Consider the following 48,004-nt stretch of genomic DNA (forward strand, 5'->3'; position numbering starts at 1 on the left):
GCTCAGGGCGAACGGCCTGCTGGGATAGCCTCTAAGAACCTAAAGAAGAGTTCACAGTGAAAAAAGTAGCGCTGATCACCGGGACGACGGGGCAGGACGGGGCCTATCTGGCGGAATTTCTGCTGGAGAAAGGCTACGAGGTGCACGGGCTCAAACGCCGGGCGTCCCTCTTCAACACCGACCGGGTCGATCATTTGTACCAGGACCCGCACGTCGAGGACCGCCGTTTCATCCTCCACTACGGCGATCTGACCGATGCGACCAATCTGATCCGCGTCGTGCAACAGGTCCAGCCCGACGAGATCTATAACCTCGGCGCGCAAAGCCATGTCCAGGTATCGTTCGAAACTCCGGCCTACACCGCCGACACCGACGCTCTCGGATCGCTGAGGCTATTGGAGGCGATTCGCATTCTGGGGCTGGAGAAGAAGACGAGGTTCTACCAGGCTTCAACGTCCGAACTCTACGGCAAGGTTCAAGAGATCCCCCAGACCGAAACCACACCGTTTTATCCTCGCTCGCCCTACGCCGTGGCCAAGCTCTACGCCTACTGGATCACGGTGAACTACCGCGAGGCGTATGGGCTTTACGCCTGCAACGGCATCCTCTTTAACCACGAGTCGCCGTTGCGGGGCGAAACCTTCGTCAGCCGCAAGATCACCCGTGGTCTGTGCCGGATCAAGCTGGGCCTCCAGGACTGCCTTTACCTCGGCAACCTGGATGCGAAGCGCGACTGGGGGCACGCCAGGGACTACGTCGAAATGCAATGGCTGATGCTGCAACAGGACGCGCCCGACGACTACGTCATCGCGACCGGCGTCCAGTACAGCGTGCGCGAGTTCGTGACCCTTGCCGCTGGGGAACTTGGGATCGAGCTCCACTGGGAAGGGACGGGCCTTGCCGAGCGGGGATACGATGCCGCTACCCGCCGATGCATCGTCGCGGTGGACCCCCGCTATTTCCGTCCGACCGAAGTCGACACCCTGCTGGGCGACCCTAGCAAGGCGCGGGCGAAGCTCGGCTGGGCCCCACGCATCAGTTTTCAGAGCCTGGTCAAGGAAATGGTCGAAGAGGATCTGAAAGCGGCGGAGCGCGACGCCCTGTGCCATCAAGCCGGCTACCGGGTGTTCGACTACCATGAATAAAGACGCCAAGATCTACGTCGCCGGCCATCGCGGTCTGGTCGGCTCGGCCCTGGTCCGTAGTCTCGAACGGCAGGGATATACCCATATCCTGACGCGGACCCGAGAAGCGCTCGATCTCACCGATCATGCGGAGGTGAAGCGCTTTTTCGAAACGGAGCGGCCCGAAATCGTCCTCGATGCGGCCGCCAAAGTCGGCGGCATCCGGGCCAACGACACCTACCCGGCGGACTTTATCCGCGACAACCTGTTGATCCAAACCCATTTGATCGACTGCGCCTATCGGAGCGGTGCGAAAAAGTTCGTCTTTCTCGGCTCCTCCTGCATTTACCCCAAACACGCGCCGCAGCCTTTGAAGGAAGACTATCTGCTGACGGGTCCCTTGGAGCCGACCAACGAATGGTACGCGGTGGCCAAGATCGCCGGCATCAAGCTGTGCCAGGCGTACCGGCGCCAATACGGCTTCGACGCCATTGCCCTGATGCCGACCAATCTCTACGGACCGGGCGACAATTTCAGCCTGGAAAACTCGCATGTGTTGCCGGCCCTCATCCGCAAGTTCCACGACGCCAAGGTGGCGTGGGCGAAATCGGTGACCGTCTGGGGCACGGGCACGCCGCGGCGGGAATTCCTGCACGTGGATGACCTGGCCGATGCCGCGGTGTTTCTGATGGAGACTTACTCGGACGAAGCCATCATCAATATCGGTGTGGGCGAAGACCTCAGCATTCGCGAGTTGGCCGAGATGATCCGGAAAGTCGTAGGTTTCGAGGGCGACTTGGTGTTCGATCCGCAAAAACCGGACGGCACGCCGCGAAAGTTGCTGGACGTGTCGAGGCTCCACGCCCTCGGGTGGCGGGCGCGGATCAACCTAGAGGAGGGGATCCGGGCGACACATGAATGGTATCAATCGAATTGTCATCGAGTGGCCAGATAAGTGAACTGCGAAGGAAGGGAGCGATATTCAACCTTGTCCATCGCGGAAGGTTCCCATGAACACAGGGGAGTCTTGGCGTCTCGGGTGAATCCACCGTCCAAGGCATACTGCTTCGTGGTATTTTTGACGTCATCGCTAATTTATGCCGCATGCCAATGGGGAGTATTGATCGTTCTTGCTCGAGCAGGTCACCCCGCGCAAGTTGGGACGTTCTCATATGCTCTCGCGTTTTCAGCGCCGGTCGTGATGTTTTCACGTCTGAATATGCGGACGGCGCTTGCAACAGATCGAAACGCGAGATTTACCTTCGAACAATATTTTTGGACGAGATTGACTTTGGTGTGCGCCTCTTTGCCGTTTCTACTTGCGCTGAGCGCAGCAAGAGGACACGACATCGAGCTATGGACCGCTATTGCGGGCGTCGCGCTTTTCAAGTCGATAGAGTCGATTTCCGACATACTGCAAGGGCGATTGCATCAGAAATCCCTGATTCGTCGTATCGGATTGGGAACGTCCCTGAGAGGGGTGACTTTGTTCGTCGTCATCTCTGTCGCAGCGATGATGAGCCCAACGATAATTCCTGGAGTCGCGGCAGTAAGTGTTGCTTGGCTATTGATACTCGTGCTGATCGAATGGCCGCGAACATTTCAAAAACGCCAACGCAATGTTGTTTCAGCGAGACCAAGCCTTGCGATGATAAAGATGATGCTGCCCAGCGGGTTCGTAATGCTTTTGGCGTCGTTGTCTATCAACGTTCCCACCTATGTCATCGAAAGTCGGCTCGGCATTTCCGCCGTCGGTTTCTACGGCGTGGTGGCGCAGTTCTTGGCGGCAGGTGGACTGATTATGACGGCGCTTGCGCAAGCAAGTACGACCGAAATAACCGCCGCGTATCACTCCGGGCGGAATGCATACCTAAACGCGATTGGTAGAAATGTCGCAATCTCGGCTGCGCTTGGCGTAACGGTCGTTCTGTTCGCCGACCTGTTTGGTGAGCCGCTACTTTGGATTCTTTATGGTCAGGAGTACGAACACTTATCCGAGTTGCTCGTGTTGATCGCGATTGCTATGGCTTTCGGATTCCTGGCCAGTACCTTTGGCCTATGTATTACCGTTGCCAGGCGCTTTTCACTGGAGATGCTTGCGCAAGGAGTTTCATGCGCTGCGGTTGCCACCGTTGCATATTTGTGGGTGCCTGTGCTCGGGGTAGATGGCGGCGGATGGGCACTGGTGGCTGGCGCAGTCGTCAGGGTCGTCTTGTTTATAGCGATTGTGATTTATGACATCAAGTGCGGAATGCGACTCGCAATCAATGTGCGGGATAAAGGATGAAGATTGTTCATGTCATTGGCGCTCTCGTTGCGGGCGGCGCCGAGAAGTTTGTCGGCAGCCTCGCTATCGAGATAGCACTAAAGGGAATCGATGTTGAGGTGTGGGTGCTTTCTGCTCGGACGGACCCTGCTGGAGAGAAATTGTATGAAATGCTTCGCGCGTCGGATGTAACGGTTAGGCATGGGCCGCTGAAAAGAGTGACTGCACGAACCGTATATTGGTTCGGTAGGCAGTTGTGGAAGTGCAGGCCGAACGTATTGCATCTCCACACACCGAACACCGAGCTGACATATGGTCTAGCAAGGTTGTTTGCGCCTAGTTGCCGGTACTTGTTTCGAACCATACACAACACGAATCCGGAAAGGAGACTGCTATACAGGTGGCCATACCTCTTCAATCGAGTCCACGCGTCGATTGCATGCGGAAACGCGGCAGCCGAAGCTCATAAGGCGCATATTTCCGGCGGGATGACTGTCATCGAGAACGGTGTGAAATTCACATGGGATAGCAAAACTAGCGAACGGACGCTGGCCGCTAAAGCGCGCTTGGGGTTAAGTAGAGACAAGGTCCAGTTCTTGTCTATCGGCCGGATGAATGCAGACAGACCGGAGCACTTGGAAAAGGGATTTGATTTGCTGCTTGAAGCATGGCGGACATCGTTTTTGCCAGCGAGCGGCGCGGTGCTCAATATTTGCGGCGATGGAAATCAGGTCGCGAAGCTGAAGCAAATGGCCGCATCGAGCAGTGGGGTCGCGTTCCACGGGATAGTCGACAATGTCCATGAGTGGCTGATGGCTTGCGATGTCTTCGTGATGCCAAGTCGACGGGAGGGACTTCCGATTGCGGGCATTGAGGCTGCCGGGACAGGCATTCGCTGTGTGTTCTCGGATATTGCTCCACTGAAGGAACTGAATGTCCCATGCGCCATTCTCGCTTCCGCGAATGACTCTGCCTCCCTTCGCCGTGCATTGGAACAGGCTTTTAGCGAAGCTCTAGAACTGGCTGTAATCCCCAGCGACGCTATACGAGAACGATACGGAATTGAGCGGGCGGCTACGGAATATATCAAGTGTTATACCGATGCGATTGACGCCGCCTACGAGTTCCGGACAAGCCGTCAATGAGATGTCTACGCTGTACGTATATCGATGATATGAGGCTTGAGTGAAAAGAGTATCACCTGGAGTTGTTCGGGCAGCACTCATTACGCTGTCTGGCTTTGTCCTGTTGTATTTGACGGCGCAGCTTGTTCTCTTTGATGCGCAATCGGATGCGTGGACCGTACAAGTCGCCGTTCTGTCTATGATTCTTATTATTGGACAATTCGGGTTACTGCGCCTTTATTTTGGAACGATATATCTGTTTTCAAACATATTTGTTATTTCCATCGCGGTTTTCCATCTGGGGTATGTCGTACTGGACGCAACGGGTTGGCAACCGATCGAAGCCTTTCACAAGGGAGATATGGCGATCTGGTATCAGAGCGCCGGATGGTACATTTGTCTGGCCATAGCATCGTTTCTACTCGGAGCAGCCATCGGACTTCGCAAGAGAGGTTTGTATCAGGATTCGCCTCTCCAGATAAAACACAATATGCAGAGGATGTTCGCTATGGGAAATGGTGTTCTTTTGGCCAGTCTGTTCGGCATCGTGTTGTTGATTAATACGGTTGGCAACATATTCCTTTATTCCCGACAGCAACTCTATGCCGGGATTGGTGATATGAGGGGGCTCGGTTTGGTATTGGCTATATTGCCGACTGGCTTGATTATGCTTGCGTGCTGCGCCACGACAAGAATGGAAAGAACTTGGGCTTATGCGTGCGCGTTTCTTGCCACCGTCTTGATATTATTCCTGGGGGAGCGATCGTATGTGATGTTTCCGCTTCTTACTGGTGCCGTAATTTGGCACAAGCTTGGCCGCAAAATTCCCAAGGTAGTCGCTGCCGTCGGTATTGCAGTAGCTGTTTTTGTTATTCCCGTTATCAGCATACTTAGATCCTTGGGGCCGTACGCGGAGCTTGAGAGCAGGCACCTGCGGGATGCGGTCGAACACGGAAACGTCAAGAGTGCGGTAATGGAGGTTGGCGGGGTTTTAACTCTTGTTGGTAACGTCATTCGTTGGGTACCTGAAGAAGAGCCATATAGAGTTGGCGAAACGTACGCGAAAGCCATGCTGGAAATCGTTCCAAACGTCGGCCTGTCCAACTCGCGGTCGACTCGGGCCGAGGCGAAAAAAATGCTCGGTGGTATGACGATTGACCCTCGCTCGTTGAGGCCAGCGGATTGGTATATTTTCAAGATAAATCGGTGGATGTTCGAGCATGGTGGTGGTTCCGGATTCAGTATTATTGCCGAGGCATATATGAATTTTGGCCTGGCAGGTGTGGTATTCGTATTCATTATGCTTGGTATTCTTTTAATGAAATTGGACCTAAAAGACCTCCGTTACGATTATATTGCGTTATTCTGCGCAATCGTGTTTATCTGGCCGCTTCTAAAGACCGTCCGAAATGATATTCTCAGTTTTGTGAAGCCGGTAAGTTTGTGCCTCTGGACAGTATTGATCTGGCAATTATTTTCATATTTTCTCCCGAGTACCAGAAGACATATGACAGTCGCGCGTCAGCCATGAGAATTCTTCACGTGGTGGGCTCATTGGAGCCACAACAAGGCGGGCCGTCGGTAAGTGTTCCGAGTCTTGCGGCAGCACAGGCCATGGAAGGTCACGACGTAACTCTGGCAACTCAAGAGATGTCAACTCTGGCGCGGAAAACGGTGTTGTCATCGATTGAGGGCGTCGAGGGAGTCACGCTGCTGTCGCTTAAGAAGAAGCCTGCTGTGTTCGATCTATTCATGCGTGGAGGCTGGTCGGATCCGCTGGTGTCGAACGTTCGAATGGCCGACTTCCTACATTTGCACGGCGTTTGGGATCCTTTGTTGTTACGGGCGGCGAGGGTTGCTAGAAAGTTCGGCGTGCCCTACGCCGTTGCGCCGCGCGGAATGTTGGATCCATGGAGTCTCCGGCAAAAGCGGATAAAGAAGTCGATTGCTTTAGAACTGCTGGTTCGGAAGATGTTAGACGGAGCGGCTTTCATTCACGCGTTGAACGACGACGAGAGAGCATTGATGGCGCCGATCGGATTAAAGACAAGAGTTGAAGTGTTACCGAATGGCGTATTCCCGAGTCGCATTCGGACCGACGCAGAGGCAAACGGCGGCCCCATATCCCTGATAGGAAAAAAGAAATATGTGCTCTTTCTTGGCAGACTGCATTACAAGAAAGGCGTGGACGTGTTGTTGGAGGCATTTGGCACGCTTAGGCATCGCAATGTGGAACTCGCATTGGTTTTGGCGGGGCCGAATCAGGGAGTCGACAGCCAGATTGACGAGATAGCGCGAAGATTTGGAATTTCCGAAAGAGTGTTTAGAGTCGGTCCGCTCTATGGACAGGCGAAGCTACAGTGGATGGCATCCGCCCTGTGTTTCTGTCTGCCAAGTAGGCAAGAGGGATTTAGTATGGCCGTACTTGAAGCGATGGCTGTTGGCGTGCCGGTCGTGATTACTCCGGAGTGTCACTTTAGCGAAGTGGAGGACGTCGGCGCTGGACGAGTTGTGCCACTTGATGCCAATCAGATAGCTGACGCTATTTTGGAATTTGCGGCAAATGCAGAACGACGCGCTCGGGCTGGGGCAGCGGCACGAACTCTTGCGAATACGAAATACCAATGGCCTACGATTGCCAGACATAGTCTCAGACTCTACACCAACCCGCTCGGGAACGGGGCATAGACATCAAGGTCGAGTATCTCCATACCGCAAGCGGACTTGGACAAGCGCTAAGAAATATTGACGTCCACGAGGACGTTTCTTTTAGGGAGGCATAAACAGTTGCGTCGATTACTGTGCTGCATGCTTATTTATTCGGCATTCTGGCAGGGATCCGAGGCCGGAGTTAAGTACGTGGCGCCAGGCGGAGACGCTGCGTGGCCAGACTGCACAGCGGCTGACAAGCCATGTTCTAAGACTACAGCAGCGAATCGAGCGGTAGCTGGAGATTTGGTTGTCTTTCTTCCGGGCAGATACCAAGGTGGACTTCGGATTAGGAACGGCGGCACTTGTCAATCCGCCAGCGACGATGACACGAGAAAAATCGTATTCCAAGCTGCGGATTCGGATGCGGTTGTTCTCGATGGCAGCCTTCCTGCTGATCGAAAGATAAACATCTTAATCGCTGGAAATTGCATCGCCATTCGAAATTTTGTAGTAAAGGTGCCGGATATTGCTGGGTCAACAGTTGCGATCCTAAACCTTGGGCGAGACAACGAAATCGCCTACAACCATATCGCTTATGACGGAAATCTGGTTCCCACATCAGGATTCGCGCACGCCGATGGAATTGTCTTGAGAAACAGAGCATGGGTACACGAAAACAGAATTCATAGCGTGACTGTCGGTGTATCGCTAGTTGGCCATGGAACGGGGGCCGGGCACCGATCTGTGGTCGAGGGAAACGTTGTGTTTGATGTGAATAAAGGCGATTTGGAGGATGCGGATTGCTTCAAGGCCGTCAAAAACACGACAAACGGGGATTTTTTCGGGGCCATTATCCGCGGCAATGAATGCTACGGATGGCATGACGATGGCTTCGATGGACTGGACACTAGAAATCTTGAAGTGTCAGACAATTTCTTCCACGACCCGGATCCTTTTGCAGATCACCCCACCTGTATCAAGCCTGGCTATTATTCGGTCAATCAAACCATAATCGGCAATAGATGCTTAGGACTCCCGCGAAAAGGCGGACAGCGATACTGTATCGACGCACAAGGAACCCAAAGCTCGATATTCGAAGGGAACTATTGCGACGGCGGAACCTACGGGATATATCTGCAGAGAGGGGCAGGACGTGGAAATAACAATAGATTTATCCGGAATACGATAATCAACGCATTCGAAGCCGCGTTTTTTCTCGCGCAAGGAGGTGTTAAGGGCACTATCCTCCGGGATAACACGTTTAGTGGCACGGTTCGGGACATGCTTATCACGTCGGGAGGCACGGTGACCGGAAGCGGCAATCGATTCCTTAATGATAAGAATAACAAGGGGTTTGGAAAATACCTAGGCGGTCAAAATGATAGCAAGGGGCCATTATAAGAATAAGCTTCGAGTATTCTGCGTTTAAGGTGGATTTTATTTCGGATCAGAGCCGGAGATCACGGCTCGCGAATTCTATATGAACGAGTGCAGTATCCGAAAAAAAAATGAAATAAGAATATTAGATTGCAAAAATATGCTATAGAGCGCAGTTCATAGCCACGCATGAACTTCGGTCAATCGTGGGCCAAAAAGGAGAGTGAGTTGTCGGTTATAGCCTTTTCGATAGGTTCCATAATCGCAGTTAATTTGAAGGGTATATCGGAATTAATGGCATTTAGAAGCTAATATATTCGTGGGAATTATCTTCGTCCGATACCGCAAAAGTATCCTTCACCAAAATTATTGTTCAGGCAGCTAACTCGGAATCATGTTTTGAATGGATTTCCAATTTTTTGCTGTGGATAAATTACTTGCACTGATCAATACTTCCTCAAAATCGCCCTTTAATTGCCGAAGCAATAATTTCGCCATATTCGTCAATGTCTAGTTCCGTTGACTTATCTGAATGTCCCAGCCCACATTCGCTTAAAAACCGCATGTTGCGAGTGCTTTGGGGATGGGTATGGTTGTTGTTATACCGGCCTAGCCCAAGGTTATGTCACGCTTGGCGGCGGATGTTGTTGAGACTTTTCGGGTCTCGCATCGGCAAAGGGGTTCACGTGTATCCCTCTTCAAGAGTTTGGGCGCCGTGGAATTTGGTTATGGAAGATCATAGTTGTTTGGCCGATAGCGTCGATTGTTATTGCGTGGCTCCAATCTGTATTGGCGCCCATTCCACAGTGAGCCAATACTGCTATCTCTGCAGCGCGAGCCACGATTACACGCGTGCCAATATGCCTCTGACTACCGCGCCCATATCGATCGGGACCGGGGTCTGGGTGGCGGCGGATGTGTTCGTTGGGCCGGGTGTGGCCATCGGAGATGGAGCGATTGTCGGAGTCCGGTCAACGGTGTTGAGGGACGTGGAGCCGTGGACGGTAGTGGCTGGGACTCCAGCCCGAAAAATTAAAGACAGAGTGCTACACCAATGATTGGCCCATTATGAGTGTTTCCATCTTAGTCCTAACGCTGAACGAAGAAGCGAATTTGCCGGGCTGCCTCGAATCTGTCGCCTGGGCGGACGACATTGTCGTACTCGACTCCTTCAGCACCGACCGCACGGTTGAACTGGCGGAGTCACTCGGCGCCACGGTCGTCCAGCGTCGATTCGACAATTGGGCATCCCATCAGAATTGGGCAATGGAAAATATCCAGTTCAAGCATCCTTGGGTTTTCTACATCGATGCGGATGAACGGATGACGCCGGAGCTTCGCAAGGAATTGGAGGAAATTTCGAGCGATCCGGATAGAAGAGAAGTGGCGTTTTATTGCGGGCGCAAAAACTTTTTCATGGGAAAGTGGATTAGGCATGCGATGCCGCCGGGTCTCATCATGCGCTTTTTCAGACCCGACAAAATCCGGTTTGAGCGTTTAGTCAATCCGACCCCGGTCGTCGATGGCGAGCATGGCTATTTGAAGAATTACTTCGAGCACTACAACTTCAGCAAGGGCATCACGGAGTGGATCGAGAAACATAATAAGTATTCGACGATGGAGGCCATGGAGGGGATCAAGCTCCTCAAAGGCGAGTTGGCGGATCAACCGTCCTTGTTTTCGAAGGACAAATCCTTGCGTCGAAAGGCGCTGAAAAATCTCTCTTTCAAGATGCCGTTCCGCCCAACGCTCAAGTTCGCTTATATGTATATCTTCGGTCGGGGTTTCTTGGACGGCGCGCCTGGGTTTGCCTACTGTCTGCTTCAGGCTTTCTACGAATATATGATCGTGTTGAAGATGCGCGAGATTCTTCGGCGCGAAAAGGGATTGCCAATCTGATGAAAATTATCTTCGTAAACCGCTATTTCTACCCCGATCACTCGGCAACCAGCCAAATGCTGAGCGATCTAGCGTTCGACCTGGCGTGCGAGGGTTATCCAGTGAACGTCGTCACCAGCCGCCAGCTTTACGACCGGCCTACTGCCGAACTGGCCAAGGCGGAGGATATACGCGGCGTTCGCATCTTTCGGATTTGGACCACGCGGTTCGGTCGGGCCGGATTGCTCGGCCGGGCTTTGGATTATGCGAGTTTTTATCTGTCCGCATTTTGGGTGTTGTTGCGGTTGACGGCCAAGGGCGATGTGATTGTCGCCAAGACCGATCCGCCGCTGATATCGGTGATCTGTGGGCTGGTCGCGGTCCTTCGGGGCGCTGCTTTGGTGAACTGGATTCAGGATCTGTTCCCCGAGGTGGCGACGGAACTCGATATGAAAGCGATCGGTCCGGCCATGCCTTTGGCCCGGAGCCTACGGAACTGGTCTTTGCGTAGAGCGGCCTGCAATGTGGTTCTGGGCGAGTTGATGGCGCAAAAGCTCTCGGAACAGAGGGTCGATGCGGAGAGTGTTCGGGTGATCCCGAATTGGGCGGACGGCGACCATATCAAGCCTTTGGCGCCGGAAGACAATGAATTGCGCCGGGAATGGGGTCTCGAAGATAAGTTCGTCGTGGGTTACTCCGGAAATTTCGGGCGGGCACACGAGTTTTTTACCATCCTTCGAGCGGCGGAGATCCTTCGGGACCGGGATGCGAGCGTGGTGTTCCTATTTATCGGCGGCGGCGCGCAGCGCGTTGCGCTGGAGCAATGGATCGAAGCGCACGACTTAACGAACGTGTTGTTTCGGCCGTACCAACCAAAAGAAAAACTCGGACTCAGCTTGAGCGTTCCCGACGCGCATCTCGTTTGTCTCAAACCCGGTCTCGAAGGTTTGATCGTCCCGAGCAAGTTCTACGGTATCGCGGCGGCCGGACGGCCGACGCTGTTCGTGGGCCACCCGGACGGCGAAATCCCGAGAGTCTTGAATGCGGTGAATTGCGGGTACGCCGTTTCCGCCGGAGATCCGGAGGGATTGATTCGGCATATAAAGGCCTTGAAGTCCGATCCGGATGCTTGCCGGCAAATGGGGCTGAGAGCACGGACCGAGTTCGAGCGGCGATTCAGTCGCCCGCGGGCCGTCGCGGCCTGGAAGGACCTGCTGGATTCCTTCGGGCCGGTAAAAGTGGCCGAGAGTTCGGATTCGAGCTATTCACGGACCTTTTGACTGTTTCGGGTAATGAATTTGAGGACGGTTCGGTGTTTTGAATCGGTGTCGGTTGCCGCTCGTGCATCAACATCGTTCGTTGCAAGGCATGTCGCCTGGTTCGCAGTGATGTCGGTGTTTGCCATTGCATTGCTGCTTGGCAGCCGTGCGGGCGATTTTTTGGCTAACGAGTCGAATAATCTTCGGCAGGCCGATTTGCTCGTGGTCCTGGGCGGCGGGTGGGAAGCCCGTACGACGATGGGCGGAGCGTTGATGCGCGACGGGTGGGCTCAGCGTGTTCTTCTCACCGGAATGCCGAAAGCGCACGATCGGAATGGGGAACCGTCGAACGATCCGAGATATAGCTATCTCCGGTCGTTGGGAGTGTCGAGTGAAACAATTCTGCTGGACAGTTCCGCCAAAAGCACATGGGAAGAAGCGCACGTTATAAGGGATTTGGTTAAGAAAAACGGCTGGAGCAGCGTCCTTATCGTTTCCGACCCGCCACATTTCCGGCGGCTCGGATGGGTTTGCGAGCGGGTATTGGGTGTCTCGAATATCGATTATCGTTTGATCGCGAGCCGGCCGCGTTGGTGGAATCCAAGTCTGTGGTGGGAAAACAAAATCTCGGCTTCCTTTGTACTTAAAGAATTCATAAAGCTTTTTTATTACCGCGTTAAGTATGTTTGAGTTTAGATATCTTGGGTAATAGGAGGCTATTCCAGTTGACCCTAGAAACCCTTCGACTTTGCTCAGGACAGGCCCTTCGACAAGCTCAGGGCGAACGGCCTATTGGACCAGTGCCGTTAAGGTAAGCTGCCATGCCACGTAGGGAAGGTCCCGCGACTAAAGCGATGTTTGCGCCTTGCGCTGGTTGTGCTGGTTCCCAAACTCCCGTTTGGGAACCCAGTTTGGGAAGCTCCCGCTTCTCGATTCGCGTGCGGTTTCTGGAAGCTAGAGCTTCTCGGGTAGGGCGCCCAAACGGGAGCTTGGGCGCCAGCGGAATGGGCTGTTTGCGATTGGAATGACGGGGTAGGACTTATTCCAAATTGCTTTCAGTCAGGAATTCATTTTGTAGGATGGGTTTCGCTTCGCTCTACCCATCCTACGATGAATGTTCGCTCGAATGCCGAATGGAGTTAAGCGGATGATATCGCCTTATTTGGGGCAGGCACTAAGAATAGAAATAGAGAAAGGCCGGACATAATGGTTGCAACAGATTCGAAAACTGAATTGTGGGACATCGGGCTTAAGTTTTGGGGATGGTCCGGCCTTTTGATTGGGATGTCAGTGTTTTTATTTTTCGACAGCCTCAGACTTCTAGTCGGAAACTGGATGACAAGCGAGGAATACAGCCACGGCCTTCTGATCCCATTCATCACCGGCTTCCTGATCTGGCAGAAAAAAAACGAACTGGCCCGGTTGCCGTTCGAAGGCTCCTGGGCCGGTGTAGGTGTCGTCGGCTTGGGGTTGGGACTTTATTTTCTGGGCGAATTGGCGACGCTCTACATCATCGTCCAGTATGCCTTCCTGGTCGTCTTGTTCGGCCTGGTTCTCGCGGTGACCGGGTTCAAGATATTCAAGCAGATTTGGATACCGCTGTTCTTTTTGTTCTTTTCGATTCCCTTGCCCAATTTTCTCTACCAGGGCCTGTCGAGCAAACTTCAGCTTCTTTCCTCGGCACTCGGCGTCTCTTTCATTCGGGCCTGCGATATCAGCGTTTATCTCGAAGGCAATGTCATCGACCTCGGCTCGTACAAGCTTCAGGTGGTGGAAGCCTGCAACGGGCTGCGTTATCTCTTTCCCCTGATGAGCCTCTCGTTCATGTGCGCCTATTTCTTTAAGGTGGCATTGTGGAAACGGGCCGTAATTTTTCTTTCCAGCATTCCGATCACGATTCTGATGAACAGCTTTCGCATCGGCATCATCGGGGTAATGGTCGAGTACTGGGGAAAATCGATGGCGGAAGGATTCCTGCACGATTTCGAGGGCTGGGCAATCTTCATGGCCTGCACCGGCCTACTGGTGGGGGAAATGTGGCTGCTGGCCAGGATCGGGCGGGAGCCGCGGCCGTTGCTGGAAGTGTTTGGTTTGGCGTTTCCGGAACCGTCGCCGAAGGATGCGTTGTTTCGGGAGCGCACCTTGCCGCGCCAATACTGGCCGGTGCTGGGGCTTTCGGTCGTGGCATTGGGGGGTGCTCAACTCCTGCAGCATCGGGAAGAATTCGTTCCTCCTCGTGCCGAGTTCGTCGATTTCCCCATGCAACTGGCCGATTGGACGGGGCGGCGCGAGACGATGGAGCAGCAATACATCGATGCGCTCAAATTCGATGACTACATTCTGGCTAACTATGTCCGCGACGGGGTCATGCCGGTCAATTTTTATTCCGCCTATTACGCCTCCCAGCGCAAGGGCGAGTCGATACATTCGCCCCGCTCCTGCATTCCGGGCGGCGGTTGGGAAATCAAATCGCTGGAAACCGTGAATGCCGATCTTCCCGGCGAGGAAGGCGATCCGCTTAGGATCAACCGCCTGGTCATTCAGAAAGGCGAGGATCGCCAGCTCGTTTACTACTGGTTTCAGCAGCGCGGGCACAATCTGACCAACGAATATGCCGTGAAGTGGTATCTGTTCTGGGATGCGCTGACGCTTAATCGTACCGACGGCGCCCTGGTGCGGCTCACGACCTATCTTCCCCGCGGAGAGGAGCTCGCGACGGGCGAGGCGCGGCTCAACGAGTTCCTGCGTGTCTTGAAGCCGCAATTGAATCGTTATATCGCGGATTAGACGCATGCGCTTAATTTTGCCGAAGTTGTACGCCAAAGCCGTTAAGTCAAGCTGTCATACCGGCAGGGAGTGCCGGTATCCAGAGCACGGGGATGTGATCCAGGCTGATGCTATCCCTGGCTTCTGGGTTCCGGCATTCCCTGCCGGAACGACGGTATGGAGCTTAATTTAGCGGTATTGGCAGGTACGGATAAGGATTTTCTATGCAGCTTTTTGTGCTGTTCTTGACCACCCTGTTTCTGGCCATGGTGCTGGTGGCCGCACTGATCCGATTTTCTGCGCCGCTCGGCCTGGTGGATGTTCCCGATGCGCGGAAGGTCCATGTTTCGGCGATTCCACGGGTGGGCGGGATCGGCATGGTCATTGCGACCATCGTGGCGCTGCTCCTGGAGTTCGATCTCGATTCCGGATTCCGGATCTGCCTGCTCGGCGTGGGCATTCTAAGCGTGTTCGGCTTACTGGACGATCGCTACGACCTGAACTACAAGATCAAGTTTTTCGGTCAGTTCGTGGCGGTGCTGGTGGTGGTCGTTTTCGGCGACATCGTGATCCGCCGCTTGTGTTTTTGGGACTGCGGACCGCTGCCCGATGCCGTCGCTTACCCGCTGACGGTATTCTTTTTGCTCGGCGTGACGAATGCGATGAATCTGGCCGACGGTTTGGACGGACTGGCGGCGGGACTCAGCATTCTGAGTCTGGCTTGCATTGCGTTTCTAGCCGATTTGGCCGACGGCTATCAAACAATAGCGACTGCTGTTGCCATCCTGGGCGCCATCTTGGGATTTCTGCGCTACAACACCCACCCGGCCATCGTGTTCATGGGCGATACAGGCAGCCAGTTTCTGGGCTTCTCGGCGGGCGTTCTTGCCGTGTTGCTTACGCAAAAGGTCAATACGGCGCTGAGCGGTTCTTTGCCGCTGCTGATCTTGGGATTGCCGATCATCGACACTTTGCTGGTCATGGGGCATCGGATACTTCGCGGCGTGTCGCCGTTCAAGCCGGACCGGAACCATTTTCACCATAAGCTCCTGTCTCTGGGTTTCGACCATTATGAGGCAGTGCTGACGACGTACGTGGTCCAGGCGTCCTGCATTCTTCTCGCGTATTTTCTCCGTTACGAGTCCGACCTATTGGTTCTGGCGATCTATCTGGCCCTGTTCGCCGTGGTCGGAGCATTCTTCCCGCTCGCACAGGCGTTCCGTTGGCGCCTACATGGAGTCGACCGTGGCCAGGCGTCGTTTCTCACCCGAAAATTGAATTTGATTCTGGAGAAAGCCTGGCTGGACAAAACGGCCTATCAGGCCGTCCGTCTCGCCGTGCCGTTGTTCCTGGTCGCAACCGCCGTCACAACGAAGGAGGAGGATCTGGACGAGATTGCGGTGTTTGCCGCGGGAATTCTGGTGACCTGGCTGGTTTGGGTAGGGGCTCGTCTTCCCGGTGCGGGCTTCATCGAGCGCGTGGCCGTTTACTCGAGCGTGATCCTGGTGGTTTATCTCGCCCAGACCGCCGGTTTCGAGTACTCGGAGGCGGAGCGCTGGTTCAATTACGCTATCGCCTTGCTGGCCGTCATCGTGGGCGTGGGCGTGCGGTTTTCGGGGCGCTACTTCACCCTGACGCCGTCGGACTTCCTGGTGATGTTCGTGCTGTTGGTCGCGGCGAACTTACCGGTTTTTAGTCAAGTCAACTACGCCAAGATCGCCGTCCAATCGGCGATCCTGCTGTACGGCGTCGAATACGTCCTGCGCCGCGGGAGCGGAACCGTCTGGGCGGTGCGGAGCGGTGGGATGCTGGCTCTGATCGCGCTGGCTCGCTGGATGGTTCTTTGAGCCGCGTTCTCCGTACATTCAAACGTAGATCCGGATAAGCATGCGGTTTTATGCAGCAGGCCGGCAATCCTTTGCCGATTCGCCGTGTCGGGAATGGATTCCCGACCTACGACCCGGCGGTTCGACGTAGGTCGGCAATCCGTTGCCGACGAATCACTTCAGCCCTGAATGCCTCCTTCCGTCAGCTTCGCGGGATCCAGAAGCTCGGACAATTCCTCGCGCGGAATCCCGGTCATTTCGGCGGCCACGTCGATGATCGGCCGTTGCTGCTTGTAGGCCGCTTTGGCGATTTCCGCCGCTTTGAGATAGCCGATGACGGGATTCAGCGCGGTAACCAGAATGGGATTGAGTGCCAACGCTTTCTTTAAATTGTCTTCACGAACGACGAAATCGGCGATGGCCTTATCCGCCAATTGACGCGAGACGTTCGCCAGCAGGTCGATGCTTTGCAGCAGATTGTATGCGACGACCGGCAGCATGACGTTGAGCTGGAACGATCCGGACTGGCCGGCGACAGTAATCGTGGCATCGTTGCCGATGACTTGTGCGGCGACCATGCAAACAGCCTCCGGAATCACCGGATTGACTTTGCCCGGCATGATGGAACTGCCGGGCTGTAGCGCCGGCAGTTCGATTTCACCTAGACCCGCCAGGGGGCCGGAATTCATCCAGCGGAGATCATTGGCGATTTTCATGAGGCTGACCGCCACGGTCTTCAGTTGGCCCGACAATTCCACGGCCGCGTCCTGGCAACTCAGGCTTTCGAAAAACGAGGCATTGGGCGCGAACGGCAGGCCCGTGGCGTCGGAAAGCGCCTCCGCCATTTTCGCCGCGAACTCCGGATGGGCGTTGATGCCCGTACCTACGGCCGTGCCGCCCTGGGCGAGTTTGTAGATACGCGGTAATGAGGCGCGCAGACGCTCAACGCCGTTTTGGATTTGCAACGCCCAGCCGGAGAGTTCCTGGCTCAGGGTGACGGGCATGGCGTCCATGAGATGGGTGCGTCCGGTCTTGACCACGTGCTCGATCGATTGCGCCTTGTAGACGATCGTGGTCTGCAAATGCTCCAGTGCGGGGATGAGCTGTGCGTTGACGGCGAGCGCGGCGCTGACGTGGATCGCCGTCGGAATGACGTCATTGCTGCTTTGCCCCATGTTGACGTGGTCGTTGGCGCTCACGCTTTGTCCGCAGGCACGGGAGGCAAGCGTGGCGATGACTTCGTTGACGTTCATGTTGGTGCTGGTGCCGGAACCGGTTTGGAATACGTCGACCGGAAACTGGTTGCCGTAACGTCCGTCGATTATGTCCTGCGTTGCCCGCTCGATGGCCTCGGCAAAGCCGCAGTCCAAAACGCCCAAGTCTCTATTTACGCGGGCGGCGCACTGCTTGATCAAGGCTACGGCCGCGATAAAGGCCGGCGGCATCCTGAGTCCGCTGATCGGGAAGTTTTCCACCGCGCGCTGAGTTTGGGCGGCATAAAGGGCATCGGCCGGCACCTGCAATTGGCCCATGCTGTCTTTTTCGATGCGGAAAGCGTTTTGGTTCATGACATTGAAAATCGGTTAAGTGTTAACGGATTAGTTAGGCCGCATGATGTTTGATAAGCCGGACTAGGACAGGCTATGGAGAAACTCGCCTAACCGTTCTTCGTCGAAGGGCCAGCCGAGTTCGGCACCCGATGCGGAATCGCGCACGACCGGAATCCGAACGCCATAGCGGTGTTCCAACTCGAGTTTCTCGGCGATATCTACTATCTCGACGGGAATCTCGGCGCCTTTCGCTTGAATCGCTTTAGACAGCAGAAATTCCGCGTCTTCGCACAAATGACAACCGTGTGTGCCGTAAAGTATTAGTCGAATCAATCTTGCTCGTCCTCGCTGGATACGGCCGGAAGTTTGCGCATCGTCGTCCGGTTCCGGAGCGCGGCAATCTGGCCTCGGTGATAGGGGCAGTGACGGATGTCACGGGGACATCGCTCGCGAGCGGCTAAGCTTATCAGATTAGAGGGGAAACATGCCGAACGAAGATTGTTCGACCGCTCCACAAGCGGGGGGCCTTACGGATAGAGGTACTCAAGCAGCGGCGATGTCGTTTTTCTGGCGAGGACAAAAGAGAAAACGCCCGTCTCATGTCGCATCGGATAATGTCGGGCGTGGTTTCATCACGACGTCCGAAGTGTGGGCGTTTATGGCAGGTATTCGTCGACAGCGCGCCTGTTCCATCGTTTCCAGCTTGGAAACGATGCGGGGTAATCGATCCCGGTCGCCAAACGGTCGCCGGAACCGCTATGCTTAGCCCTCCGTTTAGCGAGCAGCGGGCGCGTGCCGCGCGCGTCGTTCGCACGGAAAATCGCCAGACGGTCGGGCATTCTCCGCGTTCTGAATTACCGAAATGACCGCCGGCCGAATCTGTTGATTGTCAACGAGGTAATTTGTCACAGACGGCGAAATGAATTTACTTGCAGACTGGCAATTCGCCCGGTTTGCCTTATCGAGGAAGCGCTCTGCGCGGCAAGCTCCATCGAAATCCTGAAGGGCGAGACGCTACGATGATAACGTCTTTGATCCGCACCACCCGGCGTGCGAATTTGCTGAGGGTTGGATTTTGATTTGTAAAGGTTCGAAAGTCGTCAGAAAACGGTCAGTTTTTGGTCAAATATGGTTTGTTCCGCCAACTGCAATGCTAACCACGAATGCCGGAGCCTGTAGGTATGGAGATCGGTAAGAGTTTGCTATTCGGCCCTTTTCGGCTAGACGCCGGAAACGCCGTCTTGTGGCGCGGGTCGGAGGTGGTGAGCTTGCCGCCGAAAGCCTTTGCGCTTTTGCACTACTTGCTTATGAATCCCGGCCGGCTGTTAACCAAGGACGCTTTGCTCGATGCGGTCTGGCATCGCCGCTATGTCAGCGAGTCGGTTCTTAAAGGATGCGTCAACGAATTGCGCAAAGCTCTGGCGGATGATCCGAAGTCACCCACTTACATCGAAACGGTGGCGAAACACGGCTATCGCTTCATTGCCGAGGTAATGCAGGCAGACAGCCGGGAAGTTCGTGCGCCGGCACTGTCGCCAATAGCGGCCAATCGCGCCGCCCATGATGTGAATTCGATGTATTGGGTAGGGCGGCGGAGCGAGTTGGAATGGCTGGAAGCACGCTTCGAACGGGTAAGGCATGGTGAGCGTCAGATAGTCTTCTTCACCGGCGAGGCCGGGATAGGCAAGACCACCCTAATCGATATGTTTCTGGCTCGCGCCAACGGCACGAATCTGGGGCTGCTACGCGCCCGATGCGTCGAACAGTGCGGTGCGGGAGAGGCGTTTATGCCTTTGATCGAGGCTTTGGAGAACGAATGCCGCGGAGCTGGCGCGCAGCAATTGGTCGACCGGCTGCACCGACATGCACCGACCTGGCTGATGCAAATGAACTCGGTCTTGACGCCCGCGGATAAGGACAAGCTCAGCCAGCAGGTCCTGGGCGCAACGAATGCCCGAATGCTCAGAGAGGCGGCGGAGTTTTTCGAGAGCATCAGCTCCGAATTTCCCTTGGTCCTGGTGATCGACGATTTGCATTGGGGCGATTATGCGACGGTCGATCTTATCTCTCTATTAGGGCGTCGAAGTTCACCGGCTCAGTTATTCGTCATTGCGACATACCGACCGGTCGACGTAAGTTTGACGCAACACCCGATCAAGCGGATCAGGCACGAATTGCAGGCGCGCGGTTTATGCGCCGAGCTGGCCTTGTGCGGTCTGGGCGAGGACGAAATCAAGGAATATTTGGTATCGCGCTATCCCGAAGAGGCGGGACATGAGACTTTATCGTCGTCCATTTACCGATGGACCGAGGGCCATCCCTTTTTCATGGTAAATCTGGTCGAACATCTGGTCGATTTGGGGCGCCTCACATCGAGTTCCTACGATACCGGCTCGAAGCTGGCGATACCCGACAATCTCTTGGAAATGATAGACGCGCAAATCGATCGCCTGAGCGCTTCCGAGCGGCGCTTGCTCGAAATGGCGAGCGTATTCGGCGTCGAATGGTCTGCGGCACTGCTGGCAGCCGTATCCGGCGAAGATTTGGCGACGATCGAACTGTGTTGCGATGAACTCAGCCGGCGCGGCCAGATGTTGAAGTCATGCGGTGCCGACGAGTGGGCGGACGGGATAATGGCCGGACGCTATGGTTTTCGGCATTCCCTCTATCGCGAAATCCTTTATCGCCGCCTTGCGCCCGGGCGCCGGATGCAGTTGCACCGGTCCACCGGAGAATGCTTGGAAAATGGATACGGCGAGAAATCCAAAACGATCGCGGCGGAATTGGCCAATCATTTCGAGCAAGGCAAACAGCTGTCTAAGGCAATCATGTATCTGCGTCTGGCGTCGGAGAACGCCGTGAGCCGCTATGCCAACCGAGAAGCGATAGACTACATCAGCCACGCGCTACGCCTGTCCGAGTCGTTTCCGGAGGCGGAACGCGAGGCCTTAATCATGGAATTGCTGTTCAGACGCGGTGTCGTAAAGCGTTCTATGGACGACACCGATGGCGCCATGGAAGACTTTTCGGCTATTCGCAAGCTTGCGGTCAGCGCGGGTCTTCCGCTTTGGGAGCTCAAAGCCTTGATTGAACAAGGCAGGGTTTGTTATTGGATGGATCGGCCCCGCTGCCTCGCGTTAGTGACCGAGGCGGTAGAACGCGCTCTGGATTTAAAGGACGAGATGATCGAAATCCTGGTTCGAGGCTCCTGGGCTGGATGGCATAACACTTTGCAGGGATGGAGCGAGCACTACATCCGGGATTGTCGAAAGGCCATGGATATGGCCCGCGCAACGCGGAATCGCGAATTGCTTAACGCCAGCCTCACCTTGCATTCCAGTTTCGAATACGCCAGGGCCGACTATCGGTCGGCGATCGCTCTCGCACGCGAGGCAATGGAGATCGCTCAGAACCGGGGCGACGCATTGCAATACATGGTTTGCGAGGCCCTTTGCATAAGGTCGATGCTGCACATCGGAGAGTGGGGGGAAGCCCGGCGCCATATCGCCAAAGCGTTAGAGATGGCCGAAAGGAACGGCAATGTCTTTGCAATCATCCATTTCACTCTGCTCATGAGCTGGTTACACGAGCAGGCCTTGGATTACGAAGGTGCACGGAGTCTGTGCCAGGCCGCGATGGAAAAAATGCACGACCAGCGGGATTCCTCGAATGCCTTTTTCGGACTGATCCGGTCGGGCGCGGCCCATTTGGGTTTGAGGCAACACGCCGAAGCCTTCGAGAGTTTCGCCAAAGCCGATCAGCTGCTGGATGCCTGTCAGGGACTGATGGATTGGTACCTGCGGCCGCTCTTTCATTTGGGCCTGGGTGAATACTGGCTGACGCAAGGCCAGTGGGAAAAAGCCGAAGAGCAGGCGAACAAGGTTTGCGAGCTCTCGGCCTTGCCTCCCGATCCGGCTTATCTGGCGCTGGGACATCGGCTGTTGGCCGAAGTGGCCATGGGCCGAAAGGCATTGGATACGGCAGGCGCGGAAGTCGAACAGGCGTTGTCCCATCTCGGTACGATCGAGGCCGCACTCGCGGCATGGCGGGTGTACGCAACCGCTGCGGAGCTGGATAGCCGAAGGGGACGCCTCCCTGAAGCGGAAACCTACCGCCATCGCAGCGCAGCGATACTTCGAGGCTTGGCCGAATCCATGGACGAGGCGGATTGCCTGCGTCAGTCGCTGCTGCGACATCCGCTGTTAACCGGCATTTGCGAGTAATTCCAAATCAAAACTTCGCGTGAATTCCGCCGAATACCGTGGTTCCGGGAGTGTAGCGGGCGTAGATGCCGCCGGTTCGGTTGTTGGTAATATTGTCACCGCGCACATAAAGATCGAGTTGCGGCAACACGCGATAGGTGGCTATGAGATCGACACGGACGGTGTCGTCCGTGGCCAAAGTCGCCGCGCTATCGTTCCATTGCGAGCCTTGGTATGTTGCATTCGCGCGGAGGCTCAGCGGCAAGGCATCCAGGTTCCACTGCGTCCAGATGCGGCCGGATTTTTCCGGATGCACCGGCAAAGGCCGGTCGTTGTCCAGATTGCGGCTGTACTGATAAGTGAAGTCCAGACCGCTGCGGAGCTGTTCGGACCAGAGAACTTCCAACGAAGCCTCTGCTCCGGCGATGCGGGCCCGCGGCGTGTTGCCGAGGCGAACAAAGCGTCCCAAGCTGATTTCTGAAGTGATCAGGTCGTTATAGCGACCGTAGTAGCCGGTTACGGAGATGTATAGATTGCGGATCGGCACCCAATCGAATCCGGCATCTGCCGTCAAGCCTTTCTCCGGTTTGAGAATGGGACTGCCCAAGAGCGGCATATACAGTTCGCCGTAGCTGGGGGCGCGGAATGCGGTGCCCGCGTTGGCCCGGAGGCTCAAGGATGACGAAACGTCCCAGCGAGACCCGAAATGCAGTAGCGTGTGTTTGCCGTAGTCGTCGTGGCTTTCCACCCGGACGCCCGCTTCTTGGTACCATTTCCCCAAATCGGCCTGCAGCTCGGCAAATCCGATCACGGTCTTTCGCTCGTCGTGGAATTGCGACGATTGCAAGGGATGTTCACTTTCCCCATGCTCGTGACGCACCTGCCCACCCCACACCAGTCGCCAGGATCGCTGGCGCGTCTGATCGTTTAAAAGTGCGTGACTGTTGCGCCAATCGGCGAACATCAAATGGCTGCTGAAACTGAACGGTAGACGCCCGGCTCGAGCGGCGACGTCGTTCTCGGTGTAGGCCAGCTGCAACCGACTGGTCCAGTCATCGGTCAGATGCGCTGAGGCGGTATTTTGGGTCAGCCACAGTTTTTCGTGAAAATCCGTGGTCGCACTGTCGACGAAGGTGGGAAGACCGGCCGGAGTCACCCCCGGTAGATCGGCGTCCTGCCATGAGTCTTTGTAGAGGACGCTGCCGTCCACGGCCAAATCCGGCGTGAACCGCGCGCCGTATCGCGCTATCCCTAAGGTGCTGCCGAAGCGGTCCCGCTCCGGATTGCCCCGGTCGGGTATGGCGTCGTACGCACCGTCGAATTGGTTCACCCGACTTCCGGTGACGGAAATGTCGGCATGCTCGGCCAGCAAGCCGCCGCTCAGTGTCGTGCGGAAGGTTCCGAAGCTTCCCCCTTCCGCGTGAACCAAACCATAATCTTCCGTGGTCCGTTTGGAACTCAACTGAATGCTGCCGCCCAAAGCTTGGCTGGTGTAGTAGGCATGGTTGGAACCGAGAACCACGGTGGCTCCGCCCAAGGCTTCGGCGGGAATGGTATCGAGCCAGCTCAGTGCCGGCAGTGCCGTCAGTAACGGTACGCCATCGAATGTCACCATGCCTTGGGTGTAAGTCACGCCGCGTACCCTCAGTCCCACGGCGCGGCCCTCGCTGCCCCGGAGCACGAAAACGCCCGGCGTTCCGCGCAGGAAATCGTTGATATTGCTGTACTGCGAACTTTCGACGTCATTCCGTGACCGAAAAGTGGCATTGTTCGTAAGCGCTCGTGAGAGATTGTCGGCGGTTTGGGGCAGACCGTCCGTGGGAATCACGGTCACCGGAGGCAGTTCCGTCATATCCGCTCGCAATGAAGCCGGTGCACACTGCGCAATCAGTAAGACCGCGGCCGGACCGGCCAGACCCCGTTTGCCCACCTTGACCATGAATCGTGTTTAGCGATTATCGAAGGCTAATCCGGTTCGTAAGCCAGGATCGGCGCCAGCCACCGTTCGGCTTCCCTAAGCGTCACGCCTTTCCGTTTCGCGTAATCCTCGACCTGGTCGCGGCCGATCTTGCCGACGTTGAAATATTTCGCCGCCGGATGTGCCAGATACCATCCGCTGACGGAGGAAGCGGGGTACATCGCGAAAGACTCCGTCAAGCGGATGCCGCTGTTCTGTTCGGCTGCCAGCAGTTCGAACAGCGCGGCCTTTTCGGTGTGGTCCGGACAGGCGGGATAGCCGGGGGCAGGGCGGATGCCCCGATACGCCTCGGCGATCAGTTGCTGGTTGCTGAGCTGCTCGTCCGGCGCGTAGCCCCAGAACTCGCGGCGAACCCGCCGGTGCATCAGTTCGGCGAGGGCTTCCGCCAGACGATCGGCCAGGGCCTTGAGCATGATGCTGCTGTAGTCGTCGTGGTTGGCGGCGAAGCGGTCGAGATGTTTTTCGATGCCGTGGCCGGCGGTAACGGCGAAGCCCCCGATATAGTCGGGCACGCCGCTCTCTTTCGGCGCCACGAAATCGGACAGGCAGTAATTGGGCTGGCCGGGCGGTTTCACCGCCTGCTGGCGCAGATGGCGAAGGACGGTCAGCGTTTCCTTCCGGGTATCGTCGGCATACAGCAGGATATCGTCGGCAGATGCGTTAGCCGGGAAGAATCCGACCACCGCGCGGGCGGTCAGCCACTCTTCCGCGACCAAGGTTTCGAGCATGGCCTTAGCGTCCTTGAACAAGGTGCGCGCATGCTCTCCGACCACTTCGTCGTCGAGAATTTTCGGGTAGCTGCCCGCCAGCTCCCAGGTATGGAAAAAAGGCGACCAGTCGATGTAATCGACAATTTCCCGCAACGGGTAATGGTCGAATACCCGTAGACCCAAGAAAGTCGGATGCGGCGGCACGTAATGCTGCCAATCGCCATGGAAGGCGTTGGCGCGTGCCGCGGCGATCTCGTGCAGCGGGTTTTGTGCCTTGCGTCCCGCGTGGCGTTGGCGCACCTCTTCGTATTCGCGCCGCGTTTGCGAGATGAAATCGTCCCGCAAATCTTCGCTTAAAAGACTCCCGGCGATTCCGACACTTCGCGAGGCATCGGTCACGTAAACCGCCGGGCCGCTGTAGTTCGGCTCGATCTTGACGGCGGTATGGGCGCGCGAGGTGGTTGCGCCTCCGATCAGCAGGGGCAGAGTGAAGCCCAGCCGCTCCATTTCCTTGGCCACATGGACCATTTCATCCAGCGACGGCGTGATCAGACCGGACAGTCCGATGATATGGACATCATGCTCGCGCGCCGCGTCGAGGATTTTCTCGCAAGGCACCATGACGCCCAGATCGATCACTTCGAAGCCGTTGCATTGCAGCACGACGCCGACGATGTTCTTGCCGATGTCGTGCACGTCGCCTTTGACCGTGGCCAGCAGGATTCTGCCGTTCGATTGAATCGTACCGCCGGCTTTTTCCACTTCCATGAAGGGCATCAGATAGGCCACCGATTTCTTCATGACCCGGGCGGATTTGACCACCTGCGGCAGGAACATCTTGCCGGCGCCGAACAGGTCGCCGACCACGTTCATGCCCTGCATGAGCGGGCCTTCGATGACGTGCAAGGGGCGCGCGTATTGCTGGCGGGCCTCCTCGGTGTCTTGCTCGATGAATTCGTCGATACCCTTGACCAGCGCGTGCTCCAGGCGCTTCTCGACCGGCCAGTGGCGCCACGCGAGGTCTTCCTTCTTTTCGACGGTTCCGCCTTCGTTCCGGTATTTCTCGGCGATGGACAGAAGCTGTTCGGTGGCGTCCGGATGGCGCGCGAGGATCACATCCTCGATGGCATCCCGAAGTTCCGCCGGAATGTCTTCGTAAATCGCGAGCTGTCCGGCGTTGACGATACCCATGTCCATGCCGGCACGGATCGCATGGTAAAGAAAGACGGCGTGGATGGCTTCGCGCACCGGATTGTTGCCGCGAAAAGAGAAAGACACGTTGGAAACGCCGCCCGAGACCAGGGCATGGGGCAGGGTTTCCTTGATCTGGTGCACGGCTTCGATGTAATCGAGGCCGTAGCGGTTGTGCTCCTCGATGCCGGTGGCGACGGCGAAGATATTCGGGTCGAAGATGATGTCTTCGGCCGGGAGTCCGACCCGTTCGGTGAGAATCTTGTAAGCGCGGGCGCAGATTTCCACCTTGCGCTCGCGGGTGTCCGCCTGGCCCTGCTCGTCGAAGGCCATGACGATGACCGCGGCGCCGTAGCGGCGGACCAGCTTGGCGTGGCGGATGAACGCGTCTTCGCCTTCCTTGAGCGAAATCGAGTTGACGATGCCCTTGCCCTGAAGACATTTCAGTCCGGCTTCCAGGATGTCCCATTTGGACGAGTCCAGCATCACCGGCACGCGGGCGATGTCCGGTTCAGAGGCGATCAGGTTCAGGAAACGGACCATGGCGGCCTGCGAATCGAGCATGCCTTCGTCCATGTTGACGTCGATGATCTGCGCGCCGTTCTCTACCTGCTGGCGGGCGACGTCGATGGCCTGCTCGTACTTCTCCTCGCGGATCAGGCGGCGAAAGGCCGCCGAGCCGGTGACGTTGGTGCGCTCGCCCACGTTGACGAACAAGGATTCGGGGCCGATGTTCAGGGGCTCGAGCCCGGCCAGGCGGCACTTCGGTTCGATAGCTGGCAGATGTCGCGGCGGGAAATGCTCCACGGCGTCGCGAATGGCTTTGATATGGGGCGGGCGAGTGCCGCAGCAGCCGCCTACGATGTTCAGAAATCCCTGCTCCGCCCATTCCGCGATTTCCTTGGCCATGGCTTCCGGCGATTCGTCGTATTCGCCGAATTCGTTGGGAAGTCCGGCGTTGGGGTGGGCCGAGACATGGGTGTCGGCGATGTGCGAAAGCTCTTCGATGTACTGCCGGAGCTGCTTGGCGCCCAGCGCGCAGTTGAAGCCGATGGAAATGGGTTGCGCGTGGCGCAGCGAATTCCAGAAAGCCTCCACGGTTTGCCCGGACAGGGTGCGGCCAGAGGCGTCGGTGATCGTGCCCGAGATCATGACCGGCAAGCGGAGTCCGCGGTCGTCGCAGTACTGTTCCACGGCGAAGACGGCGGCCTTGGCGTTCAGAGTGTCGAAGATCGTTTCGATGAGAATGATGTCCGCGCCGCCGTCGACCAGGCCTTGGGTGGCTTCGTAATAAGCGCTGACGAGATCGTCGAAACTGACGTTACGAAAGCCGGGGTCGTTGACGTTCGGCGAAATCGAGGCGGTGCGGTTGGTCGGGCCCAATACGCCGGCGACGAACCGCGGCCGGTCGGGAGTCTTCTCGGACATGGCGTCGACCGCTTGCCGCACCAGCCGGGTCGCTTCCACGTTGAGCTCATAAGCCAGTTCCTCCATGCCGTAATCGGCGAGGCTGACCCGATTGGCGTTGAAGGTGTTGGTTTCAATGATGTCCGCACCCGCTTCCAGATAAGCGTCGTGAATCGCCCGGATGATCTGCGGCTGAGTGAGGCAGAGCAGGTCGTTGTTGCCCTTGAGATCTTTCGGCCAGTTCGCAAAACGCTCTCCGCGATAATCCTTTTCCTCGAGCCGGTAGCTTTGGATCATGGTGCCCATCGCGCCATCCAGGAAGAGAATCCTTTCGGAAAGAAGTTGTCTCAATAGTGCGGTGCGGGCGTTCAAATCGGTCATCGTGGGATATTCCGGGGTAAGGGAGAATTCGAACCGGCGTTTTGACGGCAAAGAGTTCTATTTTAGAGACAGACGGTCCGGCAATAAACCGGTTCATGCGCGGCAAGCCGGTGTATTCCTTGCCATAAGGAAATGAATGATGTCAAAATTCGGCTCGCTTTCAAGAATAGCAAGCTGTTCCGCCCCACGGATGCCTCTTTTTTTGCGGGGAAGAGCAACCGCTACAATAAACGTTCCGGGGAGATTTCTATGAATTTTCGAGCTTTCGGCGCAGCCGGCCTGATTTGGCTTGTTGGAGCCATGGGGACGACCGCTTTGGGAGAAGTCCCGCTAAAAGACAACAGCGAAATTGTGGGTACGTGGCGCCTCGAGTCGGTGGCTCCGGCACTTAATAAACCCAAGATCGAGGAAAATAGGACCTGGGAATTCAAATCTGACGGTACCATCGTCACTTCGGGTTACAACCGGCATTTCAAAGCGGAAGATCGGCACGAGTGGAAGTACAAGGTCGTGGACGGCAAGATCGTGGCGGATGATCCGGGGCGGCCGGGAAAAACGATCGATTACATGGTCTACGAAAAAACGCCCGACCGAATGATCCTGAAAGGCGGTATCGAAGGATTTTATTTCTTTAAAAAACAATAATTAGAGGAAACCGGATATGAATAAGTTTTTTCAGTTCAATAAAGATGACCGAACGATGTGGCTGGGCATGTTGGGAATTAGCGCGATCTTTATCGTGCTGATGTCGTTGTTTACGACCACGTCCCCTTTCTATTACGCGAAACGGATTCTGATCACGATCTTTATCATGTTTCTGCCGGGCTACGCGATTACCAAGCTGTTCTTCGATCATATGGAGTTCACGGAATACAGGGCGCTCGATAAATTCTTGGTTTCGTTCTTCTTTTCCATAGCCACGGTGCAAACCTTGTACTTCATCGCGACCTACGTGCGGACTTACGCCTTAAACGTGGATGAAGATGTCATCAGCAGTAACGCGATCTCGATATCGATTGCTCTCTTGGTTACCGCAGTTGCCTTTGGCGTCAAATTTTATTTGAACAAAAAGAAAACGATCGCATCTTAAAAATAGGCTTTGTTCGGCAGATTTGATGACAACTATGAGTTCCGGTGATTCTAATTCAAAAAGACCTACGGTATTTCAGGTGATTGCCAGTGTCGTCGCGGCGGCTTTCGGCGTTCAAAGCTCGGCTAACCGGGAGCGCGATTTCGCCTTTGGCTCAGCCAAGGCTTATATCATCGGCGGCATCATTTTTACGGTGCTGTTCGTGGTGGCCGTCATTGCCGTGGTGAATCTGGTGATCAAATCCGCCGGGACGTAGGAACGCTTGAACGGTGACGCCGTCAAAAACCCCGCAGGTTTGCCGCGGGGTTTTTCTTTGCACAGAATTTCGGCGTGTCGCTTGTCGAGGAGATCGGTTGACGAATTCTGGAGGCGACGATTAATCTTCCCTGAAGCGGTGCCCATGCCGCTTCGTTTCGCGACTTAACGCTTACGTTTAGTAAGCGATTCAGGGATACCTAAGGACTAAACGGAGGCTAGGATGGCCGATATTCCCACCAAACATGTCTCGTACTGGATCGATTCGACGCCGGAAACGGGCTATCCGGAACTTCCGGGCGATCTTTCCGTCGATGTAGCCGTTGTCGGTGCCGGTATCGTGGGCCTCACCACGGCGCTTCTGCTGAAACGGGCTGGGCGCAGCGTGGCGGTGATCGACTCGCGGAAGATCGTCGGGCAGGTCACGGGGCGAACCACCGCCAAATTGACCTCGCTCCACGGTCTTATCTATTCCTATCTGATCAAAACTTTCGGCGAAGACGGCGCTCGCGCCTATGCCGAGTCGAATCAAGCCGCGATCGAGATAGTCGACACCATACGGACGCAACTCGGCAGCGACTGCGATTTCGAGCGTCAGTCGGCATTTACCGTTACCGAGTCGGAGGAGCAGGTGCCGGCATTGGAAGCCGAGATGGAAGCTGCCGCGAAGCTTGGATTGCCGGTCGATTTCGTCACCGAAACGACCTTGCCTTTTCCGATTGCCGGCGCGGTACGCTTCGATCACCAGGCGCGTTTCCACCCTCGGAAATACCTGCTGTCGGTCGCACAGGCGGTGAGCGGCGACGGCTGTGCGGTTTTCGAGAATACTCGAGTGCTGGACATCGAAGAGGGTACCCCGTGCCGGGTGCTGACCGATAAGGGGAAAGTCGAGGCGCGAGACGTGGTCATCGCCACCAATATTCCCATTCTGGATAAAGGCGGATTCTTCGCCAAAGTGTTTCCGAGACAACATGTCGTCGTCGGGATTCGAGTTGCCCCGGAGCAAGTCCCCGACGGCATGTTTCTGTCGGTGGGAGAGCCCAAATATTCGGTTCGCGTCCATCCGACGGATAAAGGGCCGTTGCTGATCGTTTCGGGACAGGGCTATCGGACGGGGCACGCCGACACGGCGCAGAAGTCGAGAGAGCTCAGGTGGTTCGTCCAAAACCGCTTTCAGGTCACCTCTATCGAATACGAGTGGATCAATCAGGATTACGACGCTGCCGACCGAGTGCCTTATATCGGTCATCTCACGCCCGGCTCGAAGCACCTTTATACGGCAACCGGATTCAATGCCTGGGGTTTAACCAACGGCACGGTGGCCGCTACGATCATTTCCGACGAGATTATCGGCAACCACAACCGCTGGGCGGAGCTCTACCGGGCTACGCGCGTGAATCTCAAGGCATCGGGCGGAAAGTTGCTGAAGGAGAACGTCCATGTCGGGGAAATGTGGTTAAGGGACAAATTGGCGTCCGGTCATAGAAAAACGGTGGAGACGGTTGCGCCCGGGGAAGGAGAGATCATCGATCTCCACGGCAAAAAAACCGCCGTGTATCGAAACGAGGAAGGCCGAATTCACGCCGTATCCGCCGTTTGCACGCATCTCGGCTGTATCGTTCACTGGAACAAAGCGGATAAGTCATGGGATTGTCCTTGCCACGGCTCGCGCTTCGATGCCGAAGGAAAGGTGATATCGGGGCCGACGCGAAAGGAACTCGAGCCTGTATCGTTGTAACCGGCCACAGGAGACGGTAAAGAAAATTCAGCCGTGAACCATCGTCGCAAACTTCCCTGGATTCGCCGCTAAGCTTGGGCGGTTGTCCCAGAATTCTTGATCGGTAATCATCCTGATTATTTTTCGTGTCGCATTTGAGTAATTATTTGTTCAAGTCGCGATACTTTTTGTTTTTCCGGAGATGCATCTTTAGTCAGGGCTCGGTTCATTGATTAACGGTCGAGCAGGTGCGCTCGCGGGCGTCGTGCGACCGGTTTGACTCGATGGCCGTATTAAACGGATTTGGACATTAGGAGAAATCCTTAACGCCCGGTAAAACGTCTTTTTACAGTAGCGCACAGGGACGTAAACGCTATGCAATCCGACGAACACCCCGCCGATTTACGGCAGACTCCTGAAAGAGGTGGCGCCGCGCTTTGGACTGCGGTGGCGCTAACCGTTTATTCCGTGTTGGGAGCCGTTCATGCAAAGGACTACCGAAGCATCGACGGTTACGGAAATAACATCGCCCATCCGACATGGGGTATGGCCGGTGCTTACCTGCTGCGCAGCGCGAGCGGAGCTCACTATACGGACGGCATTTCCTTGCCGGCTGGGGCCTCGCGTCCGAGTCCCCGCGAAATCAGCAATGCCGTTTTCGCCCAAAATGACGATCTGATTCCCGCGAAAGGCCGCCAGAGCGATTTCATGTGGACCTGGGGGCAATTTTTGGACCACGATATGGGACTCACCCAAGGAACGGCCGAAAGCTTTCCGATCAAGATTCCAGCGGGAGATCCGTTTTTCGATCCACGGGGAACAGGCACAAAGACGATGCCTTTCTCGCGCGCCATCTTCGATCCGGCCACCGGGACGAGCACCGGCAACCCGCGCGAGCAGATCAATGAAATTACCGCTTACATCGACGGCTCCATGATTTACGGGTCCGACGAGGCTCGTGCCCGCTGGCTTCGGACCGGGCCGTATCTGAAAGGTTCGTCCGGCAATCTGCTCCCGTACAACGACGGGACCCAACCCAATGCGGGTTCGCCCGAGCAACCGAATTTTTCGTCGGCTCTATTCGTCGCGGGCGACATCCGGGCCAACGAGCAGCCCACGCTTGCGGCCATGCATACGCTGTTCATGCGCGAACACAATTACCAGGTCGACCGAATTCGCGAGGCAAATCCGGATCTCGATGACGAAGAACTGTATCAGCGCGCCAGGGAAATCGTCATCGCCGAAATTCAGCATGTTACGTACGAGGAATATCTGCCGGCGCTTTTGGGGCGAGGCGGCCTTCATATGAGATCGAGCTACGATGCCGGGGTCAATCCGGGGCTCAGCTCGCTTTTTTCGACAGCCGCCTTTCGGCTCGGGCATACCATGCTCAGCCCGTCAATCTTGCGTCTCAACGAAGACGGCTCGCCGATCAGGGAGGGCGCGCTTTCATTGCGGGAAGCATTCTTCGAGGCCACGCCTCCCATGCTGGCCGGCCGTGGCATCGATCCTCTCATCCGCGGTGTGGCGGTGCAGCGCATGCAGGAGCTGGATGAAAAAATCGTTGATGATGTTCGCAATTTTCTGTTCGGTGCGCCGGAGGCCGGCGGGTTGGATCTGGTTGCGTTCAATATCCAGCGCGGCCGTGACATGGGATTGCCCGATTTCAATACCGCGCGTGCGGATCTTGGCTTACCCCGCAGATCCAGTTTCTCCGAGATCACCTCGGATCGGGCTATGGCAACGAGCTTGGAGCGCCTTTACGGCAACGTCGACGACATCGATATGTTCGTGGGTCTTCTCTGCGAGGACGACATGCCCGGCACGATGTTGGGCGAAACGCTGAGAGCCATACTGATGGATCAGTTCCACCGCACTCGTTCCGGAGATCGCTACTGGTATACGCGGACCCTGAAGGGGAAGGATCTCGCTATGGTGCGCCAAACGCGCTTGTCCGACATCATTCGCCGCAATACGTCGATACGGAAGATTCAGAAAAACGTGTTTTTTGCACCGAATCACGATCGCTGAGGCAGGGGCCAGAGCACCCGATGGCGATTAGGCGGAGGCTTATCGCGGTCCGGTCGATGTCACCGTGAAAGAGCAATGATGGCACTGACGGTTGACTTACTGTGGCACTCCGTGCCTATCACCGGGACAATCTGCGAACGTTCCGCTCGCGCCAAACGATGGTATAAGCGTCCTTTGGTACCATTCGTATTACAATCGGCTGAATCACGGGCATGGGTTGAAGATGGGCAGGATAGCTCAATTCGATGATTCACCGGTGGCTGTGGCGGATGGATTTACTTGGTGCAGCCTTAACTAGTGAAGAAACTTGTCATGCAAATCTGGGTCGATGCCGATGCCTGTCCGAACGTCATCAAAGAGATTCTGTATCGTGCGGCGGAAAAACGGCAAATTTCGCTGACTCTCGTCGCTAACCAGCCCCTTCGAACGCCGCCGTCGCGTTATATCCAGGCCATTCAGGTGCCCGCCGGGTTCGATGTGGCCGACAACAAAATCGTTCAGGCAATTCAGCCCGGCGATCTCGCGGTTACCGCGGATATCCCGTTAGCCGCCGAAGTCGTCGAGAAGGGTGGTTATGCGCTCAACCCGAGGGGGCAGTTCTACACGAAAGACAATATCCGCGAACAACTGACGTTGCGAAACTTCATGACGGAGCTGCGCAATAGCGGGGTCGAAATGGGTGGCCCCTCGTCGTTGAGCCAGGGCGACCGCCAGGCGTTCGCGAATCAGCTGGATCGTTTCTTATCCCGACAAGGCAGGAACTGACCAGAGCTTCACGTCCACCGTGACCCTATTCGATCGCCGTGCCTCAGCCCGTCAATAGCGCTCGAAGCCGGTCGCGGCGGCCGGTTCGGGTTTCGGTTCCGCCAACAGCGAGCGCTTGACGAAGAAGATAGCCGCCATCGGCATCGCCAGTCCGACGATGGCGACGGTGATGAACAGCGCGCCGAGTTCGCTGTAATCGGCTGGAATTTCTACGGCTCCGGTGCTTGCATTTCTGACCTCGCGCGTGACGGTGAATATCTGGTTCAGATATTTGGTGCCGAGTTGCGAGAGCGATAGCGCCAGATTGGTAAAGGCGGCCATGACCGCGAAATAGGTTGCCTTGAGCCTTTCCGGAGCCGAGTTGGCGATCCACGCGAGCATCGGGATCATCGCGATCTGGCCCAGGGGCGACTCGAGCGCCGTGTCGATCAGGGCGATGAACCGGGCATCGACGACGCCGCCGGTGCGGGCGGCGGTCCAATGGTGAAATCCGTAGAACATCGCGATATTCGGCAAAAAAAGGACGGCGCCGGCAATGGTCAAGAAGGCAATGATATAGGTGATCGGACGCTCGGCCATGAAGCGGCGGAAGATGAACATGCCGAACAGCGTCAATGCGCTGGCGACCAGCGAAAGCTGAGATAGAAACTGTTGATCGAAACCGAGCTCGTCGATCATCCACCAGGTCGAACCGGCGCCGGTCGTGGGGATCGCGCGGAATGCGAAAATCACGATAGCCGTGGCGTAGAGTTCGTGTCGCGCGCGATCGGGAAGGTCTCGGGTCAATTGCCGCATCAGGAACAATACGATGCCGAGAGAACCCGCGAAGATGATTTCCTCGTTGAGTGGCACGGCGGCCAAGCCCATGCTGGCCGAGAACAGGACGAACACCAGGCCGCCGCCCAGAATCCACCAGTTGGCCTCGGGCAATTCGTCCATGGGTCTTCCCAGGAACCGCTCGATCTGGTCCATCTCGAAACCTTGAGCGGCTAGCCGCTGTACGTCGCGCCAGCGCAAAGCGGCGGCCAACGCCACGCCAAGAACGGAAACGGCCGGAATGATCAGCGCCAGGCGGTAAATCTGAAGATAAACCGCCGCTTTCTCCAATTCGCCAAGGTTTTCGACGCCGCTGAAAAGGTATACGTTGACGGCGGCGACCAGAACGGTGCCGCCGATGATCGCGACTCGCCCCAGGGTCTGCATGGTGGTGTGGGCCAGGCGAAGCTGTTCGTCGCCGACCGGACGGCCTTCTCGGTCCACGCGAGGTACGGCCTCGACGGTCATGGCGTCCGCCACCGTGTCCTGCAATACGTAACCGACCGGCGCCAGCAGGGCGGAAAGAACGTACCAGGTTTCGATCGGCATAAGCTCGCGCATGGCGTCCGGTTTGTCGAGCAGACCGATCATGATCAAGAGGCTGGCGGAAATCAGCCCGGCACCGAGAATGATGAGGCCGGACTTGTGGCGCCAGATCAAGTCGACCAGATGCCCCATCGGCATCTTCAAGGTCCAGGGCAGCATCATCCAAAAGCTGAGGGCGGCCAGGAACTCCGCGGACAGGCCCAGATATTCCTTGACGAAAAAGGTGCCGACGATGCCGGTCAGTCCGGAAATTCCGGCCGCCATGTAGACCATGAGGGGCGGAAGATAGCTCAGGCGCATTTGGCGGCCGAGGTCGAGAACGTTGCGGTCTAGCCATTCTCTCCAATGCATGGGAATCTCTCTCCTTGGTTGAATATTCCAAACGATTGTAGAACAAGCGATCGAGCGGTCCGAGCTTTTTGGTTGCAAGTCAGTTCGGAACGATCGTCTCCTTCAGGGGCTTGGTTTACCTCGGCTGGCGATTTTGATAGAACCGGGCGGGTGAATACGGATACGGCGCGGTTGCTTCTGCGCCGGAAGCAAAAGAGAACGTCACATTATTCCCGAAAAGCATGGAGACCAGCATGAAATTGCATTCCTTGGCACAGATGTTCAAGACCCTTTTGTTCGGTGCGCTGATCAGCGGAATCGTCTCGGCGCCGGAGTTGGCGGAGAGCGCTACGCTCGACCAATCGCTGGATCGGGCGCTTCAAGGCGATCACCGGGACCCCGGAAATCGTGAGCGGGACAAATACAGGCATCCCAAGGAAACCCTGCAATTTTTCGGACTGCGGCCGGATATGACGGTAGTCGAAATATCGCCCGGACGCGGCTGGTATACGGAGATTCTGGCTCCTGTCCTGCGTGACGAGGGAAAGCTCTACGCGGCCGGCTTCGGCCCGGTTCGGCCGGGCATGCCCGATTACGCCGTCAAGATACAGAAAGCATACGAAGCCAAGCTCAAGGTGCGCCCGGACGTCTACGACCGGGTTGTGCCGACTTCGATGCAGAATCCGAAGGATGCCGATTTTGCACCGCCGGGCACGGCCGATCTGGTGTTGACCTTCCGGAACGTGCACAACTGGATGGCGGACGGTACGGCGGACGAGATGTTCAAAGCCATGTACCGGGTTTTGAAACCCGGCGGTACGCTGGGCGTGGTCGAACATCGCGCGAAGCCCGGCACTTCGCTCGAGGATATGAAGAAAAGCGGCTATGTGACCGAGGATTATATGATTGCTTTGGCCGAAAAAGCCGGTTTCAAGCTGGCCGACAAATCGGAAATCAACGCCAATCCCAAAGACGGCAAAGATCATCCGGAAGGCGTATGGACTCTGCCGCCGACCTTGCGGATGGGCGAAAAAGATCGGGCACGCTACCTTGCGATCGGGGAGAGCGACCGGATGACTCTCAAGTTCACCAAATAGGCGTTCGGACGGACGGCTACCCGAATCGGACGCTAACGTCGCCGGGTTCGATCATCGCTTTGCTTGAGTTGCAGCCACCGGGCTATGAGCAGTGCGGTCAAGATCAGCCAGCCGTAAGGGTAGGGGATGGCCCCGACGAAGAATGCGCTGAGCACGGCGACGAGCAGCGCTCCCAATGTCAAAAGATAGGTATCCATGGCGGCGAGTCTCCGAAAATCGCGGACTGTCCGCATGTTAGACCGCTTGGAATGGCCGGGGTAGCCGCTCGATGAAAAGAAGCGTGGAAACGGGCGTCGGCAAAGGATGGCCGACCTACGAACTTGTGTTGTCCAGTAGGTCGGGAATCCTTTCCCGACATTTATGTTTCCGCAAACGGAGCCCTCTCCATTTAGAGGCAAAGGAAACGAGATCAAAACGGCTCCTTGAACGGGCGCAGGTCCAATTCGTGCGTCCAGGCGCTTCGGTGCTGATTGTGCAACTGCCAGTAGGTATCGGCAATCGCGTCGAGATCGAGGAGTCCGTCGGCGCCTTTTTGGGCGACGAATTCGGGAAATGCGTTTCGGGCCCGCTCGCCGTCAATGACGCCGTCGATGATGGCATGCACCACGTGGATGCCCTGCGGTCCGAACTCCCTGGCCATGCCCTGAGCCAGCGCCCGTAGAGCGCTTTTTGCCGCGGCGAAGGCGGTGAACGGAGGACGGGCGCGTAGCGAAGCGCTGGCGCCCGTGAAGAACAAGGTCCCGTGCCTTTGATCAGCCATCAGCCGCGCGGCTTCCCGTCCCACCAGAAATGCGGCGTAGGCGTTCTGCAGCCAAAGCTGTCTGAACATGTCGCCGCTGGTTTCGAGCAGCGGTGCCCGGCGATTGCTGTCCACGTTGCAGGCGACAATGTCCAGCTCGCCGGGATCGCCCGAAACCGTTTCGAACAAGGATATGACGTCGCCTTCGACGGTGGCGTCGGTTACGACGGGAACCGCCCGGCCGCCGGCCATTCGGATTTCCCCGGCGACGCGCTCCAGTTTTTCGGCAGTGCGGCCTCCGACATAAACCCTGAGCCCCTCGCGCGCGAAGCGGCGGGCGAGGGCGGCCCCCAAACCCTTGCTAGGCCCAACCCCGATGACGACAGCTTTATGGTCGTTCATATCATGGTACCCGTTCGGTTCGCTAACTTCGGCTAAAGATCAAGCCGAAATTATTGGCCGGCATATCTATCTTCTCGCTCAACCCCAGGGCATAAGCGCTCGCCGCTTTTTCCAAATCGGCGATGTCCTTCAGGCCCCACTCGGAAACCCCGGCTGAGTGGATCATCTGATCGAACTCATGATTCGATGCGGTGGTGTATCGGCCGTGGTCCTTGAAGGGACCGTAGACAAACAGAAAGCCGTCCTCGTTCAGCAATTGCGAGGCGCACTTCATCATGCCGTCCGCGACGGAAATCGGAGCCACCTGGAAGATATTGATGACAAAAATGACGTCGAAGCGCCGCTCGTCCGGGTTCGGCCAGGTCTCATCGCGCGTCAGATCGAGCTGGCTCGGCCGTGCGACGTTCTGCACTCGGTTTTCCCAGGTAACCCGCATGATGTTTTCCAGGGCGTGCTCGTTCAGGTCGGTCGGATGGAACGTCAGATGCGGGAAATATGGCGCGAAATAGTTGATGTGCATGCCGCTCCCGCTGGCGAACTCCAGGACGTTGCCCGGTGTCGACGGGAATTTCTGCTTGAAAACCTCCAGGATCGGATCGCGGTTGCGGTGTCCCGCCCAGGAAACATACGGACTTAAGGGATGCGGATCGAGCGGCGGTCTTTCTTGAGACATAAAAGTTATCCTCGTGGAATGTTCTTTTTGTAATGTTGTAATCAGATTGCGCCAGTGTCCTAAAGTGGGACGTGCTTTTGCAGCAGCTTGTATGCCAGGATTATTTAACGAAAAAAGCCAATAAAATCAGTATTGTAGTAAATAGCTATTCGATATGTTTATGAAATGTTATTTCAGTTGATGAAAAATGATTTCTTAATTCGAAAATCAGGTTTAGGCTATTAAGTCCATGATGTAGCACGAGCGCCCTTTATGAACCAGGCAAGCTTTTCGCAATTGACGCCGATTGGATTTCTCCAGACCTTCGTCATCGAACTGATGGATCTGTGCGAGGAGGCGGGCACGGCGCAGGCGGAGCAGATCATCGAGCGAATCGCCCGTAGCGCGGGCCGGTTTTTCGAGGAGACGTTCCGCGCCGAATACGGCCTCGATGAGGCTCTCGATCGAGAGCGCTACGCGGACTTGATCATTGGACTCAAGAATAAGATCGGCGGCCATTTTTCATTGGTTTCCAGCGATGCCGAGTGCATTCGTGTGGCCAGCAGTTGCTGCCCGTTCGGCGAGGGGGTGAAGAACTCACCGGAATTGTGCCGAATGACGTCCAGCGTGTTCGGCGCCATCGCGGCGCGCAACTTCGGCTACGCCAAGGTCGTGCTGGAGCGGCGTATCGCGCTCGGCCATGACGGCTGTCAAGTGGGGGTCTATCTGAATCCCGAGACCGCCGCAGGGTTGTCGGGGGTCGAATATCGAAACCAACCGGAGTCTAAGCCGGATCAGACGCTTGCCGGCGACTTACAAGCCCGCATCGAAGAGCGTATGCATCGGATATGGTGCCAAATGAGCGGCCGCTGTCCCACGCTCCCGGGCGTCGAACGGCCGGTCATCGTGGCACAGTCGCCCGCCATGCAGCAGGTATTGCGAGCGATCGAAATCGTGGCGCCTACCCCGGCCACGGTGTTGATCCGCGGCGAGACGGGGGTAGGCAAGGAGTTGGTCGCGCGTGCTATCCATGCCATGAGCGAGCGCAGCGAAAAACCCTTCATCGCCGTGAACTGCGGGGCGATTCCCGAAGGTTTGGTGGAGAGCGTGCTGTTCGGCCACGAGAAGGGGGCATTTACGGGTGCCATCGAGGTTCACCGGGGTTATTTCGAGCGGGCCGATGGCGGAACCTTGTTCTTGGACGAGGTGGATTCACTGACGCCGGCGGTGCAGACCAAGCTGCTCCGGGTATTGCAGGAGGGCGAGTTGGAGCGGGTAGGGGGGCACCGCACTTTGAGTGTCGACACGCGGATCATTGCCGCCACAAACTGCGATTTGGAAAAGGCAGTAGCCGACGGGAGTTTCCGCAAGGATCTGTACTACCGTATCAACGTCGTGAAATTGGAGATCCCGCCGCTCTCCGAACGACCGGAAGACATCCCTCATCTGGTCGACCTGATCTTGAAGCGTCTGGCCGTTCGCTACCGGAAGCAAATCCATGGCGTGACGGCCGAACTCATGGACAGGCTACGGGCATACTCGTGGCCCGGCAACGTTCGAGAGCTGGAAAACGTCCTGGAACGGGCGGTGCTGTTCACTCAAGGTAACTTCATTAAAGACGCCGAACTCGGGCCGAATCGCGCCGCTCCTTTGGAAAGCGGCTGGAAGGCAATCCGTAAACACGTCTTGGACCGAGCGGAACGCGAATACCTCGAGCAAGCGCTGAAGCGTTTTCAGGGCGACGTCAACCAGGTGGCGGAATGGATGGAGCTGACGCCGCGCGCGGTATATCTGAAACTGAGCGAGCTCGACATCGATCCGTCGCTGTTTCGCCCTCAAAGGTCCAAGACAGCCAAGGATCGATAACCCGGTTTTAGACCGGAATTTATCCAAAAACGCCGATTCATCGAGCATATCTGACGGAGTCGACTTATGAGTACATCCAATTCCTGGCATCTGGAAGGCAACTATTTCGAAGCGTGCAACTGCGAAACGGCCTGCCCGTGCGTGTGGTTCAATCCCCCTAGCGAAGGAGATTGCAAGCTGCTCGTCGCCTGGCATATCGATAAAGGTCGTTCGGAAGGCGTTACGCTGGACGGGCTCAATGTGGTTTTGGCGTGTTATGCGCCGGGACACATGAAGGAGGGCAACTGGCAGGCGGCGCTTTATCTCGATGAACGGGCGGATAGTGCCCAGTCGGACGCTCTGGTCCGAATCTTTTCCGGCCAGTCCGGCGGACATCCAGCCGTACTGGCGGGGTTCGTCGGCCAGGTACTCGGTGTGAAGCACGTGCCCATGACCTACGAGGCTCTCGGCAAGGAGCGGCGTCTTCTGATGTCCGATCTCGCGGAAGTGAGTATCCGCGCCATCGACGGCATAGCCGGCGGCGAGGCCACGATTGCCAATCCGCCTCTGTGCGTGGTGCCGTCTCACCCTTCCGTGGTGGCAAAGTCGGAGTCTTACCGTTATCGGGATTATGGCTTCGATTGGGAGTTTTCCGGGCGCAACGGCTATTTCTCCCCTTTCGTATATCACTCCTAGGCCATGGCCGTTTCGGCGAGAATTTCTAAGAGTACGATCCAGGGCTTGCTGATTGCCGCGGGACTGGGCGCCGCCACGATCGCCGCGTGGTGGGCGCTCTATCAGCAGCAAGTGGCGATGAACAGCTTGCCCATGGACCGGATGTGGATGCCGCCGACCGGTACCTGGCGTTGGTCTTTGACCGATTTCGGGCTGACCGCGTCGATGTGGCTGATCATGATGCTGGCCATGATGCTGCCGGTGGTTGCGCCCATGACGATGCTGATCGTGCGTATCGACCGAGGGCGACGGGCGGAAACGCGGATTAATCTGCCGACATTTCTACTGGGTTATTTCGTGCTGTGGGTAGGGTTCGGGATCATCGCCACTTTGCTTCAGTGGCAGTTCCACGGCTTGAGATGGCTAACCCCGATGATGGATAGCCGCAGCTCCATGGTGTCCGGGTCCATTCTGATTATGAGCGGCCTTTATCAATTCACGCCATGGAAAACGGCTTGTCTGAGCCACTGCCGCGCACCCATGGGATTTCTTCTCAGTCATGGACGGCCCGGCTGGCGCGGCGGATTGCGACTGGGCTTGCATCACGGTCTTTATTGCGTGGGCTGCTGTTGGGCGGAGATGCTGGTGATGTTCGCCGTGGGCATCATGAACGTCCTGTGGATGGGATTGATTACCCTTGCGATCTTGGCGGAGCGCTACGTTCCCGGCGCAGGGGAAAGCACACGAAAACTGATCGGCTTCGGGTTGATTGCCTGGGGTTGCGTGCAGTGGCTGTGACGCGAAGGACTACGCCTGAGACGCGGGGATCGGGACTCAGGTTTCAACCAAGGTTCTCCATCGGACGAGTTTCGAGCTCCGTTTTCTGTCGACCGAAGTTTTTTGCCGGCCCCCCGTCGCCTGTACCGAATTGAACTTTGCAGCGGAAGGGCAAGGTCTTGCCTTGACGAGGGCTGCCAGCGCTCGGATGTATTTTAAGTTTCATTTTGTTTCAGGATATACCGCGCCGTTTCAATGCCGTTTCAGGTGAAACGTCGAAATCGCGGTGCAGCCGATTCCTGGCCTGCTAGGGAAGGGTTATACGGCTTGGCACGGAGCTTGTTAATACATTAGCAAACTGTGATATAGGGCTAATCCCTCCGGAAACGATGACGGGCTGCATCCGCCGTCATCAGCGAGCATGCGGGACCAACCCTAAAGAACGGCGTTTCCCCCCCTGGCCAGGGACGGCTTTTTCTTTCGTGAGACCGGATAACAATGGGTAACGCAGCGCCGTGGCCCACGAATTAATAACATCCGGAAACTCGATATGAATAACGTCACTTCAGATTTCTCAAAGGGACGCGACCATTTCCGGTGGGAAATTGCCTTGGCTCTGGTCCTCAAGATTGTCCTGCTGAGTGTCTTGTGGTTCGCGTTCTTCCGGCATGATCCAAACGTCCCGAAACCCGCCGTCGCGGATCTGTTTTCATCAGACCGCACGCCTCTTGTCCGCCAGGAGAGCATCAAATGATATCCGGTGAAGAAATCGTCAACCTGTCGAGGCTGCAATTCGGCCTCACGGCCATGTATCACTTTCTGTTCGTGCCCCTGACCCTGGGGCTGGCCTTCATTCTGGCCATCATGGAGTCGGTGTACGTGATGACCGGGAAGGTAGTCTATAAAGACATGACGAAGTTTTGGGGCAAGCTGTTCGCCATCAACTTCGCAATGGGCGTGACCACCGGCATCACCCTGGAATTCCAGTTCGGAACCAACTGGGCCTATTATTCCCACTACGTCGGCGACATCTTCGGCCCTATCCTCGCCAGCGAAGGCTGGATGGCCTTCTTCCTGGAATCCACTTTGGTGGGCCTGTTTTTCTTCGGCTGGGACAGACTGACCAAGGTTCAGCACCTGGCGGTCACCTGGCTGGTCGCCTTCGGAACCAGCTTCTCGGCCTTGTGGATTCTCATCGCCAACGGCTGGATGCAGTACCCGGTCGGGTCCGCGTTCAACTACGAGACCCTGCGCATGGAGATGGCGTCGTTCGCGGACGTGTTCTTCAATCCGGTGGCGCAGGTCAAGTTCGTGCATACCGTTGCCGCTGGGTATGTCACCGGTTCCATGTTCGTGCTGGGCATCAGCGCCTGGTACCTGATCCGGCGGCGCGATCTCGGCTTCGCCCGCCGTTCGTTCTCCATCGCGGCAGCGTTCGGTTTGGCTTCGGTGCTGTCGGTGATCGTTCTCGGCGACGAAAGCGGTTATACCTCGGGCGAGGTACAGAAGATCAAGCTCGCGGCCATCGAAGCGGAATGGGACACCCACGAGCCGCCGGCCAGTTTCACCATAATCGGATTCCCGGACCAGGAAGCGGAAAAGACCCATTTCGCCATCAAGGTGCCCTACGTACTGGGACTCATCGCCACGCGCTCCGTCGACGAGGATGTCAAGGGCTTAAAGGACCTCCGGGCCGAGAGCGCCAAGCGCATCCGAAGCGGCATGATCGCCTACGGTCAGTTGCAGAAAATTCGGGCAGGGGACAAGAGCGAGCCGACCAAGACTTTGTTCGACCAGCACGTCACCGACCTCGGGTATGGCCTGTTGCTGAAGAAGTACACCGCCGATCCGGCCAGCGCTTCCGAGGAGATGATTCAACAGGCGGCCAACGACACGATTCCGCGGGTGGCTCCCTTGTTCTGGACTTTCCGCCTGATGGTCGCGGCCGGGTTCACCATGCTGTTCGTGTTCGCCATGGCCTTCTATTTCTGCGCGACGCGCGTAGCCGACCAAAAGAAATGGCTGCTCAGGCTCGCCACCTGGTGCATCCCGCTGCCGTGGATCGCTTCGGAGGCCGGCTGGTTCGTGGCGGAATACGGCCGTCAGCCCTGGACCATCTCGGGCGTGCTGCCGACCCATCTGTCCGCGTCCAACATCAGTTCCGACCAGCTCTGGTTCAGCATCGGCGGATTCGTGTTCTTCTATACCGCTCTGCTGATCATCGAGATGTTCCTCATGATCAAGTACGTGCGTCTGGGGCCGAGCAGTCTGCATACCGGGAAGTATCACTTCGAGACGAATCCGGCGGCTTCAGTGCCGTAATACCGGGAGAAAAACCATGTTCGATTACGAGACTCTAAGAATCATTTGGTGGCTGTTCACCGGGGTGGTCATCATCGCCTTTGTCCTGACTTCCGGATTCGATTTCGGCATCTGCGCGCTCCTGCCGTTTGTCGGCCGCAACGACCTCGAACGCCGCGCCGTCATCAATACCGTCGGTGGAACCTGGGAAGGCAATCAGGTGTGGCTGGTCCTTTTAGGAGGTGCCTTGTTCGCCGTGTGGCCGTTGGTCTATGCGACTCTGTTCTCGGGGCTGTACGTGGCCATGCTGCTGGTGTTGTTCGCCTTGTTCTTCCGACCGGCGGGGTTCGATTATCGAAGCAAGCTGGAGAATCCCGCCTGGCGCAATGCCTGGGATTGGGGGCTGTTTATCGGAGGAGCGGTGCCGCCGATCCTCTTGGGCGTTCTGGTGGGAAATCTGGTTCAGGGCGTGCCGTTCCATTTCGATGCCGATCTCCGGCCGTATTACGACGGCAGCTTCTTCGCCCTGCTCAATCCCTTCGCGCTGTTCTGCGGCGTGCTCGGCCTGCTCATCAGCCTTTTTCACGGTGCGATTTACCTCAAGTGGCGCACCGAAGGCGTGCTCTACCGTCGAGCACTGGCGGTGGTGCGGGTCCTGGGGCCCGTGGTAATCGGCGCTGTGACCCTGGCGGCTCTATGGGTTGTCTTCGGGATGAATCTTCCGGAGATCACAGCCATGCCGGGTACGGATGCCCCGTCCAACCCGCTCAACAAGACGGTGGCCATGACGTCCGGCTGGCTGCGTCAGTTCATGTCCCATCCCTGGATGCTAGTCGCGCCCGCGCTCGGTTTCGGGGGGTTGCTCCTGGCTTGGCGTTCGGCCCTGGAACACACGTCCGTCGGAGCTTTTTTGTTCAGTTCGCTGGGCATCACCGGGGTGCTGCTATCGCTTGGCTTCGGGCTGTTTCCGTATCTCGTGATTTCGTCGACCGATCCGAATCACAGCCTGACTATCTGGGACGCGAGTTCCAGCCATTTCACCCTGGCTTTGGCCTTTTGGATCACGGTGATCTTCCTGCCCATCGTTCTGGCTTATACCCGCTGGGTGTATAGGGTGTTGTGGGGTAGCGTTACCCCGGAGAAAGTGCTGAAGGATCAGCATTCTTTATATTGAGGTAGAAACATGTGGTATTTCGCTTGGATATTGGGTGTCGGTTTCGCTTGCGCATTCGGCATCATCAACGCGATGTGGCTGGAGGCAGAATGCAATATGGACGCCGGCGAGATCGGCGCGTCGCGTAGTTCGTCAAAGTAGTTCGACCAAAAGTCTGATTAACAACTAGAACGGAGGAGGCTGATCATGGCCCGCATCGTTATATTAGGCGCCGGCATAGGCGGCGTTCCGATGGCTCTCGAAATGAAACACCTGGCCCGGAAAGAAGACGAGGTCTGTGTCATTTCGGACAGCCCGACTTTTCACTTCGTCCCGTCGAACCCTTGGGTGGCCGTCAAATGGCGAAAGCCGGACGACATCAAGGTCGAACTGGCGCCGATGCTCAAGAAAAAAGGGATTAACTTCATCAACCAGAAAGTGACTCGGGTTCATCCCGACCGAAACCAGGTCGAGCTGGCCGACGGCAGCAATGTCGACTACGACTACTTGGTCATCGCCACGGGGCCCAAGCTGGCGTTCGAGGAAGTGCCGGGATTCGGTCCGCACGGGCATACGCAGTCCGTCTGCCACGTCGATCACGCCGCCGAAGCCGGCGAATTCTGGGACGAGTTCGTGAAGGACCCGGGCCCGATCATCGTCGGTTCAGTTCAGGGTGCATCCTGTTTCGGGCCGGCCTACGAGTACGCCTTCATCGCCGATTCGGATCTCCGCAAGCGCGAGATTCGCGACAAAGTGCCGATCACTTTCGTCACCTCCGAACCCTATATCGGCCATCTCGGCTTGGGCGGCGTGGGCGACACCAAGGGTCTTTTGGAAGGCGAACTGCGCCAGCATCACATCAAGGCCATCACCAACGCCAAGGTGGACCGCATCGAGAAGGGCGTGATGCATGTAACCGAGGTGGACGAGAAGGGACAGGAAAAACAGAAGCACGAACTGCCGTTCAAACACGCCATGATGATTCCCGCCTTCAGGGGCGTCGATGCCGTGGCCGGAATCGAAGGGCTGGTCAATCCCCGCGGTTTCGTAATGATCGACGAGTATCAGCGCAACCCGACTTTCAAGAACATCTACTCGGTCGGCGTATGCGTGGCCATTCCGCCGGTGGAAGCCACGCCCGTACCCACGGGATCGCCCAAGACCGGCTACATGATCGAATCCATGGTGACCGCTACCGCGCACAATATCCGCGAGCAGCTGGACGGCAAGGAGCCCTCGCATAAGGCGACCTGGAATGCCCTTTGCCTGGCCGATCTCGGCGATACCGGCGTAGCCTTCATAGCTCGCCCCCAGATTCCGCCGCGCAACGTCACCTGGGCCAGCAAGGGGCGCTGGGTACACTTGGCCAAGATCGCATTCGAGAAGTATTTCATCCGCAAGATTCGTAAAGGTATCAGCGAACCCTTCTACGAACGCTTGGGTTTGAGGCTGATGGGTATCGTGCGGTTAAAAAAGAGCTAATGATTCGTGGTCCGGGCCTTACAACAGGTCGATTGCAGGACCGAATAGAGCCGAAAAAAAAACGCCGCCCGTCCTTAGTCCAATTGGCGAAGACGGGCGGCGCGGGGATTCGTAAATGACGCGGCCGATGCGTTTATTCAACCAGAGCGCTGACATTTACACCTGCCGCGTATTTAACGAACTACTGAATTACTTGAAGCGAGAAATCAATATGCCGAACATCGTTCCAAGTGCCAGTACTAACGTCGTAGCTTCTAATACGGCCATAACAACCTCCGGTCTTAACTTAAAAAACCAAGGAAAACACTTGGTATTTGCTGTAATGACCGTGAGACAGGTTGAAGGTTCCCTGGTGATTCTTACCGACAAATCTCAACCGGGACCGCTCAGTTGGATGAGCTTTCGGTAATCGATGGCGATCTTCAAGCCTACAAAGCGGCTGGACATTCTTACCAATTCGTCCGTAACCGGATTGAAATAAAGTTTGGCTACGGCAATCCGCCTATTTTCGCCTTCTTCACCCAGCGGAACGGCGTCGGCCTTGAATCGGTAAACGTAAAGCGTCATACCGTCCTTCAGCGATTCTTCCGCCGGTTGGCCCAACACTTCCAAAATTTTTCGCCGGTTTGGAGGGGCTGCCGAAACCCTCGGCAGGTCTTCCGCATCGACCTTCAACTGTCGACGACCCTCGTCAACCTTGCCTTTGCCGAGAGACCTGATCGATGCCTCAAGAAACGTCGCGGGGGCCATTTCCAGAAAAACCGGCGAGAAATCCCAGCCGGAGAGTTTGTCTTTCCCGTTGAACGTCATGCGGAAAACGATGGTTTTTCCCGGCTGAGCAGGGCTATCCATTTGGTGGAAATCCAGGTACCACCGGTACCCCTGTGGCAATTTTTCGATTCGGCTGGGATGGAGTTTGGTTAGATAGCGGAAATCCTCGCTCAATAGCACCGGGTGCAAGAAATCAAGGTGAAAATGGTCATCGGTCACCTGAACCCGGAAATTCCGTTCGAAGTCGGCCAGTTGATTTTTTGCTTCCAGCAGCCGGAAATAAACACATCCGCTCAGGGCGAAAAGAAAAAAGGATAAAAGCAGCGTATTGAAAAGACTTCTTGTGAATCTCATAGCTCGGCGCAGTTTCGGTAATGGCGGTAATCGCAGATCACCACATTGATTCATGCGACGACCGGAAAAGACCGGTCGATAGCCGATAGTTTGGTAGATTTAGTAATTGTCAGGCAGGTTAGGATAACGCAATGTTACGTGCGCGGGGATTTCAGGCGCGCCATGGATATCTGGAAAGACAGTGAGACAGAGTGGGGCCGGCGGTGCAAGCGGGAGAAGCCGTGATTATCCCTTCCATCGAAGGCACACGAAAGCCCAGAGATTATGAATGCTCATTCCGATCTTCGATCCGTCGCGGATTGCAAAGAGCATTTGTAATGGACTTGAAGAACAAGAAATCAGTCATTATAATTTCCGCTTCTTTGGGCCGTTAGCTCAGTCGGTAGAGCATTGCACTTTTAATGCAGTGGTCGCTGGTTCGAATCCAGCACGGCCCACCAGGAATATCAAAGGCTTGCAGCGATGCAGGCCTTTTTTATTTTGGCGTGCTGCCCAAATTTTGCGCAAAAGTTTTT

The 48,004-nt window shown here is 56.4% G+C and carries 38 protein-coding genes and 1 tRNA gene; 30 read left to right on the top strand and 9 right to left on the bottom strand.

Annotated elements, in window-relative coordinates:
- Positions 1 to 56 precede the first annotated feature (56 nt).
- From gmd to ABJK70_RS00320, 13 genes are all read left to right on the top strand, one after another.
- A complete protein-coding gene (gene gmd / locus ABJK70_RS00260) occupies positions 57 to 1,145 on the top strand; it encodes a GDP-mannose 4,6-dehydratase (RefSeq protein WP_077731879.1) in 1,089 nt (362 codons plus the stop codon).
- The gene (locus ABJK70_RS00265) at positions 1,138 to 2,079 is read left to right on the top strand and encodes a GDP-L-fucose synthase (protein WP_347257231.1); all 942 of its coding nucleotides are present in this window, start codon (positions 1,138 to 1,140) and stop codon (positions 2,077 to 2,079) included. The genes gmd and ABJK70_RS00265 overlap by 8 nt, the downstream gene beginning before the upstream one ends.
- A 246-nt stretch (positions 2,080 to 2,325) precedes the next feature.
- Entirely contained in the window at positions 2,326 to 3,411 is a 1,086-nt protein-coding gene (locus ABJK70_RS00270; RefSeq protein WP_347257232.1) for a hypothetical protein, read from the top strand.
- Positions 3,408 to 4,535, top strand: coding sequence for a glycosyltransferase family 4 protein (locus ABJK70_RS00275; RefSeq protein ID WP_347257233.1), 1,128 nt, complete (start codon positions 3,408 to 3,410; stop codon positions 4,533 to 4,535). Before ABJK70_RS00270 ends, ABJK70_RS00275 begins: the two co-directional genes overlap by 4 nt.
- Before the next feature lie 40 nt (positions 4,536 to 4,575).
- Positions 4,576 to 6,045, top strand: a complete 1,470-nt coding sequence (wzy, locus tag ABJK70_RS00280; protein WP_347257234.1) for an O-antigen polysaccharide polymerase Wzy — start codon at positions 4,576 to 4,578, stop codon at positions 6,043 to 6,045.
- A complete protein-coding gene (locus ABJK70_RS00285) occupies positions 6,042 to 7,202 on the top strand; it encodes a glycosyltransferase (protein WP_347257235.1) in 1,161 nt (386 codons plus the stop codon). Before wzy ends, ABJK70_RS00285 begins: the two co-directional genes overlap by 4 nt.
- Before the next feature lie 267 nt (positions 7,203 to 7,469).
- Complete coding sequence (locus ABJK70_RS00290; RefSeq protein WP_347257236.1) at positions 7,470 to 8,567, top strand: right-handed parallel beta-helix repeat-containing protein; 1,098 nt, start codon at positions 7,470 to 7,472, stop codon at positions 8,565 to 8,567.
- A gap of 482 nt (positions 8,568 to 9,049) precedes the next feature.
- On the top strand, positions 9,050 to 9,601 hold the full coding sequence (locus ABJK70_RS00295) for a putative colanic acid biosynthesis acetyltransferase (protein WP_347257237.1): 552 nt from the start codon (positions 9,050 to 9,052) through the stop codon (positions 9,599 to 9,601).
- Positions 9,602 to 9,611: 10 nt separating this feature from the next.
- Positions 9,612 to 10,442 (top strand): glycosyltransferase family 2 protein, encoded by an 831-nt coding sequence (locus ABJK70_RS00300; protein WP_347257238.1) that lies wholly within the window; start codon positions 9,612 to 9,614, stop codon positions 10,440 to 10,442.
- Positions 10,442 to 11,701, top strand: coding sequence for a glycosyltransferase family 4 protein (locus ABJK70_RS00305; RefSeq protein WP_347257239.1), 1,260 nt, complete (start codon positions 10,442 to 10,444; stop codon positions 11,699 to 11,701). Before ABJK70_RS00300 ends, ABJK70_RS00305 begins: the two co-directional genes overlap by 1 nt.
- 114 nt (positions 11,702 to 11,815) lie before the next feature.
- A complete protein-coding gene (locus tag ABJK70_RS00310) occupies positions 11,816 to 12,370 on the top strand; it encodes a YdcF family protein (RefSeq protein WP_347257240.1) in 555 nt (184 codons plus the stop codon).
- A 594-nt stretch (positions 12,371 to 12,964) separates the two neighbouring features.
- A complete protein-coding gene (gene xrtD / locus ABJK70_RS00315) occupies positions 12,965 to 14,467 on the top strand; it encodes a VPLPA-CTERM-specific exosortase XrtD (RefSeq protein ID WP_347257241.1) in 1,503 nt (500 codons plus the stop codon).
- A 203-nt stretch (positions 14,468 to 14,670) separates the two neighbouring features.
- A complete protein-coding gene (locus tag ABJK70_RS00320; protein WP_086133790.1) occupies positions 14,671 to 16,293 on the top strand; it encodes an MraY family glycosyltransferase in 1,623 nt (540 codons plus the stop codon).
- 158 nt (positions 16,294 to 16,451) lie between these two features.
- Here the strand turns inward: ABJK70_RS00320 and ABJK70_RS00325 are convergent, their stop codons facing one another.
- Together ABJK70_RS00325 and ABJK70_RS00330 are read right to left on the bottom strand one after the other, a co-directional pair.
- The gene (locus ABJK70_RS00325) at positions 16,452 to 17,840 is read right to left on the bottom strand and encodes a class II fumarate hydratase (protein ID WP_347257242.1); all 1,389 of its coding nucleotides are present in this window, start codon (positions 17,838 to 17,840) and stop codon (positions 16,452 to 16,454) included.
- A 63-nt stretch (positions 17,841 to 17,903) separates the two neighbouring features.
- Positions 17,904 to 18,155, bottom strand: coding sequence for a glutaredoxin family protein (locus ABJK70_RS00330; RefSeq protein ID WP_077731863.1), 252 nt, complete (start codon positions 18,153 to 18,155; stop codon positions 17,904 to 17,906).
- An 848-nt stretch (positions 18,156 to 19,003) separates the two neighbouring features.
- Here ABJK70_RS00330 and ABJK70_RS00335 point away from each other — a divergent pair.
- The gene (locus ABJK70_RS00335; RefSeq protein WP_347257243.1) at positions 19,004 to 22,045 is read left to right on the top strand and encodes an AAA family ATPase; all 3,042 of its coding nucleotides are present in this window, start codon (positions 19,004 to 19,006) and stop codon (positions 22,043 to 22,045) included.
- A 7-nt stretch (positions 22,046 to 22,052) separates the two neighbouring features.
- On the opposite strand, the gene ABJK70_RS00340 is transcribed toward ABJK70_RS00335, so the two are convergent.
- Both ABJK70_RS00340 and metH read right to left on the bottom strand, forming a co-directional pair.
- A complete protein-coding gene (locus ABJK70_RS00340; protein ID WP_168175485.1) occupies positions 22,053 to 23,876 on the bottom strand; it encodes a TonB-dependent receptor in 1,824 nt (607 codons plus the stop codon).
- 113 nt (positions 23,877 to 23,989) lie between these two features.
- A complete protein-coding gene (gene metH / locus ABJK70_RS00345; RefSeq protein ID WP_347257244.1) occupies positions 23,990 to 27,691 on the bottom strand; it encodes a methionine synthase in 3,702 nt (1,233 codons plus the stop codon).
- A 249-nt stretch (positions 27,692 to 27,940) separates the two neighbouring features.
- Between metH and ABJK70_RS00350 the strand changes: the two genes are divergently transcribed.
- The 6 genes from ABJK70_RS00350 (at position 27,941) to ABJK70_RS00375 (ending at position 33,549) form a co-directional block, all read left to right on the top strand.
- Positions 27,941 to 28,336, top strand: coding sequence for a hypothetical protein (locus tag ABJK70_RS00350; RefSeq protein ID WP_077731893.1), 396 nt, complete (start codon positions 27,941 to 27,943; stop codon positions 28,334 to 28,336).
- A gap of 16 nt (positions 28,337 to 28,352) precedes the next feature.
- Positions 28,353 to 28,781, top strand: a complete 429-nt coding sequence (locus ABJK70_RS00355; RefSeq protein ID WP_077731858.1) for a hypothetical protein — start codon at positions 28,353 to 28,355, stop codon at positions 28,779 to 28,781.
- A 79-nt stretch (positions 28,782 to 28,860) separates the two neighbouring features.
- Positions 28,861 to 29,037 carry a DUF2970 domain-containing protein gene (locus ABJK70_RS00360; RefSeq protein WP_240502611.1) on the top strand — a complete coding sequence of 59 codons (177 nt, stop codon included), beginning with the start codon at positions 28,861 to 28,863 and terminating at the stop codon, positions 29,035 to 29,037.
- Between the two features lie 222 nt (positions 29,038 to 29,259).
- Positions 29,260 to 30,774 (top strand): FAD-dependent oxidoreductase, encoded by a 1,515-nt coding sequence (locus ABJK70_RS00365; RefSeq protein ID WP_347257245.1) that lies wholly within the window; start codon positions 29,260 to 29,262, stop codon positions 30,772 to 30,774.
- 354 nt (positions 30,775 to 31,128) lie between these two features.
- The gene (locus tag ABJK70_RS00370) at positions 31,129 to 32,784 is read left to right on the top strand and encodes a peroxidase family protein (RefSeq protein WP_077731855.1); all 1,656 of its coding nucleotides are present in this window, start codon (positions 31,129 to 31,131) and stop codon (positions 32,782 to 32,784) included.
- Positions 32,785 to 33,096: 312 nt separating this feature from the next.
- On the top strand, positions 33,097 to 33,549 hold the full coding sequence (locus tag ABJK70_RS00375) for a YaiI/YqxD family protein (RefSeq protein WP_077731854.1): 453 nt from the start codon (positions 33,097 to 33,099) through the stop codon (positions 33,547 to 33,549).
- Between the two features lie 51 nt (positions 33,550 to 33,600).
- Here ABJK70_RS00375 and ABJK70_RS00380 read toward each other — a convergent pair whose 3' ends face one another.
- On the bottom strand, positions 33,601 to 35,262 hold the full coding sequence (locus ABJK70_RS00380; RefSeq protein ID WP_086133795.1) for a hypothetical protein: 1,662 nt from the start codon (positions 35,260 to 35,262) through the stop codon (positions 33,601 to 33,603).
- Positions 35,263 to 35,495: 233 nt separating this feature from the next.
- Between ABJK70_RS00380 and ABJK70_RS00385 the strand changes: the two genes are divergently transcribed.
- Positions 35,496 to 36,338 carry a methyltransferase gene (locus ABJK70_RS00385; protein ID WP_347257246.1) on the top strand — a complete coding sequence of 281 codons (843 nt, stop codon included), beginning with the start codon at positions 35,496 to 35,498 and terminating at the stop codon, positions 36,336 to 36,338.
- Between the two features lie 32 nt (positions 36,339 to 36,370).
- Here ABJK70_RS00385 and ABJK70_RS00390 read toward each other — a convergent pair whose 3' ends face one another.
- The 3 genes from ABJK70_RS00390 to ABJK70_RS00400 all read right to left on the bottom strand — a co-directional run bounded on the left by ABJK70_RS00390 (position 36,371) and on the right by ABJK70_RS00400 (position 38,152).
- Positions 36,371 to 36,535 (bottom strand): hypothetical protein, encoded by a 165-nt coding sequence (locus ABJK70_RS00390; RefSeq protein ID WP_166642439.1) that lies wholly within the window; start codon positions 36,533 to 36,535, stop codon positions 36,371 to 36,373.
- Positions 36,536 to 36,747: 212 nt separating this feature from the next.
- Positions 36,748 to 37,479, bottom strand: coding sequence for an SDR family NAD(P)-dependent oxidoreductase (locus tag ABJK70_RS00395; protein ID WP_086133796.1), 732 nt, complete (start codon positions 37,477 to 37,479; stop codon positions 36,748 to 36,750).
- 22 nt (positions 37,480 to 37,501) lie between these two features.
- Positions 37,502 to 38,152 (bottom strand): DUF938 domain-containing protein, encoded by a 651-nt coding sequence (locus ABJK70_RS00400; RefSeq protein ID WP_077731851.1) that lies wholly within the window; start codon positions 38,150 to 38,152, stop codon positions 37,502 to 37,504.
- 252 nt (positions 38,153 to 38,404) lie between these two features.
- Here ABJK70_RS00400 and ABJK70_RS00405 point away from each other — a divergent pair, with 252 nt between their 5' ends.
- From ABJK70_RS00405 to ABJK70_RS00440, 8 genes are all read left to right on the top strand, one after another.
- Entirely contained in the window at positions 38,405 to 39,997 is a 1,593-nt protein-coding gene (locus ABJK70_RS00405; protein WP_210024180.1) for a sigma 54-interacting transcriptional regulator, read from the top strand.
- Between the two features lie 66 nt (positions 39,998 to 40,063).
- Entirely contained in the window at positions 40,064 to 40,672 is a 609-nt protein-coding gene (locus ABJK70_RS00410) for a DUF1326 domain-containing protein (protein WP_086133797.1), read from the top strand.
- A 45-nt stretch (positions 40,673 to 40,717) separates the two neighbouring features.
- Entirely contained in the window at positions 40,718 to 41,449 is a 732-nt protein-coding gene (locus ABJK70_RS00415) for a DUF2182 domain-containing protein (RefSeq protein ID WP_166642438.1), read from the top strand.
- 529 nt (positions 41,450 to 41,978) lie between these two features.
- Positions 41,979 to 42,182 (top strand): cytochrome oxidase putative small subunit CydP, encoded by a 204-nt coding sequence (cydP, locus tag ABJK70_RS00420; RefSeq protein WP_077731847.1) that lies wholly within the window; start codon positions 41,979 to 41,981, stop codon positions 42,180 to 42,182.
- On the top strand, positions 42,179 to 43,750 hold the full coding sequence (locus ABJK70_RS00425; RefSeq protein WP_205780995.1) for a cytochrome ubiquinol oxidase subunit I: 1,572 nt from the start codon (positions 42,179 to 42,181) through the stop codon (positions 43,748 to 43,750). The genes cydP and ABJK70_RS00425 overlap by 4 nt, the downstream gene beginning before the upstream one ends.
- 16 nt (positions 43,751 to 43,766) lie before the next feature.
- Positions 43,767 to 44,903, top strand: coding sequence for a cytochrome d ubiquinol oxidase subunit II (cydB, locus tag ABJK70_RS00430; protein WP_077731846.1), 1,137 nt, complete (start codon positions 43,767 to 43,769; stop codon positions 44,901 to 44,903).
- A gap of 9 nt (positions 44,904 to 44,912) precedes the next feature.
- Positions 44,913 to 45,044: a cytochrome bd-I oxidase subunit CydX gene (gene cydX, locus ABJK70_RS00435; RefSeq protein ID WP_077731845.1), complete on the top strand. Its 132-nt coding sequence runs from the start codon at positions 44,913 to 44,915 to the stop codon at positions 45,042 to 45,044.
- 45 nt (positions 45,045 to 45,089) lie between these two features.
- Positions 45,090 to 46,364, top strand: coding sequence for an FAD-dependent oxidoreductase (locus ABJK70_RS00440; RefSeq protein WP_347257247.1), 1,275 nt, complete (start codon positions 45,090 to 45,092; stop codon positions 46,362 to 46,364).
- Positions 46,365 to 46,736: 372 nt separating this feature from the next.
- Here ABJK70_RS00440 and ABJK70_RS00445 read toward each other — a convergent pair whose 3' ends face one another.
- Entirely contained in the window at positions 46,737 to 47,489 is a 753-nt protein-coding gene (locus ABJK70_RS00445) for a hypothetical protein (RefSeq protein WP_347257248.1), read from the bottom strand.
- A 364-nt stretch (positions 47,490 to 47,853) separates the two neighbouring features.
- On the opposite strand from ABJK70_RS00445, the gene ABJK70_RS00450 reads away from it, so the two are divergent.
- A tRNA-Lys gene (locus ABJK70_RS00450) sits at positions 47,854 to 47,929 on the top strand.
- Positions 47,930 to 48,004: the final 75 nt, after the last annotated feature.

Source organism: Methylocaldum sp. (assembly GCF_039794385.1).
Lineage (GTDB): Bacteria > Pseudomonadota > Gammaproteobacteria > Methylococcales > Methylococcaceae > Methylocaldum.

Bases quoted from the DNA above. Each gene is read 5' to 3' on its own strand.
- ABJK70_RS00265 (WP_347257231.1), top strand. From the start codon at position 1,138: ATGAATAAAGACGCCAAGATCTACGTCGCCGGCCATCGCGGTCTGGTC.
- ABJK70_RS00270 (WP_347257232.1), top strand. From the start codon at position 2,326: ATGTTTTCACGTCTGAATATGCGGACGGCGCTTGCAACAGATCGAAAC.
- ABJK70_RS00275 (WP_347257233.1), top strand. From the start codon at position 3,408: ATGAAGATTGTTCATGTCATTGGCGCTCTCGTTGCGGGCGGCGCCGAG.
- ABJK70_RS00285 (WP_347257235.1), top strand. From the start codon at position 6,042: ATGAGAATTCTTCACGTGGTGGGCTCATTGGAGCCACAACAAGGCGGG.
- ABJK70_RS00295 (WP_347257237.1), top strand. From the start codon at position 9,050: ATGTCTAGTTCCGTTGACTTATCTGAATGTCCCAGCCCACATTCGCTT.
- ABJK70_RS00300 (WP_347257238.1), top strand. From the start codon at position 9,612: ATGAGTGTTTCCATCTTAGTCCTAACGCTGAACGAAGAAGCGAATTTG.
- ABJK70_RS00305 (WP_347257239.1), top strand. From the start codon at position 10,442: ATGAAAATTATCTTCGTAAACCGCTATTTCTACCCCGATCACTCGGCA.
- xrtD (WP_347257241.1), top strand. From the start codon at position 12,965: ATGTCAGTGTTTTTATTTTTCGACAGCCTCAGACTTCTAGTCGGAAAC.
- ABJK70_RS00320 (WP_086133790.1), top strand. From the start codon at position 14,671: ATGCAGCTTTTTGTGCTGTTCTTGACCACCCTGTTTCTGGCCATGGTG.
- ABJK70_RS00325 (WP_347257242.1), bottom strand. From the start codon at position 17,840: ATGAACCAAAACGCTTTCCGCATCGAAAAAGACAGCATGGGCCAATTG.
- ABJK70_RS00335 (WP_347257243.1), top strand. From the start codon at position 19,004: ATGGAGATCGGTAAGAGTTTGCTATTCGGCCCTTTTCGGCTAGACGCC.
- ABJK70_RS00340 (WP_168175485.1), bottom strand. From the start codon at position 23,876: ATGACGGAACTGCCTCCGGTGACCGTGATTCCCACGGACGGTCTGCCC.
- metH (WP_347257244.1), bottom strand. From the start codon at position 27,691: ATGACCGATTTGAACGCCCGCACCGCACTATTGAGACAACTTCTTTCC.
- ABJK70_RS00350 (WP_077731893.1), top strand. From the start codon at position 27,941: ATGAATTTTCGAGCTTTCGGCGCAGCCGGCCTGATTTGGCTTGTTGGA.
- ABJK70_RS00355 (WP_077731858.1), top strand. From the start codon at position 28,353: ATGAATAAGTTTTTTCAGTTCAATAAAGATGACCGAACGATGTGGCTG.
- ABJK70_RS00365 (WP_347257245.1), top strand. From the start codon at position 29,260: ATGGCCGATATTCCCACCAAACATGTCTCGTACTGGATCGATTCGACG.
- ABJK70_RS00370 (WP_077731855.1), top strand. From the start codon at position 31,129: ATGCAATCCGACGAACACCCCGCCGATTTACGGCAGACTCCTGAAAGA.
- ABJK70_RS00375 (WP_077731854.1), top strand. From the start codon at position 33,097: ATGCAAATCTGGGTCGATGCCGATGCCTGTCCGAACGTCATCAAAGAG.
- ABJK70_RS00380 (WP_086133795.1), bottom strand. From the start codon at position 35,262: ATGCATTGGAGAGAATGGCTAGACCGCAACGTTCTCGACCTCGGCCGC.
- ABJK70_RS00385 (WP_347257246.1), top strand. From the start codon at position 35,496: ATGAAATTGCATTCCTTGGCACAGATGTTCAAGACCCTTTTGTTCGGT.
- ABJK70_RS00390 (WP_166642439.1), bottom strand. From the start codon at position 36,535: ATGGATACCTATCTTTTGACATTGGGAGCGCTGCTCGTCGCCGTGCTC.
- ABJK70_RS00395 (WP_086133796.1), bottom strand. From the start codon at position 37,479: ATGAACGACCATAAAGCTGTCGTCATCGGGGTTGGGCCTAGCAAGGGT.
- ABJK70_RS00400 (WP_077731851.1), bottom strand. From the start codon at position 38,152: ATGTCTCAAGAAAGACCGCCGCTCGATCCGCATCCCTTAAGTCCGTAT.
- ABJK70_RS00405 (WP_210024180.1), top strand. From the start codon at position 38,405: ATGAACCAGGCAAGCTTTTCGCAATTGACGCCGATTGGATTTCTCCAG.
- ABJK70_RS00410 (WP_086133797.1), top strand. From the start codon at position 40,064: ATGAGTACATCCAATTCCTGGCATCTGGAAGGCAACTATTTCGAAGCG.
- cydP (WP_077731847.1), top strand. From the start codon at position 41,979: ATGAATAACGTCACTTCAGATTTCTCAAAGGGACGCGACCATTTCCGG.
- ABJK70_RS00425 (WP_205780995.1), top strand. From the start codon at position 42,179: ATGATATCCGGTGAAGAAATCGTCAACCTGTCGAGGCTGCAATTCGGC.
- cydB (WP_077731846.1), top strand. From the start codon at position 43,767: ATGTTCGATTACGAGACTCTAAGAATCATTTGGTGGCTGTTCACCGGG.
- cydX (WP_077731845.1), top strand. From the start codon at position 44,913: ATGTGGTATTTCGCTTGGATATTGGGTGTCGGTTTCGCTTGCGCATTC.
- ABJK70_RS00440 (WP_347257247.1), top strand. From the start codon at position 45,090: ATGGCCCGCATCGTTATATTAGGCGCCGGCATAGGCGGCGTTCCGATG.
- ABJK70_RS00445 (WP_347257248.1), bottom strand. From the start codon at position 47,489: ATGAGATTCACAAGAAGTCTTTTCAATACGCTGCTTTTATCCTTTTTT.